The sequence below is a fragment of the Pseudomonas sp. NPDC089408 genome, assembly GCF_044749445.1.
GTDB lineage: Bacteria > Pseudomonadota > Gammaproteobacteria > Pseudomonadales > Pseudomonadaceae > Aquipseudomonas.
Map to the genome: position 1 here is coordinate 1 of NZ_JBIVHY010000006.1, position 57,068 is coordinate 57,068.

Here is a 57,068-nt window from a genome sequence, read left to right on the forward strand (position 1 = left end):
GGCGGCAAGATCACCTACACCGCCACCTTGACCAACAAGGCTGGCACCGACCTGGTGATCAAGCTGAGCAATGGCGAGACCATCACCATCGCGGCTGGCTCGAAAGAAGCCTCGATCACCGTCGACGCGCCAAGCGACGATGTGTACATCGATGCTGAAGACCTGAGCGTGAAGGTGGAAAACACCACCGGTGGCGACTTCGAGAAGCTGGACGTCAGCAGCACTGCTGCCGTGACCAAGGTGACCGACACCATCGACACCACCACCGTCACCCTGACGGCGACTTCGACAGTTGCTGAAGGTGGGGTAGTGACCTACACCGCCTCGGTCAACCACAAAGTCACCGGCTCTGACCTGGTCGTGAAACTGGCCAACGGCCAGACCATCACCATCCCGGTTGGCGAATCGTCGGCTTCGGTACCGTTCACCGCGCCGAACAACGTCCATAACACCAACCTGGACCTGAGCAACAAGATCACCGATATCTCGGGCGGTAACTACGAGAAGACCGTAGCCGTCGGCGAGCCAGTGACCACGGTTACCGACAACCCGGCGACCCCGGACATCACCACGCTCACCCTGACCGCCACGGACACCGTGGCCGAAGGCGGCAAGATCACCTACACCGCGACCTTGACCAACAAGGCCGGTACCGATCTGGTGATCAAGCTGAGCAATGGCGAGACCATCACCATCGCGGCCGGCTCGAAAGAAGCCTCGATCACTGTCGACGCGCCAAGCGATGACGTGTACATCGATGCTGAAAACCTGAGCGTTAAGGTGGACAGCACCACCGGTGGCGACTTCGAGAAGCTGAATGTCAGCAGCACTGCCGCTGTGACCAAGGTGACCGATACCATCGACACCACCACCGTGACCTTGACTGCCACGCAAAGCGTGGTCGAGGGCGGCGTGGTTACTTACACCGCTTCGGTCAACCATAAAGTCACCGGCTCGGACCTGGTCGTGAAACTGGCCAACGGCCAGACCATCACCATCCCAGTGGGTGAGTCGTCTGCTTCGGTGCCGTTCACCGCCCCGAACAACGTTTACAACACCAACCTGAACCTGACCAACAAGATCACCGATATCTCGGGTGGTAACTACGAGAAGGTAGTGGCTACCGGTAGCCCGGTCACTGTGGTGACCGACGTACCTGGTACCAAGGACACTACCAACCTGAGCCTGACCGCGACCCCGTCCGTGGCCGAAGGCGGCTACATTACCTACACCGCCACCTTGACCAACAAAGCTGGCACCGAGATGACCGTCAGGTTGAGCAACGGCGAGACGATCACCATCGCTGAGGGTGCCACCCAGGGCAGCGTCACCATCAAGGCACCTGCGGACGATCCGTACATTGATGCGGGTACAGTCCAGGCCAAGATCGATGGCAGCACTGGCGGTGACTTCGAACAATTGTCCACAAGCGGCGCCTATGCGGTAACCCAGGTGACCGACACCATCGACCACACCGGTCTGAGCCTCAGCGCCACACCGGCAGTCGAAGAAGGTGGCCAGATCACTTACACCGCCACCTTGACCAACAAGGCCGGCACCGACATGACGATCAAACTCAGCAACGGTGCTGTCATCAGCATTGACGCGGGCAAGTTGTCGGGTACCGTTACCGTTCCGGCGCCAGCGGATGACGTCTACATCGATGCCGGCAATGTTTCGGCGAAGATCACCGAAACCAGTGGTGGTAACTTCGAGAAGCTGGATGTCAACGTCACCCCAGCGGTTACTGCGGTCTCGGATACCATCCAGACCACCACCCTGAGCATCAGCGGTACCACCGCAGTCGCCGAAGGTGGCAATGCCACGTATGTCTTGAACCTGACCAACAAGGCCGGGACCGATGTCACCGTCAAACTGACTTACACCGGCACTGCGACCGATGGCACGGACTACACGGGCGTGGCCACCGTGGTGATCAAGGCCAACAGTACACAGGCAACATTCACCATTCCGACCTTCAAGGATAACGTCACCGAAGGCACCGAAAATTTCACCGTCAAGATCGATTCGGCCACTGGCGGCAACTTCGAGAAGCTCGCCATCAGCACCAGCGCCGGAAGCGTGACTACCCAGATATTTGAACCGGCTCCGGTTCTGGACCTGGATGGCAATGACTCCAGCGGCAAGACGGGTGCCGACTACCAGACCACCTTCACCGAGAACCAGCCGGGTAGCGGCGTGTCGATCGGCGACGTGGACGTCACCATCACCGACTTCGACAGCTCGCAGCTGACGGGGGCGACGGTCACCCTGACCAATCGCCAGCCGGGCGACGCGCTGAACCTGGGTAACAGTGTCAATGGCATCGTTATCAACGCCAACAGCACCGAAGGCAAGGTAGTCCTGACCCTGAGCGGCACTGCATCGCTGGCTGATTATATCCAGGCGATCAAGAACATCACCTTCATCAACAGCAGCGAGGACCCGAGTACTACGCCGCGAGTCATCACTGTGACAGTGACGGACGGTGTGAACACCTCGAACACCGCCACAACCACGGTGAACGTCATCGCGGTCAACGATGCACCGGTTGCTACCGGAGGCGCTGTTACCGGTGTCGAAGACACGCCGCTGGTACTGACCTGGAGCGACTTCAACGTTTCCGACGTCGACAGCGCCCTTTCGAGCCTGGGTGTGACCTTTACCCAGTTGCCAGCGGGCTCGCTGCAGCTCTACAACGGTACCGCTTGGGTCAATGTGAGCCAGAACCAGACTGTCAGCCAGGCCGACATCAACGCCGGCAATCTGCGGTTCGTGCCGAAACTCAACGAGTCGGGTATCGACGGCTACGGCGGAACGGGCATCGGTAACAAGCAGGCTGACTACGCCCAGATCAAGTACAAGCCTACCGACGGTATCAGCCAGGGCAGCGAAGCGACCATGAAGGTCGATATCCGCCCGGTTGCCGACAAGCCGACCCTTAGCTTCGGCAGCGCCGATATCGAGTCCAAAGGCCTGACCAAGGAAGTCTGGACCACCCTGAAAAACCTGGGTACTGGCGGTAACGGTATTACCGGTGAAGAGCTGAAGACGGTGTTTGCCAACTCTGGCAATGCCAACTCCAGCAGCACCACCACCAACGTGCAGTCCGATGCTAGCGTTGCAGGTGGCAGCGGCTCGAAAACGTCGGGCCTGATCTACTTGGAAGCCGGCAAGACCTACACCTTCAGCGGTTCCGCTGACGACAGCTTCGTGGTCACCATAGGTGGCAAGACTGTGGTCACCGCTACCTGGGGTGCTGGTGGCGGGGTTTCGGGTAGCTTCACCCCGACTACCAGTGGCTACTACCCGATTGAGGTCTACCACGCCAACCAGTCTGGTCCTGGCAGCTATGACCTGAACATCCAGGTAGGTTCTGGTGCGGTCACCGACCTGAGCAGCTCGAACATCAAGATGTACCAGAACGTGACCGAGATGGCCAACGCCGGCCTGGGCGTGTCCGACCTGCACACCGTGAATGGCCAGAGCTACTACGACGGTTACAAACTCAACGAAGGGCCGGAAGGTGGCTCGGTGAAACTGGTCGGTATCAATACTGCCCTGACCGACACCGACGGCTCCGAGACGCTCGCCGTGACCCTCAGCGGTATTCCGAAAGGTACCGTGCTGAGCGATGGCGCCGGCCATACCGTGACTGTCGGCAGCACGCCGGTGGATGTGACTGGCTGGAAACTCAGCGGCCTGACGCTGACCCCGCCGGCTTACTACAAGGGCTCGTTCGACATCACGGTTACCTCGACTTCCACTGAAAGCCTGGGCGGTTCGGCCATCACTACCGGCAACATCCCGGTGACCGTGTACGCCGCGACCTATAAGGCCAGCGTGGGCACCTCGGGTAACGACGCGCTCACCGGCAGCGAAGGCAATGACATCATCGTTGCAGACGTTTCCGGGCTGAACGTGGTAGCAGGCAAGAACTACAACATCGCCTTTATCGTCGATAGTTCGGGCAGTATGACTGATGAGTCGATTGCTGCTGCCAAGACGCAGCTGGCTTCGGTCTTCTCCACCCTTAAAGCAAGTTTGGGGTCTGACACGTCGGGTACGGTCAACGTCTTCCTGGTTGATTTCGACTCTCAGGTCAACAAGAACGTGGCAGTGAACCTCGCCGATCCGAATGCCCTGAACCTACTGCAAGCCGTCTTGAAGTCGATGCAAGGCGGGGACGATGGTGGCGGTACCAACTACGAAGACGCTTTCAAGACCACTGCCAACTTCTTCAAGAGCGCAATGGCGGCCGGTAACACGGGGGCGGAGAACCTGACGTACTTCATCACTGACGGCAAACCGACGTATTACCAGCGCAATGAAGTTACCGACAAACGCCTGTGGTCGGGCGGCAAGACGCTCGATGAAGTAGTCAACGTCAACAACTACAAAGTTGGCGGCACCTTCAGTGAGTGGGCTGATTCGACTCACAAGGTTGATATCAGCAGCGCTGGCGTTGTGAAGGTGACGACGTATGGCTACAACTGGTGGGGCAACTTCGTTGCGACCTCTACCGACACGTTGGGGACCATACATGCTCAAGGAGACGGCACGTATGAATTCTCCAGTCAGGGCGGCACCGGCAGGGGGAATTCCTCTAACTGGAATGATTCGGCATCGAATACGACCGATAGCTTCATGCTGCTGGGCGGTAGTACGACCGTACCGGGCCTGAGCAAGGTCTACGCTATTGGCTTGAACGACGACATCAGTCTTTCTGATCTGAAAGCGTATGACAGCGCTGGCAAGCCACAGACCAACATCGATCCGTCCGACCTGGCGAAGGCGATTCTTGGCCACACCGAAGCGACGGTGCCAGGTGCCGATACCGTCGACGGCGGTAACGGCAACGACATCATCTTCGGCGATCTGATCACCCTCAACGGTGTCGTCAGCGAGGGCTACCAGGCCCTGCAGACCTACGTGGCGCAGAAGAGCGGTGTCGATGTCAGCACCGTCACCACCAGCAATGTCCACCAGTACATCACCGAGCACTACACCGAGTTCGATATCTCCGGTGCCAAAGACGGCAACGACATCCTGTCGGGCGGCAATGGCAACGACATTCTCTTCGGCCAAGGTGGTGACGACACGCTCGACGGTGGCAAGGGCAACGACATCCTGCTGGGCGGCACAGGCAAGGATGTCCTGATCGGTGGCCAGGGCGATGACATCCTGATCGGTGGCAGCGGTGCCGACACCTTCGTGTGGAAGGCAGGTGATTTCGGCAACGACGTCATCAAAGACTTCAAGATGGGCGAGAAGGACAAGATCGACCTGAGTGACCTGCTGCAAAACGAGAAGGGCAGCACCATCGACAACTACCTGAAGCTCACCACCGTGGATGGTACGACGACGCTGCAGGTCAGCAGCGAAGGCAAGCTCAACGCCGCGGGTGGTATCGCCAACGCCGATGTGACTATCAAGCTGGAAGGGGTGAACTGGTCCAACCAGACCGTCAACTCGTTGATCAGCGGTGGTGACCCGACCATCATCATCCACAACAAGGACAACTGATGTGCTAGTGGGCCGTGCCTGACAGGCGCGGCCTTTGCCCGACTGGCGCGGTCCCCTGTAGGAGCGGCCTTGTGTCGCGAAAGGGCTGCAAAGCAGCCCCGGCGATTTCGGCGTTGATGCTGAAACCATGGGGCCGCTTTGCGGCCCTTTCGCGACACAAGGCCGCTCCTACAAGGGATCGCGTTAGCCTGGCAGTGGCTACACCGGCCCTTTCCTGCCATCTTCCGACAGCGCATACTCTGGCGCCGGGCCTGCGTACCCGGCGATCTTTGCCTATGCTGCTGTCTACCAACAAGGAACCAACGTGACGAGGGACACCGCCATGTTCTACGTGCAACGCGACGCCACTGGCCAGCTGCTGCGGGTAGAAGCAGCCGCTTTTGACGAGTTCACCGAAATGCTTCCCGCCGACCATGCCGATATCCAGGAATGGTTTGCCGATGACGTCGTGGAAAACAGCCTCAACCAGCTCAAGCAAAGCGACCTTGACATGATCCGCGTGCTTGAGGACCTGATCGATGTGCTGACCGCCAAGGGAGTGTTCAACATCACCGATCTGCCCGCTGGCGCGCAGGCCAAGCTGCTCAACCGCTCCAAGGCGCGCAAGGCGCTCAGCAGCCTGACCAACCTCATCGAAGAAGAAGAGCAGGGCGGGTTGATCTGATCATTGGCGAGCCAATACCGGTGCTATAGTTATTCTGTAAAGGTATTTAAATTATTGCTCTTATGACTTTATAGTCACTTCCACTGCGTACCCGTCGACCAATCGATGCGCCGCACGACTCGAACCCACACGGGAAATCCCCGTGCGTTTCTGATCGTTGCGCGCCATAGAAGTCGCGCACTGCGTGGGAGTGAACAATGTCAGCCGCCTCGAACGCCTTGTCGACCATCGACAGCGCCCAGCCGCAACCCTTTGAAATCCGCCCGTTCGCCGGTGCCGTCGGCGCCGAGATCATCGGCCTGGACCTGGCCAAACCGGTCAACGCCGAGGATTTCAAAAAAATCCATCGCGCCCACCTCGACCACCATGTGCTGGTGTTCCGCGACCAGCGCATCAGCCCGGACCAACAGATTGCCTTCAGCCGCCGTTTCGGCGAGTTGCAGATCCACGTACTCAAGCAGTTCCTGCTGGCCGGCCACCCCGAAATCCTGATCGTTTCCAACATCATCGAAAACGGCCAGAACATCGGCCTGGGTGATGCCGGCAAGTTCTGGCACTCCGACCTGTCGTACAAGGAGCTGCCCAGCCTCGGCTCCATGCTGCATGCCCAGGAACTGCCCAGCGAAGGCGGCGACACCCTGTTCGCCGACATGCACAAAGCCTGGGACGCGGTGCCTGACACCCTGCGCAAAGTGGTCGAAGGCCGCGATGCTGCTCATTCCTACACCGCCCGTTACGCCGAGACCAAGTTCGAAGGCAACTGGCGCCCGACCCTGACGGCCGAGCAATTGGCGCAGGTGAAAGAAGTCATCCACCCGGTCGTGCGCACCCACCCGGAAAACCACCGCAAGGCGCTGTTTGTCAGCGAAGGCTTCACCACCCGCATCGTTGGCCTGCCAGACGACGAAAGCCGCGACGTGCTGCAACAGCTGTATGCCCTGAGCGTGCTGGAGCAGAACATCTACCGCCACCAGTGGCAGCCCCACGACCTTGTGTTCTGGGACAACCGCTCGCTGATCCACCTGGCCGCCGGCTGCCCGGCCCACCTGCGGCGCAAGCTGTACCGCACCACCATCCAGGGCGATGCCCCGTTCTGACGTCTGAGGAAACCATCATGCGCAAATCCATCAGCCGCCTGGCGGCAAGCATCGGCCTGGGCGCAAGCCTGGTCATTGGCAGCTTGGCTGCCCCCGCCGCGGCGCAAGCCGAAGGCAAGATCCGCATCGCCGAGCAGTTCGGCATCGTCTACCTGTTGCTGAACGTGGTGCGAGACCAGCACCTGATCGAGAAGCACGGCAAGGAGCAGGGCATCGACATCGACGTCGACTGGGCCCAGCTGTCGGGTGGCTCGGCCATCAACGACGCCCTGCTGTCCGGCTCGGTTGATATCGCCGGTGCCGGCGTCGGCCCGCTATTGACTGTATGGGACCGCACCAAGGGCCGGCAGAACGTCAAGGCCGTGGCCTCGCTGGGCAACTTCCCGTATTACCTGGTCAGCAGCAACCCCAATGTGAAGACCATCGCCGACATCTCCAACAAGGACCGCATCGCCGTGCCGGCGGTAGGCGTTTCGGTGCAATCGCGCTTCCTGCAGTACGCCGCTGCCCAGCAATGGGGCGACAAGGAATACAACCGCCTCGACAAGTACACCCTGGCCGTCCCGCACCCGGATGCCACCGCTGCACTGCTGGCCGGTGGCACCGAGCTGAACGGGCACTTCTCCAACCCGCCTTTCCAGGACCAGGTACTGGCCAACAAGGACGTGCACGTGGTGCTCAACAGCTACGACCTGCTTGGCCCCAATTCGCCGACCTTGCTGTTCGCCACCGAGAAATTCCGCACGGACAACCCGAAAACCTACAAGGCGTTCGTTGACGCGCTGGCTGAAGCCGCTGACTTCGCCCAGAAGGACAAGGCCGCTGCTGCCGACACCTACATCCGCGTGACCAAGGCCAAGATTGACCGCGATACGTTGATCAAGCTGATCGACAACCCGCAATACGAATTTACCGTCACGCCCAAGAACACCTACAAGCTGGCCGACTTCCTCTATCGGGTAGGCGCCATCAAGCACAAGCCGGAATCGTGGAAGGACTACTTCTTCCAGGACGAACGCCCGCTGCAGGGGGGCTGACCGATCATGACCGCCCCTTTGCCAGGCCACACGGCCAGCAACCTGAGCCGTGTCGCCACGCCGCCTTTGCTCAAGGTGGATAACCTCAGCCTCGAATACCGCACCGCGCAACGCGTGGTGCGCGCCACTCACCAGGTCAGCTTCGAAGTCGATCGTGCCGACCGTTTTGTACTGCTTGGCCCCTCCGGTTGCGGCAAGTCCACCTTGCTCAAGGCCGTGGCCGGGTTTATCCCGCCGCAGGAGGGGCAGATTCTGTTGCAAGGCCAGGCAGTCCACGGCCCAGGCCCCGATCGCATCGTGGTGTTCCAGGAGTTCGACCAACTGCCACCGTGGAAAACGGTGAAGCAGAACGTCATGTTCCCGCTGCTGGTGTCTGGCCAGCTCAAGCGCGCCGAAGCTGAGGAACGTGCGCTGCATTACCTGGACAAGGTCGGGTTGGCGGCGTTCGCCGATGCGTATCCGCATACCTTGTCGGGCGGCATGAAGGCCCGTGTCGCGATTGCCCGCGCTTTGGCCACGCAGCCGAAGATCCTGCTGATGGACGAGCCGTTTGCTGCATTGGACGCGCTGACCCGGCGCAAGATGCAGGAAGAATTGCTGCTGCTGTGGGAGGAGGTGCGTTTTACCTTGCTGTTCGTCACCCACTCCATCGAAGAAGCGCTGGTGGTCGGCAACCGCATCCTGCTGTTGTCGCCACACCCGGGGCGGGTGCGGGCTGAAGTACACAGCCACCAGTACGATCTTGGCAGCCTGGGCGGCAGTGATTTCCAGGCCAGTGCCCGGCGTATCCACCGTTTGCTGTTCGATGAGGCAGACGTTCCGGAGCAGCCCGACGACCTGGGCTTCAACGACATTCGCATCGCCTACTGACAGGAGCTTCAGCCATGACCACTACACCTGTACGCCAGGAATACGAGGTGCAGCTGCAGCCCCTGCTCAGTGTGCCTGTGGAACGTCAATTGCCCCTGGCCCAGCGCTTGTGGCAGCAGGGCTGGCTGCGCAAGGCGGTGATCCTGCTGGTGATCGCCTTGCTGTGGGAGGCCGCCGCCCGCTACCAGGGCAACGACCTGCTGCTGCCCAGCTTCCTGCAAACAGCTGCAGCCCTTTGGGACGGGCTGATCAGTGGTGAACTACCGGCCAAGGTCGGGGTTTCGCTGGTGATCCTGCTCAAGGGTTATGTGCTGGGTATCGTCCTGGCCTTCGGCCTGACCAGCCTTGCGGTGTCGACCCAACTGGGGCGTGACTTGCTGGGCACGTTGACCTCGATGTTCAACCCCTTGCCGGCGATTGCCCTGTTGCCGCTGGCCTTGCTGTGGTTCGGGCTGGGTGACAACAGCCTGATTTTCGTGTTGGTGCATTCGGTGCTGTGGGCACTGGCCTTGAATACCTACGCTGGCTTTCTCGGCGTATCCGAGACCCTGCGCATGGCTGGCCGCAATTATGGGCTGAAGGGCCTGCGGTTGGTGCTGCACATCCTGGTGCCGGCGGCCTTGCCGTCGATTCTGTCGGGGCTGAAGATCGGCTGGGCGTTTGCCTGGCGCACGCTGATCGCCGCCGAACTGGTGTTCGGCGCCAGCAGTGGCAAGGGCGGGCTGGGCTGGTACATCTTCCAGAACCGTAACGAGCTGTATACCGACAAGGTGTTTGCCGGGTTGGCGGTGGTGATTCTGATTGGTTTACTGGTGGAAGGGCTGGTGTTCAATACCCTGGAGCGGTTGACCGTTCGGCGCTGGGGGATGCAGCGCTAGCGGGTGAACCTGTGCTGGCCTCTTCGCGGCGGTTCGACGCCTCGATAAACCCGCTCCTACACGGGTTGATGAAATACTTGTAGGAGCGGGCTCACCCGCGAAGAGGCCGGCACAGGCAATCAACTCAGGTACTGCGCCGCCGCATTGCTCAGAATCCTGCCAATCTCCTCGCGCAACCCCGCTGGCTGCTCCACCACCACCCCATCGCCATGGCTCAACAGCCACCAGCGCAACGGCCAGCCATCGCTCACCGTAGCCCGCAACCGGTGCCCATGTTCCAGCGCTGTCAGCTGCATGTCGCTGCTCAGCGGCGCTTCGCGCAACTGCCGCGCCAGCGCATCGCTGATCCGCGCCACCAGCTCCACGCCCTCACCCTGGGCCGGCTGCAGCGCATCCCCACGCAGGTGCGTCAACAAGTCGAAATTGCCGCGCAACTCGCCCACCGCACTCGCCGACCAGTGCCAGCCGAACGGGATGCTCTTGTCATTGCGTTCCAGCGGGAAGATCAGCGACAACTCATTGAGGTCGCGCTCGACAGTGCGTTTACTGACCGTGAAGCCCACATCGCGCAGGCGCCACACCAGCTCGGCGCTGGTAATGCCTGGAGAGCGGCTGGGCAGCTGGCGCAGCAGCGCCCACTGACGGCTGAGGGTGGCGCGAGTGGTGGCGAACGGCAAAAGGTAACGTCCTTGTCTAGGCTTGCCGCAATAGGATGGCGGCACGCGAGGGGCATGGCAATTGGCCACAGCCTGCTCAGATCAAGGAAGTCGCATTTGGTTGCCTTGTGCCGAATCGTTCGCGACAGGTTTTGACGTGACGTCACGCAGAATCACGCCTCATCACAGCCGAAGGTTGGGGTTGTGCGTCGTTCAATGAGGATGAACATGTCTGCTGCCAGCAATATCCATTCGCTGCTCGCCCGCCTTTTACCCGAGCGGGTCATCGCCCCACCTGCACCCGCCGGGAGGCGGCATCGATTGTTTGCCGGTGTCGGCTTGCCCAGCCAGCGCTCGCTGCTGGTCAACCGCCTGGACGAAGCCAGCGACCTGGAGGCGGTCTATGCAGATCTGCGTCTGCAGGCCCTGCAAGGCAGCGTGGCGGCACTCAACGACCTCGGCTGGATCTGGCTCAACGGCAAGTACTGGCGTGCCGATACCGTGCTGGCCGGGCACCTGCTGCGCATGGCGGCCCTGCAGGGTAATGCAGCCGCCTGGTTCAACCTGGGGCAGCAACACTACTTTGGCAAGGGTATCGACCCCTCCTATGTACAGGCGGCGGATTGCTATCGGCAGGCCTTCGAGCGCGGCATGCTGCACGCGGCGGCGGCTTTGGGCGACCTGTATGAAGAAGAAGTGTGCGATGGCGACCTGGAATGGCAGGTCGACCTGGTGCAGGCCTACCAGTGGTTCATGCGTGGGGCTGAGCGGGGCGAGGCGCGTTGCCGCTTTGAGGTGGGGTACCGGCTGATGCACGGGCTGTATGTAGAGGCCGACATCAAGGCCGCGCTGTATTGGCTGGAACTGGCGGCTGCGGCCGGGGTGGTGCAGGCGGCCGAGGAGCTGGCGGTGCATTTCAGTAGTCGGGACGCGCTGCGCTACCAGGAATGGCGAGACCGGGCGGTGCAGATGGGCAGTACATTGGCCCTGACCATGAAGCTGGAGGACCAGATTCAGCCCTGATTCTTGGCATCATTTCTACGGCCAGCGCGAGCCCTGTAGGAGCGGCCTTGTGTCGCGAAAGGGCCGCAGAGCGGCCCCAGCAATATCAGATTGATACACAAATCCTGGGGGCGCTTCGCACCCCTTTCGCGACACAAGGCCGCTCCTACACGGCTATGCGTTACCCAAGCTGGTACCGATAGGGCAGTGCAAAACCCCCAGCATGAACAACAATTCATCCATACCCCCCGTCACCCCCTGTTGACGACAGGGGGAGGGGCAGGCGTATATTGATAGTTAGCAAACTATGAATATCCTTGGTTCCTTCCATGTCCCTTGATCTCCTGCGCCTGCAAGTCAGCAGTGGCATGGTGGTTGCCGCTCGCCATTGGCGGCGCATCTGCCACACCGCCCTGACCAGTTACGGCATCTCCGAGGCCTGCGCCGCGCCGTTGCTGATGATCGTGCGCCTGGGCGACGGCGTGCACCAGGTGGCTGTGGCCCAGGCCGCCGGCCTGGAAAGCCCGTCGCTGGTGCGCCTGCTCGACCAGCTGTGCAAGGCCGGCCTGGTCTGCCGCAGCGAGGACCCACTCGACCGCCGCGCCAAGGCCCTGAGCCTGACCGCCGAAGGTCGTGCCCTGGCCGAGGCCATCGAAACCGAGCTGGTGCGCCTGCGCCGCGATGTGCTGCACGACATCGACCAGGCCGACCTCGAAGCCGCCTTGCGCGTGCTGCGCGCCTTTGAAGCTGCCGGCCTGGGCAGCGCAGGCGGGGTGGCATGAACGGCTTCTTCAGCTCGGTTCCCCCAGCGCGCGACTGGTTTTACGGCGTGCGCACCTTTGCCGCGTCCATGATTGCCCTGTACATCGCCCTGCTCATGCAGTTGCCGCGCCCCTACTGGGCCATGGCCACGGTGTACATCGTCTCCAGCCCGTTCGTCGGCCCCACCAGTTCCAAAGCCGTGTACCGCGCCGTGGGCACGCTGCTCGGTGCCGGTGGGGCGATATTCCTGGTGCCGCCGCTGGTGCAGTCGCCGTTGCTGTTGAGCATCGCCATCGCCCTGTGGACCGGCACCTTGCTGTTCCTGTCGCTGAACCTGCGCACGGCCAATAACTACGTGCTGATGCTGGCTGGCTACACCTTGCCGATGATCGCCCTGGCGGTTGTGGATAACCCGCTGGCGGTGTTCGACGTAGCGTCCTCCCGCGCCCAGGAAATCTGCCTGGGCATCGTCTGCGCGGCCGTTGTCGGGGCCATCTTCTGGCCGCGCCGCCTGGCGCCCGTAGTAGTCGGCGCCACCGGCAACTGGTTCACCGAGGCGATTCGCTACAGCGACACTTACCTTGCCCGCGATGTCAGCGCCGACAAGGTCGGCGGCATGCGCGGGGCGATGGTTGCCACTTTCAACTCGCTGGAGCTGATGATCGGCCAGCTCGGCCACGAAGGCGCCGGCCCGCATACCCTGAAGAACGCCCGCGAACTGCGCGGGCGGATGATCCACCTGCTGCCGGTAATCGACGCGCTCGATGATGCACTGGTGGCCCTGGAAGGCCGCGCTCCAGCCCAGTTCGCCCAGCTTCAGCCCGTGCTCGCCGCTGCCCGCGAATGGCTCAAGGGCACTGCCGACAGCGCGTCCGTAGCACGCTGGGCCGCACTGCACGAGCACATCGACCGCCTGCAGCCCGGCGCTGCCATGCTCGATCAGCGCGCCGAACTGCTGCTGTCCAACGCCCTGTACCGCCTGACCGAATGGGCCGACCTGTGGCAGGACTGCTGCTCCCTGCAACACGCGCTGCGGACCGATGATGCCAAGCCTTGGCGCGCGGTCTATCGCCACTGGCGCCTGGGCCGGCTGACGGCGTTCTTCGACCGTGGCCTGATGCTGTATTCGGTGGCCTCCACGGTACTGGCTATCGTGGTCGCCTGCGGCCTGTGGATCGGCCTGGGCTGGAACGACGGCGCCAGCGCGGTGATCCTCGCCGCCGTGTCGTGCAGCTTCTTTGCTGCCATGGACGACCCGGCACCGCAGATCTACCGGTTCTTCTTCTGGACGCTGATGTCGGTCATCTTCTCCAGCCTGTACCTGTTCCTGGTACTGCCTAACTTGCACGACTTCCCGATGCTGGTGCTGGCCTTTGCCGTACCGTTCATTTGCATCGGCACCCTGACCGTACAGCCGCGCTTTTACCTGGGCACCTTGCTGACCATCGTCAACACCTCGACCTTCATCAGCATCCAGGGCGCTTACGACGCCGACTTCTTCACCTTCCTCAACTCCAACCTGGCCGGCCCGGTTGGCCTGCTGTTCGCCTTCATCTGGACCTTGGTCATGCGCCCGTTCGGCGTGGAGCTGGCGGCCAAGCGCATGACCCGCTTTGCCTGGCGCGACATCGTCGAGATGACCGAGCCAGCGACCTTGGCCGAGCACCGCCAGGTCGGCGTGCAGATGCTCGACCGCCTGATGCAGCACTTGCCACGCCTGTCGCAAACCGGCCAGGACAGCGGCGTGGCCCTGCGCGACCTGCGCGTCGGGTTGAACCTGCTCGACCTGCTGGCGTATCTGCCGCGCGCTGGTCAGCAGGCCCGTGAACGGCTGACCACGGTCATCGAGGAAGTCGGCGCCCACTACGCCGCCTGTCTGCGTGCCGGTGAACGCCTGCATGCCCCCGCCGCGCTGTTGCGCAACATGGAGCGGGCGCGGCTGGCGCTGAACCTGGACGAGCTGTACGAGCGCGGCGACGCCCGCACCCACCTGCTGCATGCCCTGAGCGGCCTGCGCCTGGCGCTGTTGCCAGGGGTGGAGGTGATGCTCGAGCCCGCCGAACAACCCCAACTGCCCCCCGGCCTCGACGGAGCGCCCCTGTGATTGGTGAACTGGATATCAGCGGGGTGTTCCTGCCCACGCTGCTGGTGATGATGTTTGGCACCTACCTGTTGTTCCTGGGGGTGCACGCGGTGCTGGTGCGCCTGCATTTCTACCGCCTGGTCTGGCACCGGGCCTTGTTCAACGTTGCCCTGTATGCCGTGCTGCTTGGCGCGGTGAACCACTTTTGCCGAAACCTGATGCTGCCATGAAAAAACCTTTGCTGACCCTGGGCCGTGTGGTCCTGACCTTGCTGGTAGTGACCTTCGCCGCCGTGCTCGTGTGGCAGATGGTGGTCTACTACATGTTTGCCCCCTGGACCCGCGACGGCCACATTCGCGCCGACGTCATCCAGATCGCCCCCGATGTGTCCGGGTTGATCCAGAAAGTCGAGGTGCGCGACAACCAGACCGTCAAGCGCGGCGACGTGCTGTTCACCATCGACCAGGACCGCTTCACCCTGGCCCTGCGTCAGGCCAAGGCCACCCTCGGAGAACGCCAGGAAACCCTGGCCCAGGCCTCCCGCGAAGCGCAGCGCAACCGCAAGCTGGGCAACCTGGTGGCTGCCGAGCAGTTGGAGGAAAGCCAGTCCCGCGAGGCCCGCGCCCGCTCGGCCGTCAGCGAGGCGCAGGTGGCGGTCGATACTGCCAAGCTCAACCTCGACCGCTCGGTGGTGCGCAGCCCGGTGGATGGCTACCTCAACGACCGCGCGCCGCGTAACCACGAATTCGTCACGGCCGGCCGCCCGGTGCTGTCGGTGGTCGACAGCGCCTCGTACCACGTTGACGGCTACTTCGAGGAAACCAAGCTGGGCGGTATCCACATCGGTGATGCCGTGGACATCCGCGTGATGGGCGACAACACCCGCCTGCGCGGCCATGTGCAAAGCTTCGCTGCCGGCATCGAAGACCGCGACCGCAGCAGCGGCGCCAACCTGTTGCCCAACGTCAACCCGGCGTTCAGCTGGGTGCGCCTGGCCCAGCGTATTCCGGTGCGCATCGCCTTTGACGAAGTACCTGAGGACTTCCGCATGATTGCCGGGCGTACTGCCACGGTGTCGATCATCGAGGGCCAGCGCCCATGAAACAGCTGATCCTGGCCGGTCTGTGCCTGTCGCTGGGCGCCTGCATGATGGTCGGCCCTGACTATGACGTGCCGACGGACGCGGCGGTACAACGCAGTGACCTCAACGGCCCGCTGCGCCAGGATGCCGACAGTGTAGTCTCGGCGCCTGTGCCCGAGGACTGGTGGCAGCTGTATCAGGATCAACGGCTGAACGAGCTGGTGCGCCAGGCCCTGAGTGCCAACACCGAGCTGCGCGTGGCCGCCGCCAACATCGCCAAGGCCCGCGCCCAGGTTGAAGTGGCTGAATCGCAGGGTGGCTTCAACGGTGGCGTCAAGCTGGGTGCCCAGCGCCTGCAGGAGTCGGGTGAAGCCTTCCTGCTGCCCGAGAAGGTGCCGGTCGCCAACATCGGCGAGGCCATCATCAGCGCCTCGTACCAGTTCGACCTGTGGGGCACCTTCAAGCGTGGCACCGAGGCCGCCAAGGCCAATGCCGACGCGGTGCAGGCCGCAGCCGACACCGCCCGCATCACCCTGGTGGCCGACGTGGTCAAGGCCTACACCCAGGTATGCTCGGCCAACGAGGAATACCACATCGCCCGCGAGTCGCTCGATTTGCAGGAGCAGAGCGTGAAGCTCAACCAGCGCCTGCGTGATGCCGGCCGTGGCGACGAAACCCAGGTCACCCGCTCACAAACCCAGTTCAAATCCTTGCGTGCCGAACTGCCACGTTTCAAGGCCGAGCGCGAGACCGGCATGTACACCCTGGCCGCATTGCTGGCCAAGCCGGTGGACCAGTTGCCTGTCGGCACCGCCGATTGTGCCGAGCTGCCGCACCTGAACCAGCTGGTGCCGGTGGGCGACGGTGCCGCGCTGCTCAAGCGCCGTCCTGATGTGCGCCAGGCCGAACGCCAGCTGGCTGCCGCCACGGCCTACATCGGCGTTGCCACTGGCGCGCTGTACCCCGACATCAGCATCGGCGCCCAGGTCGGTACCATCGGTATCCTGGAAAACCTCGGCGAGCCGTCGACCAACCGCTGGGGCTTTGGCCCGCAGGTCAGCTGGAGCATCCCCACCAACGGCACCCGCGCCCGCATTCACATGGCCGAAGCCTCGACCCAGGCTGCCCTGGCGAATTTTGATGGGGTTGTGCTTAACGCCATTCGCGAAACCCAGACCCGCCTGGCGCAGTACAGCGCCCTGCTGGACCGGCGTGATGCGTTGGCCGAGGCGGAGAAGTCGGCCAAGGAAGCGTCGGATCAGACCCACCGCTATTACCAGGCCGGGCGTGAGTCGTTCCTGGCGGATTTGCAGGCGACGCGGACGTATACCGACATGCGCGCGCAGCTGGCGGCGGCCAATAGCCAGGTGGCGTTGGGGCAGATTGGGGTGTTCCTGGCGTTGGGTGGGGGGTGGAAGGATACGGGTAGGCATTGAGGTAGGGCTGCCATGTGCCTGTCTTAAGTCCTTCAGCGCTTATGAGATCGAGCGCCGCCCGCGCGGCGCTTCGCGGGGCAAGTCGGATCGCCGCACCGCCGCTCCCACATCTGTTTCGGGCCAATTATTCCTGTGCCTTTGGCGCGCGCACCCTGGGTGCATGGCTTGAAATTGATGAAGAGCGCTGACGCAGCCGATATCGAATGGAACAAACAAGGCGGCCAGCGGTGAACTCACAGGAGTGATTGGCCCGAAACAGACTGTGGGAGCGGGCTTGCCCCGCGAAGCGCCGCGCGGGCGGCGCTCGATCTCATAAGCGCTGAAGAACTTCAGACAGGCACCTCGCAGCCCCTACGCGATCCCCTTGCGCCCGTAAGACATTTCCGAACCTGAAACCAAATGCTTCAGTTCGGATGCTCTGTCGAATTATCCTACAGCACCTGTCGGATGGTGCTGTCTTGGCTGGGAAGTGTTCCCGGACTAATGTCGTGGGGTCGCCTCGCAAGGCGATCGGGCGTGAGACACCCGGTTTTCATTCGGTAGCACCGCTTTATGGCGGTCGTGTGCGGACAGGCTTCGGCCTGGCCGGGGTTACCGTATGTCCCGTGTCTCACACCGTGCACGACTGCCACCCAACTTCGTGAGACAAGGAGGAGAGCAGTTCAATCCACCATACGGAGTTCTGCCATGAATAAGCTCGTCCCCGATCCACCTGTTACCGATCTGCTTCTACTCGACCCTCCCGCGCTCTCACTAATCGAGCCACTCAGCCCCAAAGACTGCGAAGTGCTGATCAGCGCCCTCACCCTGACCATCGACCACACCACCACAGCCCTGCTCGACAACCCTCCTGGCGACATGCGCAATGCCATGGGCATGAATATTCGCTTGATCTGCCGCCTGATCAATGCCGTGTGCGATCACACACATGTCACTCACCACGATCAAGGAGCGACCCGATGAGCAATGATCCAAGAGACTCTGCAACCGCAGGGGTGGAAACCTTCGACCTGTTCCGCCTACAGCCCAATGTGCCGTTCAGCCATGCGTTTTCACAGTTGTCGGTGTTGCTGGGCTGTATCCGCCACCTGACCACCGAAGCGGAAATGGAGAACGACCGCATTGCCGGCAGTGCTGCGCGGATACTCAGTGAGATGGCCAAGGCGTTGATCGATGATATGGAGCGAGGAATGAGCAAGGTTCTTCAATAGCCGTCAAGAACTTGGGGCCGCTGTGCGGCCTCATCTTTTAGCCTGACTGGTCCTCCTCAGCTGAAACCAAATAGACGATGATTCCTACAAGGCCAGTCGTTGGCCGCCGACTAGGCCAGGAGCAACACCTGGCTTAATTTGTTCGCTCGCCTTTTCAGGTGAGTCGCCTTGTCCATTTTTCTGATTGTGTCGCAATCAACGGCAGGCGCTTGAGTACTCGATTTTATATCGATACCGATATAAGCTGTGCGTGAGACTCTTGGAGTCTGATCGTCGCCATGCATGCCAGAAAGGCGCTGCGGGATGATCACCACATTGCTGAAGGTGAGGCGCGGTAGGCGAGCACAGCGGGTGATTGGCACGAGAGCAAAGGAGCCTGCGGCATGTGGGACGGTCAGAAGCCTATCGAATGGGTGGGCGGCAGCAAGGATGATGTGCGCAGGTTCCCACCCGTGGCGAGGCAGCGGGCTGGGTACCAACTGGATTTGATCCAGTCCGGTGAAGAGCCTACGGACTGGAAGCCGGTGGAGAATGTAGGGCAGGGTGTGCGGGAGATCCGTATCAAGTGTAAAGACGGTGCTTTTCGCGTGTTCTATGTTGTGAACCGCCCGGAGGCTGTCTATGTCCTGCATGCATTCCGCAAGACAACTGAAAAGACGGATAAGCGCGATATTGATGTGGCTAAGGCCCGATTCAGGTCGCTGGACTGAGAGGTGATCAACCATGGCGAATGAACGCTCGACATCGGTATGGGACGCGTTGGCTGATACGCCAGAAGAGGCCGACAACCTTCGGCTGCGCTCGCAGCTGATGCGGATTTTGGTCAAGACGGTACGTACCTGGGAACTACCCCAGAAGGATGCGGCGCGTCGGCTTCATGTCTCTCAACCGCGCTTGAGTGAGCTGTTGAACGGGAAGATAGACAAATTCTCCCTGGATGCCCTGGTGAACTTGCTGGCCAATGCCGATCTGGAAGTGGATTTCACAGTGAAGGAAAAGCTCGCCTGAATCGATGGTTGTCTTCAGTAACTTTCAGGCACCCAGGGCAACGGGGTATTTGCGGTTCATGTGGGAGCGGGTTTACCCGCTAAGAATGCAATACGGTGTATGGCACCGGCTGTGCCGGTGTTCGCGGGTGAACCCGCTCCCACAGGGATAGCGTCCGGTCCTCGCCCAGGACTTCATCAGATTTGTACCAAGATTTTTCATGAAATCCGCCCAGCACCCTTGAGGGAAGCCAAGTCGGAGTAAACAATGTTCTCTTTCGCATTCCCTTTGAGACTGGCCATGAAAACCCGTTCCCGTCTGCTTGCCTGGTTGCCGGTTATATTGCTCGGCCCGGTGCTGGCGCTGTGTAGCACTTTGGCGCTGGCAGAAGCCCCCGCCGAGGCTACCAAAGCCCTGCACCTGCTGGACTACATTGGCGCCGACTACCCGCCCACCGTGCAGGACGGCAAGGTGATCGACGATAGCGAATACCGCGAGCAGCAGGAATTCAGCACGGTACTGGCCGAACTGGTCAAAGGCCTGCCCGCCAATACCGAGCAAGCTGCACTGGAACAGGGCATCCAGGCGCTGCGCCAGGCCATCGAGCAGCGCCATGAGGGCGCGGCGGTTGCGAAGCAGGCCCGCCAGCTGGGCGCGCGCCTGGCAGTGGCCTACGAGGTCAGCCAGGCCCCGGTAATTACCCCGGACCCGGCCCGTGGCGCTTCGCTGTATGCGCAAAACTGCTCGATCTGCCACGGCGACACCGGCGCCGGCGATGGCCCGGCAGGCGTCGGCCTGCAGCCTGCCCCGGCCAACCTGCGCGATGTTGCGCGCCTGGACCAGTTGAGCCTGTTCGACCTCTACAACACCCTGGCCCTGGGCATCGACGGCACCGAGATGCCATCCTTTGCCGACCAGCTGGACGACCGCCAGCGCTGGGACGTAGCGGCCTACATCGCCAGCTTCACCGCCAAGCCGGAAGCCGGCAAAGGCGACAAGACCTGGAACATCGCCGACCTGGCCCGCCAGACCCCGGCCGAAGTTGCCGCCAACGAAGGCAATGCGGTCGTAGAAGCGTTCCGCGCCCAGCGTGCGCAGCCGCCGCAGGTTAAACGTGGCCCGGCGCAATTGCTCGAATACACCGCCAGCACCCTGGACAAGAGCCTGGCTGCCTACCGCGCAGGTGATCACGACCAGGCCTATGACCTGTCAGTGGCGGCTTACCTGGAAGGCTTCGAGCTGGTGGAAAGCTCGCTGGACAACATCGACACCCAGGCGCGCAAGGATACCGAGAAATCGCTGATGGCCTACCGTCAGTCGCTGCAGGACGGATTGCCCGTGGCCCAGGCCGAACAACGCCTGAGCGAAGCCAAGGCCAAGCTGGAACTGGCTTCCAAGCTGCTGGGCAGCGATGGCCTGAGCTGGTCGCTGAGCTTTGTCTCCGGGTTGCTGATCTTGTTACGCGAAGGCCTGGAGGCGATTCTGGTGCTCGCGGCGATCCTGGCCTTCCTGCGTAACACCGGGCAGCAGTCAGCGGTGCGCAGCGTTAACATCGGCTGGGCGCTGGCACTGGTCGCCGGCTTTGCCACCTGGGCGCTGGCAGCCTATGTGATAGACGTAGGCGGGGCCCAGCGTGAACTGCTGGAAGGCTGCACGGCGCTGTTCGCCGCGGTGATGGTGCTGTGGCTGGGCGTGTGGATGCACGACCGTCGCCACGCCGCGGCATGGAAGGACTATATCAAGAGCAGCCTGGTCAGCGGCGGCGGGCGCTTCGGCTTTGCCGTGCTGGCGTTCTTCTCGGTTTACCGCGAACTGTTCGAAGTGATTCTGTTCTACGAAACCCTGTGGCTGCAAGCAGGCCCTGCCGGGCACCAGGCGGTGCTGGCCGGTGGCGCTACGGCGCTGATGCTGCTGGTGGGATTGGCGTGGGTGATTCTGCGCGGTTCGGCCAAGTTGCCGCTGACGCTGTTCTTCAGCATCAACGCCGCGCTGCTGTGTGCATTGTCGGTGGTCTTCGCCGGGCATGGCGTGAAGGCATTGCAAGAAGCCGGGGTGCTGGGCACGCGACCGGTGGCGTTCTTCGAATTCGATTGGCTGGGGATTCATGCCGACGCCTACTCGCTGTTGGCGCAGGCGGTGGCCTTGCTGGCGATCGTGTTTCTGTACGGGCGTTCGCGCCTGGCGGAAAAGCGCAGGGCAACCGCTAACTAAAAACCTTACGCGATCCCCTGTAGGAGCGGCCTTGTGTCGCGATGGGCCGCAAAGCGGCCCCAGGATTTCAGCAGCGCTGCACAAATTGCTGGGGCCGCTCTGCGGCCCGATCGCGACACAAGGCCGCTCCTACACGCAGACCGCGAAGGGAGCTCAGGCCGGCTGTGGCGCCTTGAGAATGCTCTGCAGCAACTGAACGCTGTCGACAGCGTCATGACCCAGGCTGGTCAGGTAGCCGCCATCAGGCTGATCGGTCAGCCCTTTTTCATGCAGACGTTGCGCAGCCGCAATCAGGGCCGGGGACGCGGTGCTGGTTATCTTGATGCCTTCCTGGCTGCTGTCGTGTTTGAACAGCGCGAGTACTTCCATTTCGTCGATCAGATCGGGGGTAAAAGGCATGGCGACTCCTGACTTCCAGACAAGGATGACGGCACTCTCTACGGTGCCTGATCTTCGAGTGTAGCCGGGTTATTCATCCTCGCCTTGATCCATCTCAGGTGGCAGCTCTGGCAGCGCCCTCAGGGCGCTCTCGTACCACGCGCGGTCGAACTCGCGGTCTTCCACCAGCATGTTGTCAATTTCGAAGGCCAATACATGGGCCATCAGGTTGAGAATGTCATCGCGCTCATAACCGACCAGGGTCAGTTTGTTGAACGTGGCTTTCGCCGCCGCCGGGTCGCCGCTTTCGATCTGGTTTTCGATGGCCTGGGTCAGCGTGGCCTCGGCGAAGGCTTCGTCGTCGTTGTCGATGTCGGTGGGCTCGCTCATGGCGCTACTCCTGTGATGGGATGCACAGTGTGCCACGCCCGTGGCGGCAATGCCCGGGCATTGACGGGGTGCATGACGCTGGTCAGGGGCCGGCGTTCGGTCTATAAAAGCCGAGCCCACCCCTTACGGCCTGGAGGCTGTTACCTCATGCTCAAGCTTCATGGATTCTCGGTCAGCAACTACTACAACATGGTCAAGCTGGCCCTGCTGGAAAAAGGCCTGCCCTTCGAGGAAGTCACCTTCTATGGCGGTCAGGCGCCACAGGCGCTGGAAGTGAGCCCGCGCGGCAAGGTACCGGTGCTGGAGACCGAGCACGGCTTCCTCAGCGAAACCAGCGTGATCCTCGACTATATCGAGCAGACCCAAAGCGGCAAGGCACTGCTGCCGGCCGACCCGTTCAAGCAGGCCAAGGTGCGCGAGCTGCTCAAGGAAATCGAGCTGTACATCGAGCTGCCGGCCCGTACCTGCTACGCCGAGTCGTTCTTTGGCATGTCGGTGGAGCCGCTCGTCAAGGAGAAGGCCCGTGCCGACCTGCTGGCCGGTTTTGCCACCCTCAAACGCAACGGGCGTTTTGCGCCGTATGTAGCGGGTGAGCAGCTGACCCTGGCAGACCTGATGTTCTGCTTCTCGGTCGACCTGGCTTATGCGGTGGGCAAGAAGGTGCTGAACATCGACTTGCTGGCGGACTTCCCGCAGGCCAAGGCGTTGCTGCAGCTGATGGGCGAGAACCCACACATGGCGCGGATCGCAGCAGACAAGGAGGCGTCGATGCCGGCCTTCATGGAGATGCTTCGTAGCGGCAAGCGCTGAGTTCAGTGTTGGGCCATTCGCGGGTAAACCCGCTCCTACAGGTACAGCGCAACCCCTTGTAGGAGCGGGTTCACCCGCGAACGAAGGCAAAGCCCTCGCCCAGGGGCCTTAACGCGAAGCCAGCAGGCCTTTGCCGCGAGCGACGGCAGCCCGCACCTGCGCCGGCGCCGTACCACCAATATGGTCACGCGCATTCACCGAACCTTCCAGGGTCAACACGGCAAACACGTCCTGCTCGATCTGGTCGCTGAACTGGCGCAGTTCGTCCAGGCTCATCTCGGCCAGGTCCTTGCCGGTGTCTACGCCGTACTTCACCGCATGCCCAACGATCTCGTGGCAGTCACGGAACGGCAGGCCACGGCGTACCAGGTAGTCGGCCAGGTCGGTAGCGGTGGAGAAACCACGCAGGGCCGCTTCGCGCATGATAGCGTGCTTGGGCTTGATTGCCGGGATCATGTCGGCAAAGGCACGCAGCGAATCGCGCAGGGTGTCGGCGGCGTCGAACAGTGGCTCCTTGTCTTCCTGGTTGTCCTTGTTGTAGGCCAGCGGCTGGCCTTTCATCAAGGTCAGCAGGCCAGTCAGGGCGCCGAACACGCGACCGGTCTTGCCACGTACCAGTTCTGGCACGTCCGGGTTCTTTTTCTGCGGCATGATCGAGCTGCCCGTGCAGAAGCGGTCGGGCAGGTCGATGAACTGGAACTGCGCGCTGGTCCACAGCACCAGCTCTTCGGAGAAGCGCGAAAGGTGCATCATCGCCACGCTGGCCGCCGCGCAGAATTCGATGGCGAAGTCGCGGTCCGAGACGCCGTCCAGCGAGTTGCCGCCCACGGCTTCGAAGCCCAGCAGCTTGCAGGTGAGTTCGCGGTCGATCGGGTAGGTGGTGCCGGCCAGCGCGGCGCTGCCCAGCGGCATGCGGTTGGTGCGCTTGCGGCAGTCGACCAGGCGCTCGTAGTCGCGGCTGAGCATTTCGAACCAGGCCAGCAGGTGGTGGCCGAAGGTGACCGGCTGCGCGGTCTGCAGGTGGGTGAAGCCGGGCATGATGGTCTCGGCTTCACGCTCGGCCTGCTCCAGCAGGCCCTGCTGCAGGCGGGTGATTTCGGCCAGGATCAGGTCGATCTCGTCGCGCAGCCACAGGCGGATATCGGTGGCCACCTGGTCGTTGCGGCTACGGCCGGTGTGCAGCTTTTTGCCGGTGATGCCGATGCGGTCGGTCAGGCGTGCTTCGATGTTCATGTGCACGTCTTCGAGGTCGACGCGCCAGTCGAAGTTGCCAGCCTCGATTTCACCCTGGATGGTGTTCAGGCCATCGACGATGGTGTCGCGCTCGGCATCGCTGAGCACGCCGACCTGCGCCAGCATGGTGGCATGGGCGATCGAACCCATGATGTCGTGGCGGTACAGGCGCTTGTCGAAGTCGACCGAGGCGGTGAAACGGGCGACGAAGGCGTCGACGGGCTCACTGAAGCGGCCGCCCCAGGACTGATTGGTCTTGTCGGTGCTCATGGATTCACTCATTGCAGGCGTGAACGAAAAAGTGGCGCCGATAATAGCAGGGTTGGGCTGGCTGCCGCAGGGCGCCGGTCGAGAGAAATGCCCGGAAAATGGCAGAGAAGGATTTTAAGGAATGAACGGCAGTGTTCCACGGACCGTCTACAGTTGGACAGAGGACTGGCGGTGAATCTGCCAGCCGAGTGAATCTTTGGCCATCGCACCGGTCTAGAGCGTGACCGCAGTGTCGCTCGAACCACACCTGTCTACGCTATACCTGTGCGAGACTCATTCAGGAATCCAGCGCAATTATGAATGTCCTGATCGTTGATGACGAACCCCAAGGCCGCGAACGCCTCAGCCGGCTGCTCGGCGAACTGGAGGGTTACACCGTACTGGAGCCCAGCGCCACCAACGGCGAAGAGGCCCTGACGCTGATCGAAAGCCTCAAGCCCGATGTGGTCCTGCTGGACATCGGCATGCCAGGCCTGGATGGCCTGCAGGTTGCTGCTCGCCTGTGCGAGCGTGAGGCGCCGCCGGCGGTGGTGTTTTGCACCGGGGATGATGAATACGGTGCCGAGGCATTCAAGGACAGTACCCTCAGCCATGTGACCAAACCGTTCCAGGCCCAAGCGCTGCGCGATGCCTTGCGCAAGGCCGAGAAACCCAACCGCGCCCAGTTGGCGGCGCTGACCCGGCCGGCCAATGAAGGTGGCGGCCCACGCAGCCACATCAGCGCCCGTACGCGCAAAGGCATCGAATTGATCCCTTTGCCCCAGGTGATCTATTTCATTGCCGACCACAAATATGTGACCTTGCGCCACGAAACAGGCGAAGTGCTGCTCGACGAGCCGCTCAAGGCCTTGGAAGACGAATTCGGCGAACGCTTTGTGCGTATCCACCGCAATGCGCTAGTCGCCCGTGAACGTATCGAACGCCTGCAGCGCACCCCGCTGGGGCACTTTCAGCTGTACCTGAAAGGCCTGGACGGCGATGCCCTGACCGTCAGCCGGCGCCATGTGGCCGGCGTGCGCAAGATGATGCAGACCCTCTGAGGCTTCCGGGGCTGCGCGGTCCTGTGTAGGAGCGGCCTTGCGTCGCGAAAGGGGTGCGAAGCGCCCCCAGAATCTCAACTTCGCCGCAAGAACTGCCGGGGCTGCTGCGCAGCCCATCGCGACACAAGGCCGCTCCTACACCGGGCTACGCAGGACCTGTTGATCCACATCTGCAAGCGATCCCGGCGATGCTGTTATCATCGGCGGCATTTCTCTGGATCGGGGCGTTTCATGTCCACTCGCGAAATCCGCATTGCCACCCGTAAAAGTGCCTTGGCCCTGTGGCAGGCCGAATACGTCAAAGCCCGCCTCGAGCAGGCCCACCCCGGTCTGTTGGTGACCCTGGTGCCCATGGTCAGCCGCGGCGACAAACTACTCGACGCGCCGCTGGCAAAAATCGGCGGCAAGGGCCTGTTCGTCAAGGAACTGGAAACCGCCTTGCTGGCCAACGAAGCCGACATCGCCGTGCATTCGATGAAGGACGTGCCCATGGACTTCCCTGAAGGCCTGGGCCTGTACTGCATCTGCGAGCGCGAAGACCCGCGCGATGCTTTCGTCTCCAATACCTTCGCCAGCCTCGAAGCGCTGCCTGCCGGCAGCATTGTCGGCACCTCCAGCCTGCGCCGCCAGGCCCAGCTGCTGGCGCGCCGCCCAGACCTGCAAATCCGCTTTCTGCGCGGCAACGTCAACACCCGCCTGGCCAAGCTCGATGCTGGCGAATACGACGCCATCATCCTCGCCGCTGCTGGCCTGATTCGGCTGGGCTTCGAAGACCGCATCAGCGCCTCCATCAGCGTCGATGACAGCCTGCCGGCGGGTGGGCAGGGCGCGGTGGGTATCGAGTGTCGCAGCGCCGATCACCAGATCCATGCCCTGCTGGCGCCGCTGCACCACATCGACACCGCCGACCGGGTGGTGGCCGAACGCGCCCTGAACAAACGCCTGAATGGCGGCTGCCAGGTGCCTATCGCTTGCTACGCGGTGCTCGAAGGCGACCAACTGTGGTTGCGCGGCCTGGTCGGCCAACCGAGCGGCGGCACCCTGCTGGTGGCCGATGCCCGCGCACCCCGCGCGGCTGCAGAGGCGCTGGGCGTGCAGGTGGCAGAAGACTTGCTGGGCCAAGGCGCAGAAGCCATCCTCAAGGAAGTCTACGGCGAGGCCGGCCAGCCGTGAGCCAATGGCGCCTGTTGCTGACCCGGCCTGCCGAGGACTGCGCGGCGCTGGCGCAAAGCCTGGCGGCAGCGGGGGTGGCCAGTAGCTGCTTGCCGCTGCTGGAAATTGCACCCGTTGGTCTCGAAGCGCAGCAGCAAGCGTTGCTGCAAGGGCTCAACAGCTTTCAGGCGATCATCGTGGTCAGCAAACCGGCCGCCCGCTTGTTGCTGGAACAACTGGCCCAAGCCCGCCTGCAGCCGCCTCGGCAAGGCTGGTTCACCGTAGGTGAGGCCACTGCTGCCGTGCTGCAGGACGCGGGCCTCGAAGTGAGCAGCCCGCCGCGTGGTGATGACAGCGAAGCCTTGCTGGCGCTTCCGGCCCTGGAACAGGCCGTTGCCGTGTCGGCACCGCGTGTATTGATCGTGCGCGGCGTTGGAGGTCGCGAACTGCTGGCAGAGCGTCTTGCAGAGCAAGGTGCTAGTGTCGAATATCTGGAACTGTATCGCCGCTGCCTGCCGGTTTACCCGGCGGGCACGCTGATGCGCTGCATCGAAGCGGAACGCCTCAATGGCCTGGTGGTCAGCAGTGGGCAGGGTCTGGAACATTTGCAGCAGCTGGCCGGCGCCGATTGGCCGCAGTTGGCCCGGCTGCCGCTGTTCGTACCCAGCCCGCGGGTCGCCGGCCAGGCCAGGGCCGCCGGGGCCCAACAGGTTGTGGATTGCCGTGGCGCCAGTGCCACGGCCTTGCTGGCAGCTGTGCAGCGTAGCGCTGCACCTGCCTCTTAAGGCGCTAAGCTGAACGCGATGCGCCCCCATGCAAAGGATGGATACGTGAGCGAGACTGTCTTGTCCAATAACGATCAGCCGTCGGCACAGGCGCCGGCGGACCCCGTTACCACCCCACCTGCCAAGCGCTCCGGCAGTGGCCTGGCAGCGCTGGCCTTGCTGCTCGGTGCAGCCGGGGTGGCGGTAGGGGGCTGGGGTGTCTGGCAGGTGCGTCAACTGCAAGGCAGCGAGTTCAACCAGGGCCAGCACATCGAGGCGCTTAACCAGCGTGCCGAGGCCCTGCAGCAGCGTGAACAGCAGATCAGCGCGCAACTGGCCAGCCTGCCGGCGGCCAGCGAGCTGGAAGACCGCCGCCGGCTGGTGGCGCAATTGCAGGGCGACCAGCAGCGTCTTAGCCAGCGGCTGGAAACGGTACTGGGTGAAAGCCGCAAGGAGTGGCGCCTGGCCGAAGCCGAGCACCTGCTGCGCCTGGCCACCCTGCGGCTGTCGGCCCTGCAGGACATTACCAGTGCCAAGGCGCTGGTCGAAGGCGCCGACGAGATCCTGCGTGAACAGAGCGACCCGGGTGCCTTCGCCGCCCGCGAACAGCTGGCGCGCAGCCTGGCCACGCTCAACAGCACCCAGCAACCCGACCGTACCGGCCTGTTCCTGAAACTGGCTGCGCAGCGCGAGCTGGTACAACAGCTGAGCGCTCAATCGCCTGAGTTCGACAGCAATGCCGATGCGCTCGGCGCGCTGACGGCTGACGGTGATGGAGCCAGCCGCCTGTCGCAGTGGTGGGCAGAGATTTCCAAGTACTTCCAGATCGACTTCAACGCCGATGACAACGTGCGGCCGCTGCTGGCCGGGCAGCAACTGAACCAGCTGCGCCTGGCGCTGAGCCTGACTATCGAGCAGGCTCAGTGGGCGGCGCTCAATGGTGATGCCAAGGTCTACACCCAGGCGCTGGACGATGCCCGCAGCGTGCTGCTGGCCAACTTCAACGCCGACAACCCGCAAAGCAAGGCCATGCTCGACAGCCTCAATGCGCTGGCCGAGCAGCCGGTATCGGTGGTAACCCCCGACCTCAGCGAAAGCCTGGCGACCGTGCAGGCCTACATCCAGCGCCGTCACCTGCCGGCCGAGGCTGAAGGGGGCAAGCCATGAAGCGTGTCTACCTGCTGGCCGTGCTGGCCATTGTGGTTGCCGCGGCGCTGGGAATCGCAGTCGCCAAGCACAGCGGCTACGTGCTGATCTCCTATGGTGGCTTCCGCTATCAGTCAGGGCTGTGGGCAGCCCTTGCCGGGCTGCTGGTGGTCGTCCTGCTGCTGTGGTTGCTGCGTTATCTGGTTGGCCTGGTGCTGACCTCCAGTGGCGTGGTCAACCCGTGGTCGCGGCGCAACCGCAGCCGGCGCATCCGCCTGGCCATCGAACAAGGCCAGCTTGATCTCGCCGAGGGCCGCTGGGCCAGTGCACAGCGCCACCTGCATCGCGCCGCCGAGGCCGAGCGCCAGCCGCTGTTGTACTACCTCGGTGCTGCGCGAGCTGCCAACGAGCAGGGCCGTACCGAAGACAGTGACAATTTGCTGGAGCGCGCCCTGGAGCGGCAGCCGCAGGCAGAACTGGCCATTGCGCTGACCCATGCCCAGCTGCAGATGGACCGTGGCGAAAGCGACGGTGCTCTGGAAACCCTGCTGGCCATGCAGGAGCGCCACCCGCACAACAGCCAGGTGCTGCGCCTGCTGCAGCGCCTGTACCTGGAGCGCGGTGATTGGTCAGCCCTGATCCGCCTGCTGCCTGACCTGCGCAAGGGCAAGGTACTACCGGCCGCCGAACTGGCTGCCCTGGAGCAGCGTGCCTGGGGCCAGAACCTGAGCCTGGCCACCACCCGTGGCGAAGATGCGCAAAGTGCCCGGCAGGCACTCGAGCGCGCCTGGCAACAGCTGACTGCTGCCCAGCGCCAAGAGCCGCAACTGGTGCTGGCCTACGCCGAGCAGCTGCGTCAGGTGGGCGCCCAGAGCGAGGCCGAGCAGGTCCTGCGCACGGCGCTTAAACGTGACTACGAAAGCCACCTGGCCCGCCTGTACGGCCTGGTGCGCGGTGATGACCCGGCACGCCAGCTGCAAACCGCCGAAGGCTGGCTCAAGGCTCACCCGCAAGACGCCAGCCTGCTGTTGACCCTGGGCCGCCTGAGCCTGCAGAACCGCCTGTGGGGCAAGGCGCGTGACTACCTGGAAAGCAGCCTGCGCATGGAGCGCAACCCCGAGGCCTGTGCCGAACTGGCCCGCCTGCTCGCCGGCCTGGGCGAGACCGAGCGCAGCAACCAACTGTTCCAGGAAGGCCTTGGCCTGCTGGACGAACGCCTGCTGGCCCTGCCCCTGCCAGAAGGCGAGCGCGCCTGACCTCCCCCACAGCCCGCGCCAAGGTGCGGGCTGTGGGGGTTGGTAATTTATCTAGCGTTGCACGTTAGCTCTGCATGCCATTTCTTCAGTCACCTCCTACCGAGGCAGTGGAAATTTCCTACACGTTTCAGCGACTTGTCGTCGCTGTCGTGCCTTGAAACAAAGCGCGTCTTTCCTCTACCGTTTCAAGCCACTACCTCTTCCCCGGGACCTCCACCGCCCATGCTGCCGGCCCGTTTACGCACCTTTTTCCTTCCTGCTTGCCTGGCCGCGCTGGCAGTACTGGCTGCGTCCTTCCATCTTGAAAACATCGTCAGGCTGGTGCCATGCCCTTTGTGTTTCAGCCAGCGTTTGCTGCTGGCCTTGTACGCGCTGCTGAGCCTGGCCGCCGTGCTGCAGGCGCCGGGTGCACGGGGTATTCGGCGTTACGCATGGGCGACGTTGGCTTGTGCGCTGGGTGGGGCGTTGCTGGCGGCACGGCATGTCTGGCTGCAAGGCGCGGGCAGGGTTGTTCAGGTATGCCCGGTGCCGATCGGGCGGGTGTTCGAGCAGGCCTGGGGCGAAGCAGCCCGGCAACTGCTGCTCGGTGGCCCGGATTGCAGTTCGCTGACCTGGAGCTTTCTCGACCTGACTTTGCCCGAGTGGAGCCTGCTGGCATTCCTGCTGCTTGCGGCGCTGCCCTTGAGTTGCCTGCTGGCGTATCGTTTCCGCAGCCTGGCAAGAACATGACCTGGCGCAAGGTTGCACCATCAGCGCGACCAATGGCGGTGTAACAGGGTATTAAACACTTGTATGAACTTTGTACGCTGCGTACCTTGAAGGGCAGCACGCGCGGGAATAATCTCGCAGCACGTATACCGAAAACACAACTGCTCGATGCCGTCCTGCTGATGTCACCTTTGTGCTGCGCGGTCGTGGTGCGAGGTGCAGCGGCATCTACCCAGAAGGGAAGAGATCGCCATGCTCGATAGTTGTCAGAATGCCCAGGAACGCTGGGGTGGGGTTCACAAGCTGATCGACCGTTGGCTGAACGAGCGCCAGGAGCTGGCGCAGGCTTTTCGCGCCCTGCGCGATGTGAAGCCGGCCTTCGCCGACAAGGATACGCACGGAGATTTCTGTGCTCTCCTTGTCGACTACGTTTCCGCGTGGCACTTCGAGGTCAGCGAACAATTGGTCAGTGAAGCCAAGGCATTTGGTGACACGCGCGGTCTGGAGCTGGCCACTCAAATCAATCCTCGTATTGATGACAGTACCCAGATTGCTCTGGCCTTCAACGACCATTGTGCGAAGGGTGAGTGCTCGGACCCGGCTCGTTTTGCCGAAAAGCTGACTAAGCTGGGTGCTCTGCTGCACGAGCGCTTCGAACTGGAAGACTGCCTGATCGAAGTGCTGCATAACGCGCACAAGGAAGAGGGCGCGGTCCAGGCCTGAGGGTTGGCGTCAGTCGCCAACCGCCAGCAGTTCGATCTCGAACACCAAGGGTGTATAGGGTGCAATCAGGTCACCCGCGCCCTCGGCGCCATAGGCTTGTGCCGACGGAATCACCAGGCGCCATTTGGCGCCAGCGTGCATCTGCGGCAAGGCCACCTGCCAACCTTCGATCACCGAGTCCAGGCTGAACCACTGAGGTGTCTGGTTCTGGTCGAATACCGAGCCATCCGGCAACTTGCCCACATAGCGCACCTGCACCTTGCCGCCGGCTTTCGGCTGCGCGCCAGTGCCTGGCTGAAGTTCACTGTAGAGCACACCTTGCGCTAGTTCGCGCGTACCGTAACGGCCGCGTTCATTGGCCATGAAGCGTTTCTCGGCCGCCTGCTGTTTCTGCGTTTCGGCGTCGCCCTGCTGCGTCTCATGCTGTTGCAGCACCGCCTGCATACGCGCCTTGTCGAGCTTAAGCGGCTGCCCTTGGTAGGACTGGCGCAAGCCTTCGACCAGCGCGTCCAGTTGCAGGCCTGGCATGTCGTGGCGCAGCCGCTCACCCAGGCTGGCGCCGAGGCTGTAAGCGAGGTCGTGTTGGTCGTTCTCGGCCAGGGCGATGGGGGCCAGCAGGCATAAACTTAAAACAAGAAATCGAGGCATGGTCAGTTCCTGCGCCAATGAGCGGGGAAGTATGCGGAGTTCGCAAGCGATCCGCATACCCTGTGGGAGCGGCTTTAGCCGCGAAGAATCCAACGCGGTGTATGGCACCGGCTGCGCCGGTGTTCGCGGCTAAAGCCGCTCCCACAAAGACAACGCCAGCTTTCGGCATTTCAAGGAAGGCAGCCTCGTGGTGCGGCGGCGTACAGATAACTGCCTAATACCAGCAATGATTTATTCAGCAACTACACTTGCACCGAGCTGCAAGATTACAACTTTGCCCAGGCATGCAACGCGGCGTAAATATTACTGTCAACATGCCCTAGCGGCGGTAGCAGCAGAAGCATAGTATGAGCCGCAATCTCGTCAGCCAGGAGGTAAACCATGTCGGCCAAAAAGAAGCCAGTAAGTACGCCGTTACACCTGCTCCAGCAACTTTCGGGCAGCCTGCTCGAACACTTGGAAGAAGCCTGCTCGCAAGCGCTGGCTGATGCGGAAAAACTGTTGGCCAAGTTGGAAAAGCAGCGCGGCAAGGCGCAGGAAAAACTGCACAACGGGCGCCTGAAACTGCAAGACGCTGCCAAGGCCGGTAAAGCCAAGGCGCAAACCAAGGCGCAAAAAGCCATTGGCGAGCTTGAAGAACTGCTCGACTCCCTCAAGGAACGTCAAACCCAGACGCGCGCTTACATTCAGCAACTCAAGCGGGATGCCCAGGACAGCCTCAAGTTGGCCCAGGGTGTAGGCAAAGTTCGCGAAGCTGCCGCCAAGGCGCTTGACCTGCGTGCAGCCAAAACGGCCAAGCCCTCTGTTGCGAAACCTGCAGCCAAGCCAGCTGCCAGGACCTCTGCCGCAGCCAAGCCTGCGGCGAAACCAGCCGCCAAAGCCGCTGCTGCCAAACCTGCGGCGAAGCCAGCTGCTAAAGCCACTGCTGCTGCCAAGCCAGCGGCGAAACCGGCTGCCAGAGCCACCGCTGCAGTCAAGCCAGCGGCGAAACCGGCTGCCAGAACCGCTGCTGCAGCCAAGCCAGCGGCGAAGCCAGCAGCCAAAGCTACCGCTGCAGCCAAACCTGCGGCGAAGCCAGCAGCCAAAGCGACTGCTGCAGCCAAGCCAGCGGTGAAGCCAGCAGCCAAAACGACTGCTGCGGCCAAGCCTGCGGCGAAGCCAGCAGCCAAAGCGACTGCTGCGGCCAAGCCTGCGGCGAAGCCAGCAGCCAAAGCCACTGCTGCAGCCAAACCAGCTGCCGCCAAGGCCCCAGCACGCACAGCAACCAAGCCTGCCGCCAAACCAGCCGCCGCCAAGCCCGTCGCCAGCAAGCCAGCCGAAACCAAGCCGGCTACGCCTGCCGCCAGCACTCCGGCTGCCGCAACCAATTCGGCTTCTCAGGCCACTGCGGTAGCTCCGTCGGCAGCCGCCAGCACCCCGGCTCAGGCGCCGTCCTCGGCGTCCTGAGGCGCAGCCGCCGCGACGCGCAACGTCACCAGCGCGTCGTGATGCCGAGCCTGGTCCGGCGCCAGCCGGGCCAGCCAGTCGTCCGTGGGCTCACGGGAGTCCGCGGGCCACTGCAGCGCCTGCGCCTGCAAGCGTGCCAGTAAGGTCTTTTCTGCCTGCAACTCCAACCCCTTCACCTGTTCACGCAACAGCGCCAGCTGCGCATCACCCTGCGCTGCCGTTCGCCATTGCTGTCGCAGGCTGCGTAGCGGGGCGACCACGTCACGTTGCCAAGGCTCGGCGACTTCTTTCAGTGCTTGCGCACGCTCGTCCAGCATGGCAATGCCACGTGCCTGCAGCCAGGTTGCGCACAGCAGCAGGCAGACATCGCCACCCAGCGCCTGCAGGTCGAGGCAGGCGGCCTCCACGCCGGGCCTGGCGTACAGGGCCAGGGCGTGATTCCACAGGTCGGTGTGCATGGTTCCACTCGCGCTATGGGCCGAGGAAGCTGGTAGACTCCGCGACCATCATGATCAGACTATCCAACCTCACTTTACAGCGTGGTCCGCAGCGCTTGCTAGAAGGCGCCGAAATGACCCTGCACGCCGGTCACAAGGCCGGCCTGATCGGCGCCAACGGCGCCGGAAAATCCAGCCTGTTCGCCTTGCTGCGCGGTGAGCTGTCGCCCGATGCCGGCGATTGCCAGCTGCCCGGTGACTGGCGTATCGCTCACATGCGCCAAGAGGTCGACACCCTCGACCGCCTGGCCGTGGACTATGTGCTCGACGGCGACGTGCGCCTGCGCAAGGTCCAGGCCGAACTGGCTGCCGCCGAGCACGCCCACGACGGCACCGCCCTGGCGCGCCTGCACAGTGAGCTGGAAAGCGCCGACGGCTATACCGCCGACGCCCGTGCGCGCAAGTTGCTGGCCGGTCTGGGCTTTACCAACGAGCAGATGGACCGCCGTGTCGGCGACTTCTCCGGCGGCTGGCGGATGCGCCTGAACCTGGCCCAGGCCCTGATGTGCCCGTCCGACCTGCTGCTGCTCGACGAGCCCACCAACCACCTGGACCTCGACGCCATCCTGTGGCTGGAAGACTGGCTCAAGGGCTACCCGGGCACACTGTTGCTGATTTCCCACGACCGTGACTTCCTCGATGCCGTGGTCGACCACGTGCTGCATGTCGAACAGCGCAAGCTGAACCTGTACAAAGGCGGCTATACCGCCTTCGAGCGCACCCGTGCCGAGCGCCTGGCGCAGCAGCAACAGGCCTACGAGAAGCAACAGGCGCAGCGCGCGCACATGGAAAAGTACATCGCCCGCTTCAAGGCCCAGGCCACCAAGGCCCGCCAGGCACAAAGCCGGATCAAGGCCCTGGAGCGCATGGAAGAACTGTCGGCGGCGCATGTCGATTCGCCGTTCGACTTCGTCTTCCGCGAATCGCAGAAAATCTCCAGCCCGTTGCTGAGCATGTCCGAAGGCCGCTTGGGTTATGGCGACAAAGCCATCCTCGACAAGGTCAAGCTGCAGCTCACCCCGGGCGCGCGCATTGGCCTTCTCGGCCCTAACGGTGCCGGCAAGTCGACCCTGATCAAAAACCTCGCCGGTGAGCTTGAGCCGCTGTCGGGCCGCCTGGTCCGTGGTGAAAACCTGGCCGTTGGCTACTTTGCCCAGCACCAGCTGGACTCGCTGGACGACAAGGCCAGCCCGCTGCTGCACCTGCAGCGCATCGCCCCCACCGAGCGTGAGCAGACCCTGCGCGACTTCCTTGGCGGCTTCGACTTCCATGGCGCTCGCTGCGAAGAGCCGGTGGTGAACTTCTCCGGTGGTGAAAAGGCCCGCCTGGCGCTGGCGCTGATTGCCTGGGAACGGCCGAACCTGCTGCTGCTCGACGAACCGACCAACCACCTCGACCTGGAAATGCGCCTGGCGCTGACCATGGCCTTGCAGGAGTTCGCCGGTGCCGTGGTGGTGGTCTCCCACGACCGTCACCTGCTCAAGAGCACCACCGACGACTTCCTGCTGGTAGCCGATGGCAAGGTCGAAACCTTCGACGGCGACCTCGACGACTACAGCCGCTGGCTGGTCGAGTTCCGCCAGCGCAGCGCACCGGCCAGTACTGCTCCGGTCAACCCGGACAAGACCGACAAGAAAGCCCAGCGCCAGGCTGCTGCCGCCTTGCGCCAGCAGTTGGCTCCGCACAAGAAGGCCGCCGACAAGCTGGAAAGCGAACTCAACCAGGTGCACGCGCAACTGGCCGAGATCGAGACCGCGCTGGGCGACGCTGGCCTGTACGATGCTGCGCGCAAGGACGAGCTGCGCGACCTGCTGGCCCGCCAGACCAAGCTCAAGCAACGCGAAGGCGAGCTGGAAGAGGCCTGGATGGAAGCGCTGGAAAGCCTCGAAAGCATGCAGGCTGAGCTCGAGGCGCTGTCTTGATCGGGTGAAGGCTGAAAGGTGTTCGCCTTGAGGCCTTCAGCGCCTGGGAGATCGAGCGCCGCCCGCGCGGCGCTTCGCGGCTAAAGCCGCTCCTACATTTGTTTCGGGCCAGTATCGCCTGTGCCAGGCGCGCGCGACCGCCTTGTTTGTACGACGCGATATCGAGCCATGCGCCAAGGCGTTCGCGCGCAAATCCCACAGGCATAATTGGCCCGAAACAAATGTAGGAGCGGCTTTAGCCGCGAAGCGCCGCGCGGGCGGCGCTCGATCTCATAGGCGCTGAATATGTTGCGGCGAACATTTGCGGCGCTCGATTTCACAGGCGCCGAAAATGTTGTGGTGAACACCTGAGGCGCTCGATCTCACAGGCGCTGAAAATGCCAAGGCGGACATCCCCCCAACACAACCAACTCAAAGCCCCAAATACCCCAAAAATCACTGGTTATTTTTTCACCAACCCCTTAGCTTAACGTTTTGCAACATATGTTCGAGCGAGGTGTGTGATGTCGATGGAAGTATGGTTGGGCTTCTTTGCCGCCTGTTGGGTGATCAGCCTGTCACCCGGTGCCGGGGCAATTGCCTCGATGTCCAGCGGCCTGCAATACGGCTTCTGGCGTGGTTACTGGAACGCCCTGGGCCTGCAGCTGGGCCTGATTCTGCAAATCGCCATTATCGCCGCCGGCGTCGGCGCCGTATTGGCCGCCTCGGCCACGGCCTTCCAGTTCATCAAATGGTTCGGCGTCGCCTACCTCGTCTACCTGGCCTACAAGCAGTGGCGCGCCCTGCCGATGGACATGACCGATGAATCGGGCGTGCGCCCGATCGGCAAACCGTTGAGCCTGGTGTTCCGCGGCTTCCTGGTCAACGTCAGCAACCCTAAGGCGTTGGTGTTCATGCTGGCGGTGCTGCCACAGTTCATCGACCCCCATGCACCGCTGCTGCCGCAATATGTGGCGATTACCCTGACCATGGTCAGTGTCGACCTGCTAGTGATGGCCGGGTACACCGGGCTGGCCGCGCGGGTGCTGCGCCTGCTGCGCACGCCCAAGCAGCAGAAGCGCTTGAACCGGACCTTTGCCGGGTTGTTCATTGGTGCGGCCACTTTCCTGGCCACCTTGCGCCGCGCACCCATCTGACGGGGCGCCTTCAGGCCAGCTTCAGTTAGGCCTCCGCTGTTTTGCCTCCGGGACTAAACTTGATGTCTGGGGGGCGAAACCGGAGGTGCATCATGCGTATGGCAAAGACCCTGCAGGCCCGCCTGGACAAGGCGAACTGCGACTACGACATCATTCCCCACCCACATTCGGCCACTAGCCTGGAGTCGGCCCGTACGGCCGGCGTGCCCGCCGAGCGGGTCGCCAAGTCGGTGATGCTCGATGACCGTCATGGCAACTACATCATGGCCGTGCTGCCGGCCAACCGGCACCTGGACATGAGCAAGGTGCGCATGTCCGGGGCTTGGCAACTGACCCGCGAAAGCGGCCTGCCGAGCCTGTTCAACGACTGCGAACGCGGTGCCGTGCCAGCCCTTGGCGATGCTTACCAGATAAAAATGCTGCTTGATTCGAGTCTTACGCGCCAGGGCGATGTCTATCTGGAGGCGGGTGATCACGATCACCTCATCCACATGAGCATGGAGCAATACTTGAAGCTGGTGCCACGCGCCGAAGTGCGTGAGCTCAGCTGATGCTCTCAACCCAAGCCGGGCTGACATCGTCGATGATCGGCCCGGCACCGAGGAGGAACCCATGGACAAGCCGATTCATCCTTTGTCGGAAATATTCAAACAGCTGGGGCTATCTGACGAGCCTGTCGAAATCGACCGGTTCATCACTACCCATTCGCCGCTCGACGACGATGTGAAGCTGGTTGACGCCCCTTTCTGGAATGACTCGCAGCGCGCCTTCCTGAAAGAGAAGTACATTGCCGATGACGACTGGATTCCGATGATCGACCAACTCAACGAGGCGCTTCATCCGCAGAAAAAATAAAGCGCCGAGCGGCACCTGACGAGTGAGTGGCCGTTGCTATGCTCAGGAAAACAATAAGGGGATAGCGCGATGAAAGATCCCTACGCACCAGGTTTCTGGTGTTCCGTGACGATCCTGGGCATCCTGACGGCCAGTTACTTCCACGGCATCAGGCAGGCGCAGCCGATGAACCAGGCAGTGCACTTTCTGTATGCCGCTGCAGCAGTCACTGTAGCGGTTGTACTGGTGGCGCTGACCTGGATTGCCTGGCAGCAACTGCACCTGAACAAGCGCGAAGTGATCCAGGGGCGAACGCTGCTGACCATCTGGAACACCAAAGTCGCGCTACGCCGTGTCGAAACTGTGTTCGACCGCTATTTTTGGGGCAGCTACTGGCATTCCGGGCGCACTTTCGAAGAGGTCATGGGCGAACTCAGGGGTACCCCGCTGGAGCAGAGCCTGGATGCACTGAAGCGCCAGTGCCGGCTGCTCGACCGCGAAATCCATGACCACCATCACCACTGGCTGGCCAACGCCCGCGACCTGTCCAGCGTGGCCCAGGCCATGGCCCGTGAGCGCTACCAGCTGGACCTGGGCGAACCCACCCACAGCGGCCACGGCAATACCGCAGTGCTCAACCGCGACCTGGAAGTGCTGGTGTACACCTGGTCGGCGCGTCTGCGCAGCTTCGACCATCAACTGGACGAACTGGAGCGCGCCTACCATTGAGCGGCTTCATTCGCCGCGGATGTACTGCTCCAGCTGGAGGATGAGGCTGGCCTGTTCGGCGATGGTTTCCTTGACCAAGTCACCAATCGACAGCAACCCGAGCAGTTCGCCATTGCTGACTACCGGCAGGTGGCGCAGGTGGCGGTTGGTCATCAGGTTCATGCAGTACTCGAGGTTCTGCTTGGGTTCGACGGTAACCACCGGCGCACTCATGATCTCGCGCACCGGGGTCGCGGCGGAAGAGCGGCCTTTGAGCACCAGTTTGCGCGCATAGTCGCGTTCACTGACGATACCCACCACTTGGTTGCCCTCGACCACCGGCAGCGCACCGACGTTTTTTTCCGCCAGCAGTTTCAGGGCGTCGAGCACCGAGTCATCCGGGCCGATGGTGTACACGGTCTGGTGCTGGGACTTGGTCTTGAGGATTTGTTCGACGGTCTTCATACGGGCCTCTGCGGGTGAAAAAAGCGCTGTCTCGGAGTAACTAAAGCATCCGGCACGGCGCTCTGCACGGCAATGCAGGAAACGGCATGGAGTCGATTGAAAAACGTCATCGGTGTTCGCCTGTGCGGGCCTCTTCGCGGCTAAAGCCGCTCCTACAGGAGCGCCACTGACCTCGATGCCTGTGGTGCATCTGTGGGAGCGGCTTTAGCCGCGAACACCGGCGCAGCCGGTGCCATCCATCGCTGCGTCTACAGGCAACCGCTCACGGCCACCTCCTGGCTCGCTTCCTTGAGTGCTGCGGCAACGGCTGCAGCATCATTGGCGGTATACACCCGCCCGCCAGTATTGCTGGCGGCGCAGTTGGAGCCGGTGCTGGCGCTGATATTGACCACATTGATCCGCAACCGTGGCTGGCTCTTTGCTATCTGTTCCGACACGCTGCAGACGCTGGTGCCGCAACTGTCCCGGCCATCCACGAACATCACGATCACCCCATCCCGATCACGCCCGTTCATCTTGCTGGCTGCCGCTTGCAGGCTAATGCCCAGGCCCGTCCCGCCCCGTGCATTCAGGCTGGCGACACGCTTGATCAGTTCGGCGCGTTGGCCTTGGCCGAAGACGCCGTGATCGACCGGGCTGCGGCAGCCATTGAAGGTGACCAGGCGCATCTCTACATCCTTGTCCAGGTCGCCGATTACCGAGGTCAGCGAGCTTTTTGCCACGTCCATGCGAGTGAGCCGTTGCGGTTGGTTGTTGGCCAGCAGTTCATCGACTAAGGGGATGCGTGCCAGCAGGCTTATGTACCACGGATCATCCTCCTTTTTTATCCTGATGCGCTGGTCCATGGAACCGGAGGTGTCCAGCACCACTGCAAACTCCGAGGCCTGGAAGGCACCTCCCGGCGTACAGATTGCGGTCTGCGTGTAGCCTTGCCAGCGCTGGTACAGAACGGGCCAGCTGCTGTACAGCCAGTAGAGCAGCAGCAATAACAGGCCAAACGACAGCCAGGGCCACAGGCGCAGGGGGCGGCGTTCGACGGTCACCATGGTTCGGGTTTTGACCGGTGCTGGTGCGGGCTTTGGTTTGTCCGGCGCTACTTTTGGCGGTGGCGGTGGCGGTGGCGCGACGGGTGTCGGTTGCCCCCAGCGAATCACCAGCGGTTCGCCGTTGACGCTGTACAGGTTGGCCAGGTCTGGTGGCCCGACCAGCGTGCGTAAGGCCGCGGCTGCAGGCCCCTGGCCGCGCCTTTGCAGCTCGTCCGCCAGCTGGCCGACGGCTGCCTGGCGCTCCTCGTAGCGCTTCAGTAGCGCAGCCTGCTGTTCGCGCCCGAGCGTGGCATACAGATTCGGTTGCCCTTCAAGCTCCGACCACCATTCCAGCACGCCATCGCGCCCCTGCCTGGGGATTGCATACAGATGGGCGATGCCCGGTGGAAAGTGCTGGCGAATCAGCGCCACCCTCTGCTCGAGGGCACTGGCAGCATCCTCGCTGGCATACGTGTCGCGGTTTACCCTTTGCATGGTTCGTCCTAGTCGCAATCGGCCGTGCTGGAGACTTCCTGGCTGGCATCCTTGATGGCCGCGGCTACCTGCTCGGCATCGTTGGCGGAATAGATGCGGCCACCGGTGTGCTCGGCGACGCAGCTGGCCAGGTTGCTGTTGCTGATGTTGATCAGGTTGACGCGCAGGCGGGGCTGTTCGCGGGCAATCCGTTGTGCCACGGCACATACGTCCTGCTCGCAGCCGTCCGCGCCGTCGATGAACATCAGGATCACACCGTCGCGGTCGCGGCCGTTCATGGTTTTGGCGGCTACGTCCAGGCTGGCTGCCAGGGGGGTGCCGTCGTCGGGAACCAGTGCCTGGATACCTTTGATCAGATCGGGGCGCTGGGCGAGCGTGAACACGCCATTATCGATCGGCGCGCGGCAGCCATCGAACGTCACCACGCGCATGTCCACCGCCGGGTGCAGGTCGCCGATCAGGTGGGTCAGGCTATTTTTGGCCACGTCCATGCGCACGGGGGCTTGGGTAAGCTGCGCAACACGCTGCTGATCGATGTTGGGATCATCATTGATGTGCTGGAAGTACCATTGCTCGTCTTCCTGGGTGGCCGCGACGTTGAGTTGCATCGAGCCCGAGGTGTCGAGCACCACGGAAAATTCCGGCGGCTGTATCCGCGTGTCTTTCACACAGGCGAACGGCTTGGTCTCGCGGCTGGCAAACCAGTGCTGCAAGTACGGCCAGCCGAACCACAAGGCCAGGGCCAGCAACAGCAGGCCAAGCAGTGGCAGCAGAAACCACGGCAGCCATATCCAGCGTCGGCGTAGCACTGGCGCACGGGGCGGCACAGGTGGCGGCAAGGGTGCCGGCGCGGGCTTGGCCGCTGCAGGCTCGGCCCAGCGCACCACCAGCGGTTGCCCGTTGACGCTGTACAGGTTGTTCAGGTCGGCAGGCCCGATCAGCTTGCGCAACAGCGCCGCCTCGTTGGCCTGGCCCAGGCTTTCCAGCTTGCCTACCAGTTGGCGCACAGCGTCCTGGCGCTCGTCGTACAGGCGCAGCAAGGCTGCCTGCTGCTCGGCACCCAGGTCGTGGTACCGGTGCGGTTGGCCTTGCAGGTCCGACCACCATTCGCGCAGGCCGTCCTTGCCAGTGCGCGGGGTGGCAAACAGATGAGCAATACTGGGGGGGAAGTGCCTGACGATGATCGCCATGGCGGCTTCGAGTGCCCGCAGGTCGTCCTTGGCGGGGCTGGTGTCGCGGGTAACCCGCTGCATGTGAATATCCTGAAAAGATTCGGCAGCCGAAGCTGCCGAAGAGGTTTTACTCGTAACCCAGGCTCAGCTGTAGGCGGCTGACCTGTTGTTGCAGGTCCTTGAGTTTCTGCTTGCGGGCTTCGATCTGGGCGCTGCTGGCATTGGCCGAAGGTGCCGCCTGGTTGGCCTTGAGCTGCTGCTCCAGGCCGGCGATCTGTTTTTGCACATCGCTCTTGTTGCCATGGCGGGCCTTGAGGGTGCTAAGCAGGCCGTTCAACGACTTCTCCAGGCTGGCCTGCTGGCGCTGCTGGCTTTGCAGGTCCTGGCGGGTCGAGGCCTGCAGCGCGCTCAACTGCGCGTAGACCTCGTTGAACTGGCGATTCTGCTCCTGGGCACTCTGCAGGTTCTGCTCGCTGTTGCGTACGCCTTCGGCATAGCCCCCGCCATAGTCACAGTTGAGTTTTCCAATCAGGCTGGCGGTGCTGTCGGAGGCATTGCACTGCGAGGCAGTGGTCGCACACCCGGCAAGGCTGGCCAGCAGGGCCAGGCACAGGCAATTACGCAGGAACATGGCGTGCTCTCCCTTAGCCCAAGGTGATAGCCGAACGCTGGTTGTAGAGGCCGTCGACCTCTTGCTGCAGCGATGCGACCTTGGTGTTCATCTTGGCGATCTCGGCTTCCACCTTTTGCACTTCGGCCTGGCTGGCACCGCCGTCACGCTCGAGCTTGGCCACTTGCTGGTATTCGTTGACCCGGGTTTTCATGTTGTTCAGGTCTTTGCGCATCAGGCCGATGTTCTGGTCAATGCTGGCAATGTCCTTCTGTGCCTTGGCCTTGTCGACGGTCTTGGCCTTGATGCTCTTCTGGATGCTGGCGATCTGTTGCTTGTCGTCATTGATGACGCGTTGCAGGGTATTGGTACGCTCCGCGACCTTGGCGGTTTCACCTTGTACTTCGGTGGTCATCGCATTCAGGCGCTCGGTGGTATCGGCATACTTGGCCCGGCGCTGGTCCAGGTAGTAGTTGGCACCCATGGCCACACCGCACGCGGCGACACCGGCAATGATCGAGCATGCCGCCTTGTTGCCGGAGTTGGACAACATGCAGGCGAGGATGCCGCCGCCAGCGGCGATGGCACAGGCCTGGAAGCCCGACGTGGTGAAGAACTTGGCATCGTTGCCGCTGGTCAGGCGCGGGTCGGGCGTGCCGCCGCTACCGGTCATCGAGCTGCCGGTGTTGGCGCACCCGGTAAAGGCCAGGCACGCGGCCATCAGCAAACTGAGCCAAGGGTTGATACGGCTGGATGTAGTGGTGTTCATGTTGCGGCTCCTGGATGTCCTTGGGTCAGTGTGTGACGGTCTTGCAGGTGTTCAGCCAAGCGGTGGCGTCAATTTTCTGGGTCTTCAGGAACGACACCTGGTTGGCCCAGTGGGTTTGCAGGTATGGCGACAGTTCCTTGAGGTTCTTGTTGGCCTTGAGCGAGCCGTCCAGCACCGGGACCTGGGCTTCGATCAAGTCTTTGCCGTACAGCGAGCCGGACTCCACCAGGGAGCTGGCGTAATAGCGGCTGAGCTTGTGCAGGCGTTGTTCCTGCTCTTCGAGCTTGACCTTGCGCACGCCACAGGTCGGGTCTTCTTCACCGGCCTTGCAGTTGCTGGCGTAGTTCTTTTGCAGGAAGTCCAGGTACTGGCCGTCGTCGAGCATCTTGGTGCACAGGAAGGCACCCAGGTTGAGGCTGGCGCGGATGGCCTGGTCGCGGGCTTCCTGCTGCTGTTGGTTGCTGGCGCGCAGCTGGCCTTCGACCGTTTTCAGCTGGGTCTTGAGGGCTTGGTCTTCGACGTTGGAGGCCAGCTCTTCCAGCGCTTTCACCGTGCCTTTCTGTTTGCTGTCAGCGGCCGGCTGATCGCTGCCCAGGTTATTCCAGCTTCTCTCGATGCTCTTGACCCGATCACGTGAGGTCAGGGTCGGGGAAACCATGGCCAGGCGCAGCCCGTTGGTCTTTTTGGCCACGGCGCCTTCGGCGTTGTAATACGGTTCCTCCTGGCGCAGCGAGGTGCGCAGTTCACCCTCGCTGGTCAGGTAGTTGCCACCGCGCACCACATAGCCGCCGGCCTGGCCGTGCTGGCGGTCGAGCTTGTTCAGGCGGAACGGATCGAACATCATTTCGCTGGCATTGCCGAGCATGTCGTGCAGGCCTAACGGGTTTGGCTTGAGCAGGCCGGTCAGCTGCAACTGGCCGTTGGCAGACTGGGCGCCGGCGAACCACTCGTAGGCATTCAGGCCTTCGGCCATGGGGTAGCGGCCATCGCGGAATTCGGCCGTGCTGACTTGCAGGCCGCCGCGCGCGGCGAACTCCCATTCCACCTCGGTCGGCAAGCGCAGGAAGCCTTGCGCGCCATCTTCGCGGGGCAGCTTGTCGGGCGCATTGGCGCGCAACCAGCGGTTGTACTTATCGGCGGCCTGCAGGGCATCCAGCCAGGAAACCGACACCACCGGCAGGCGTTGCTTGTTGGAGGCGGTCGGGCAGGTTTCGTCCATCAGCGCCTTGTACTGCAACTGGCTCATCTCGTATTTGGCCAGCAGGTAGTAGCGCGATTTCTCGCCCTTGGCGCTGGTGAAGCTGCCGGCGATGAAGGCGGGCCGGGTTTGCTCGACATAGCCCCATTCGGCGCTGTCCTGGCCAATATTGATCGGGTAGTCGTCCAGCGGCCCGGCCACCGGGATCATCACCTTGCGAAATACCATGGCCCCCTGGCAGGGCATGGGCAGCACCACGTCGTCGGCCTCGGGCATCGGGTTGAAGTATTTCTCGTCCCAGCTTGCCGCTGCTGCTTGCAGCGCGAAGCCGAGAGCGAGTGGCGCCAGCAGCAGGCGGCTATAGGCTTTAGAGTTCACGCAGGCTCTCCGCAGGTTGTATCCGTATGGCACGCAAGGCGCCGATCAGGGCGACCAGGCCGGCGACCAAAAAGGCCAGCAGCAGGGCGACCAGGCCATGCCAGACGGTGATGTGACAGATGAAGGCGCCGGTTGCCTGGCTGCTGACCAGCAGCCGGTCGAACAACAGGCTGCCCAGGTAATAGCTGGCAAGCCCGCCCAGATAGCCTGCCAGGCTCAGCACGAGCGCCTGCAGCACCACGTAGGCGGACACCGCGGCACTGCTGAAGCCAAGCAGGCGCAGCACTGCCAGGTGGCGGCGCTTGCGGTCGATGTTGGCCAGGAAAGCGCCTACCAACGAGGCGATACAGCCGATCAGGGCGGCACCGGCAATAACGCCGAAAATAAGCCCCAGCACGTGGTTGATCGCTTTGACGTTGTCGATCTCCGCCAAGCGGCTGGTGGTCTCGATACGTTGCGCATTGAGCCAGTGTTCCAGCGGCGCCACGCTGTCGATGTCCCGCGCATAGACCCGCGCCCGGGCATAACCGATTTTCACGGTGTCCATGGCCTGGCCGCTGCTGGCCCCCAGGCTGGCGACCCGGTAGCCATCGCGGTAATGCTCAAGCTCCATCAGCAGCTCGGGGCTGACGAAGGCTGCCGGCCGGGCGAAGCGCACAGCACTGACGATGGCGCGTACCTGCAGGGTGCGCTCGCCGCGCTCGTTGACTTCGTTCAGGCGCCTGGCAACGCGCAGGCGCAGGCGGTCACCGACCTTGGCATCAAGGCGCTCGGCGGCCCGTTCGCTGAGGATCAGCTGATCGTGCGCCAGTTCACTCAGGTCGGTCGCCAGCAACGGGTCGCCGGCCCAGGTAGGAATGACTTCGACATTGTCGGCAAAGCGGCCATGGGCCCCGAGCAGGTCGGCCTGGGTATTCAGCGAGCGGGTCTGGCCAACGGCGAAGCCCACATCAGGGCGTGCCTGCAGGCGCTGCAACCAGGCTTGGTCAAAGTGGCCGCTGCTGAGCATCTTGACTTCGAGATTGCGCGGGTCGCTGAGCAGTTCCTGCTGCAACTGGCTGACCACCCCGTGCTTAAGGCCGAACAGCAACAGCAGCGGGGCGATGACGGCGACCAGCGAGGCCGCCATGCAAAGGGACACGTTACGGTCGTGCCAGAGGTCGGCCAGGGACAACCTGACCAGCAGCGCCAGGCGTTTATGCCACGGGTTCAAAGCGTGTTTCCCCTTCACCGTTGATGGCGGCCAGCCGCGGCAGGCCGAAGCGCTCGACCAGCGCCCAGTCGTGTGACACCACCAAGGCGCTGAGCCCCAGCTCGGCCACCAGGTTCAGCAGCAGCTCGAACAGCCGCTCGGCGTTGTGTGGGTCCAGTGCGGCGGTTGGCTCGTCGGCCAGCAACACCTTTGGCTCGTGGGCGATGGCGCGCACGCAAGCCACCCGCTGGCGCTCGCCAATGGACAGGGCGTGGGGCAACTTGCCCAGCAACGGTGCCAGGCGCAATGCGTCGACGGCCTTGTCCACCGCCGCGCTGGCAGGTGCAAGGCCGAGCAGGCGGCGCGGCAGCAGGATGTTGTCGCGCACACTGAGGAACGGCAGCAAGCCGCCGTTCTGCAACACGAAGCCCAGCTCGCGCGAGCGCAATGCCGCCAGTGCCGGTTGCTGGTCGGTGGCCAGCAGGCTGGCCACGTCCAGGCCTTGCGGGCCAAGCCGGTAGTGCGTCAGTTGCTCAGGCTTGAGCAGCAGGGCGATGGCTTCCAGCAGTGTGCTCTTGCCGCAGCCGCTTTCGCCGGTAATGGCGCGAATCTCGCCGGCCTGCAGGCACAGCGCGTCCAGCCGTATCCGGTGAGCCTGCGATCCTTCGCCTCGAACAACCCGTAGTCCCTTGATATCGAGCATGTGGGGTCAGGGCATCATTTCCAGTGGCACCGGGTAGACGTTGTCACGGCTGTCACTGCCCGGGGCCAGGGCGACCCAGCGGTCGACGTCAGCGTTGTAGCGCTGGTAATGGCGAAGTTTGGTGCTCAGGCTGCGGATGAATTTCTCCTGGGCCAGGCCGTCCCAGCCTTTCCAGGTTTCTTCGTCCAGGTTCAACACTTCGCTCTGGTAGGGCAGGTCTTGCAGGTATTCGCCCAATACGCCGAGGTCGGCCACGCGCGTGGTCGAGCCCTGCTTCAGTTGGTTCGGGTCGGCGCCCATGGTCGCTGCAACCGAACGCAGGCGGGTGAACATTTCGTCTGGCGAAATCATGCCTTCGTTGGCCGCATCGAGGATTTGCTTGAGCACATCGCTCAGGTCGCTGAGCTGGGCCTTGGTCAACAGCACGCGCACATCGGTGGTCGGCACGTTCTGCTTGATCAGGTCGCGGTCGCTGATCCAGGCCTGGAACACGGGCGGCGCCTGGGTGCCATTGGCTTTGCCCAGGTAGGCCAGCTGCATGGCGTGGCCAATCAGCGCGGCATCCTCGAGCATTTTCTGCTCGGCGGGGGCGGCCTTGGCGTTAGTGGCGCTGCCAATGGCCGCTTCGCCCATGTAGGCCGCCTGCACTTGTTGGGTGATGGCCGCAGCCAGGCCGTCGACCTTGCGGCCAAAGGCCTCCACGTCGCCGGCATTTACCGGGTAGTACAGCGAGGTGTTGGTACCCGGGTAGTTCGACAGCGTGCGGTACTGCGCCTCGGCACTGCTGTGGTTCTTTGCGCCGCTCGGGGTTTTCAGGTGCAGGGTATACAGGGCGACGCCCGGGTTGCTGGCTTCGATCTTGACCTGCTCGGCGCCAAGGCCGGTGCTGGACAGTTTGTCGCCACCGTCGATGGCACCGGCATCGGTGATCAGCACCACATAACGTGCGCCGAACTGGCTCCAGTCGATCTGGTCGACGGCCGACATCACGCCGGCGTAGGCATCTTCGTTGAACTCGCTGCTGGAAACCTTGGCCTGCTTGAGGTCGGCAACCTTGGCCATGAAGTCGGCACCGTCCTTCACCGTATTGGGGTCAGCGTACATCTTGCTGACGTACTCCAGGCCCGGCACGGCCTTGGTGCTGGAACGGTAGGCGACCAGGCCGAACTTGACCTGTTTGCCGAGGTTTTCCTTTTCGATCTGCGCATACACGCGCTTGATCGCTTCACGGGTGCGGTCGATGTACGGGTCCATCGAGATGGTCGAGTCGATGACGAACACCACCGCCGCACTGAACGCCTTCAATTGCTGGTTGGCAGCGGCCTGGCCGGGCGCAGGCGCTGCTGCTGTCGCTGCGGCGCTGTCGGCCTTGCTGACCGAAGCCACGTTGAGGATGCGGGTGCGGAAACCTTCTTCGGTCATCACTTCTTCGCCGCTGAGCACTGGCAGCAGGTAGAAGTTCTTTTGCAGGTCGACGAAGTACTCCGGCTCTTCGGCCAGTACCCCTGGCGCCTCGGTACCATGCTTGAGCTTGGCGCGTAGCGGCGCCACGTGGCTGACCGGGTCGGGGGCATTGAGGATGCCTTCGAGCTGGTTGCGCTCCTTGAAGAACATCAGCCGGTCGCGGTTGGCCGGGTTGGTGAAGGCCAGGGTCAGCTGCATTTTCCATTCGACGGTGCAGTCCGCTGGCAGCCAGCCGATGCTCTTGCCCTGGGTATCGGGGCCGACCCGCAGCCACTCGTGGGCGTCGGCCTGGGCGCGCTCATACACATAAAAGCGGCTGAACGTGGGTTGCGCGGCACCCGGGGCGGCACCTGCGCTGTCGCTGAGCTTGCAACCCGGGGTGGTCAGCACACGCTGGAACAGGGTTTTCTTGCCATCCTGCAGCAGCGGCTTGTCGGCAGCCTGCAGGGCAGGGCTGAGGGACAAGGCCAGCAGCGCGGCACCAAAGCTAAGCATCTTCATGGCTTGAGCTCCTCATAGCGCTGCTTGGCTTCGGCGTTGTTTTCATCGAAGCCCAGGATGGTCTCGTACCACGAGGCTGCCGTGGCGGCTTCCGGTGCCTTGAAGCAGTTGCTTGGCTGGTGGTACTTGGGGTCGTACTCGTGGGCGTAGGCCGTGGCGATCTGGATGTCACCGGCATTGGCGCGGTTGGCATACAGGCGCTGGGCTACGTCGCACTGGTCGTTGGCCTTGGCCAGGCTGATCACGTCAAGCAGTGCGGCGCTGTCCGGCTTGCTCTGGATGCACGACTGCAGGAACGCCAGGGAGGTCTGGCTTTTCATGCTTTCCAGCGAGCAGGGTTTGGCCGCTTCGGTCTGGGTTACAGGCTTGTCTTCAGGCGGCACGGGTACCGGCGCTTCGGCTGCGCCGCGGTTGAACCACCACCAACCGCCGCCGGCCGCGACTGCCAGCAAAATCAGGATCAACAGCGGCAGCAGCCACTTGTTGCCTGGCTTGTTTGCCACGGTCGGTGCCGCAGCAGCTGGCGCCGGCTGAGCGGCTGGCGCGGGCTCTGCAACCGCTGCCGGGGCAGGCTCAGGCGTGCTTGCCACTGGCGTCTCGATAACCACCGATGCGCTGGCCAACGGCGCCGGTGGCGGAGACTGCTCCAGCGCCGGCCCGGACTCGACAGAGGCGATGATGGCGCTGTTGATGCGCACCATGCCCAGGTCGCTGCGCCCGGTTTGCGGGTTGCTGACCTCGATGCGGAACGTGGCGGTGCCGCTGGCCTGCAGCAAAGGGTTGATCAGGTTGGGGCCGATCCGCGTTTCGATGGCCGGGGCGCCGGCAACGGCAACCAGGTTATCCAGGCGGAACCAGTGGGCGACGTTGCCCCAGTGCCCACCTTCATGCAGGAACTCATGGGACTGGCTGCTTTGCAGGGAGCATTGCAGCCCTTCGCTGGGGCCCTCCCAGCCGGTGATCCGCAGCAGGCCCTGGCCCGGCGTGTTCACTTCCAGTGGCAGCACATCAACTCTGATACCCATTGCAATCAACTCGCTTGAAAGGTGTTCAGCAGCACCGCCAACTGGCGTCGCTGCTCGGTGGTGATTTCCGGGTCGGCGCCGCTCTTGGCGTTTTCCTGGGTCAGCCAGGCGAGGCCCGACAGCCAGTCGACCAAGAAGCGTTGTTCTTGGTGCGGGGGTTGCTCCGGCAGCACCGGCAGCTCGCCCTGGGGCACGCTCTGGTAGAAGCCGAACACCGGCTCGCGCGAACCCAGCAGGCTGTTCGGGCGTTCAGCGGCGGGCTTCTCCAGCAAGCCGAACCAGGACAGGAAGTCGCGCATGGCCAGTTGCACCGTCAGCACCTGGCGCTGGACCATCTGGTCGCGGCGCATACCGTTGAGCACCCGGCGCATGACCGCGGTGTCCAGTTGCTCGATGAACAGCGGGCGGCGCACTGCACTGACCAGTTCTTCGACCAGGGCTTCGACCACTTCACGGCTGATGCGCAGGCTGCTCAGGCGCGCGGGTTGCGTGCCCAGGTCGCGCATATGCTTGATCCACGCCTTCAACGCCGCGCGAACAAAACGCTGTTCGGAAGTAAGGCGTTTGGCCAGCGGCTTGGCAGCCGGGGCGGGTGCTGCGGCAGGGTTATTGGCGAACAGGTTGCCGAAGCTGATGGCCGGGGCCTTGTTGGCCGGGGCTTTGGCGGCTTGTTCGGGTTCTTCGGCAGCATCGCCGTCAATGCCGTCGATGTCGTACACGCCGCCCAGGTAAAGGTCGCGCAGCTGCTCGACCGGTACCTGCAAGGCATGGATCAACTCACTGATCGCATCCGGGTCGGCACCCAGGTTGTCCAGCAGGTACTGGGTCTTTTCCCGCTTCTTGTTCAGCAGCTGTTCGAAGTCTTCTTCGCGCCAGGTGTTCAGGCCGTGTTCCAGCAGGTCGGTGCGGCACTGTTCCAGCTGTTCTTCGATACGGGTGAGCTTGAAGTCGATGTTGCTGATGCCCTGGAAGCTGCCACTGAAGCGGCTGATACCGCCATCATTGAGTTCGAGCATCGCGGCCCAGGCGTCAGCCGGGTTCTTGATGTGCCGCTGTACCGACTGGCTTTGCGCAAAGCACTGTTGCAACTGTGCAAGACGCGGTTCGTGGCGCTCGTTCAGGCAGGTTTCTTCGCCGTTGCCGGTGTCGCGCTCGATGAACGCGGTATCCAGGCGCGGCTTGCGCACCAGGTAGGTGTTATTGAACGGTACACCGGACCAGTCTTTCATCCACTCCTGGCTGCCGAAGCGCTCGATCATGGTGAGCTTCATCATGTTCTCGCAGCCTTCGGGCAGCTGCCCTTCGCTCAGGCCGAGCGTGTTGCCGATGAAACCGTCGAGCATGGTCAGCGCCCAGATCAGCCCGGGCGTGCGCTGGCTGCGCTCCTTGGGCGTGGCGCCCTGGGTCTTGTGGATCCAGCGGGTCAGTACCGGGCCAACGCTGACCACCTCGCTTTGCTTGAACGAGCTGGTGCACAGCACCAGGCCGTTCATTTGCTGGGCGTCGGTATAGCGCTCGAACAGGTAGGCGACCTTGCCACGCAGGATCAGGCTGGCGGCTGGGTTGACCTCTTCGACCACGTCGGGGCTTGCGGCATCTTCGATACGCAGCAGCTTCTGGCGAGTACGGTAACCAGGGAAATCGAGCAGGTCGACTTCCTCTACGACCGGGTCCTTGGGGCTGTTGGTCAGGCGGAAGGTCATCTCGGCGGTCAGTGCCGCCAGTTGCGCGACCGACAGAGAAACGCTGCCCTGCACCTTGTCACCCTGCAGCGGCAGTACGTTCACCGGCAGGTCGCGGCCAGTGCCCAGGCGGCCGAGAATATCGACGTTCATGATGCTGTTGGCCTGGGTGTAGCCGCCGTTCTCTTCCTTCACCAGTACGCTCAACGGGGCGTAGACGGTGTCGGGGAAACCCAGCTTCTGCAGGCCGCCGACCAGCAGTTCATAAATTTCAGTGAGCGCGTCCTGTTCACCCCACAGGACCGAAAACAGCTTGGCGCGCTGACGCGGGTTCAGGCGTGGTGCCAGCTTGATCACCCGTGGCCAGTAAAGCTCGTTGAGCTTGCGCACCGACTTTTCGTAGTTGCCTTTGAGGTAGTCCCACAGGGCAACTACGTCATCGCCATTGACGCCCGGTTGCAGGCCTTCCTGCTCGCGGCCCTCGAAGCCGGCCAGCAGCGCCTGGATACGTTCGTCGGTGTAGCTGTAATCCAGCTTTTCCTGGTCGAAATCCTCGAACCAGGCATTGGACAGGATCTTTGCCACTTCGATTTCGCTGAACAGCTTCAGCTCGACCGGGTGATTGGCATCCGGGCTGGGCTTGGCGCGTCGGCTGAAGCGGGTGACCAGGCCGGTGGCTTCCTTACCCAGGCCGGTTGGGTTCACATGCTCGATGAAATCCAGCGTGCGGCCGCCGAAATCGGTTTCCAGGCGACCGCTGCGGTCAGCGGCCAATGCCGAAATCAGGTACGACTTGCCCGCCTGGGACAGGCCGAAAAAGCCGATTACCATGGGTGTGGAGGCGGCACGCTGCAGGTCCTTGGCACGGTTGCGGGCCTGGCGCAGGCGCAGGTTGAGGCCATCGGCCTCGGCCTCGACGCTGGCGGCATTGCCACGCACCTGCTCGATCCAGTCCAGGGCCTCACCGGCGCCTTTGTGAATGGCGCCCCAGGCACCCATCAACTGCTGTTGCTTTGGCGTAAGGTCGCTCATTTTCCTTTGACGTTCCCGCTGTCGAGCCAATAGTCGCTGTCACTCAAGCTCATGGTCGGCATGGTGTTGAGTGAGAGTTCAAGATCCCGGTCGAAATCGAAGTCGGCATCCTGGATGTTCGATTCCAGCTTCTGGATGATCAGCTTGTCGCTGATCAGCCCCTGGTCGCGCTCTTCCTGGTCGAACTGCTCGATTTCCAGGCGAATGCGCAGCACCGGTGCTTCGCCGTTCTTGCCCACCGCGCGGGAAAACGCTGCGCTACCCGAGGGGGTGAAACGCAAGGTGTACAGCGGTGACGCCGACCAGCGTTCAGCGGCCAGTTGGCGGTAGCCCAGGTGCATGTCGCCGCGCATTTCCAGCCACGGCGTGCCGCGTTCCTCACCTTCGCCGACGATCGGCAGCTCGATCAGCCCCTTGTCGGACTTGAGGTCGTGGTAGAGCACGTCGGCGCGCTTGATGGTGCCGGCATTGTCGATCTGGCCGAAGTGCTTGATGACCGAGTACGGCTTGAGCGCGGCCGTGCGGAAGTAGAAGTTCGGCACGCTGTGCTTGGAGCACAGCAGGCAGATCATCGCACCCACCGAGGCGGTGCTTTTCGGGTCGTCGATCAGGCCATTGCGGTGGAACGGGTACCAACCGCCGGTGCGGTAGTTCTGCATCGGCAGGATGCGCCCTGGCGGCAGCGGCAGGCGCTGGCGAATGAACGCCTGGATGCCGGGCAGGCGCGAGGGGCGGCCCGTCAGCAGGAGCATGTCGCAGGGGTAGTTGAACACCACCTCGCACAACTCACCGAGCACTTTGGTGATGTTGATCTGGCCACCCATGAAGGCGGCGTGGACCCGCTCGAGGTCGAACACGATGGGTGTCTGCAGCAGGTCCAGGGCGCCGTCGCGGCCGACTTCGCGGCGCACGGCAGCATTGACGAACGCCAGCACGCTGTCGTTGATCTGCGCTTCGCCCAATACCTGCTGCCAGGTTTGCTCCACGGCAGCTTGCGGTTGTGCCGGGTCGAACTGCTCATAGGCCTTGAGCAGGGCCAGGCCCAGCGGTACGAACACTTGCAGGTTCAATTGCTGGCGCAGCAGGCGTTCCTGGGCGGTGGCATCGCCATTGCCGCACAGGCGCGACATCAGCGCATCGGGTGCCGGCACGCCGGCCGCGCGCAGGGCATGGGCGAAGGACGGCAGGATGAATTCCTGGATCATGTCCAGCAGGATGTCATCACCGGCAATCTTGAAACCGTCACGGAAGCGTTGGGTCGGCACGATGTGCACGTTGGCGCCGGCACCGCCACCCGCGCCGCGGTCCAGGCGGTAATCGGTGATCACCAGGTCGGTGGTGCCACCGCCGATGTCGATGGTCGCCAGGGTGATCTGTTCGTGTTCCTGTTTGTCCGGGCGCGCCAGGGCGACGAAGAATTCTTCCGGGTGGCCGGCAAAGTTCTCGTTGACCTCGTTGTACAGGTAAACCAACTGGCCACAGCTGGCTTCGTCCCACTCCACGCGCACGCTGGGGAACGGGGTACGGGTCTTGACGTCCTTGCCCTTGAACGGGTTGCTCTCGTCCTGGTGCCAGCCCAGGCTCTTCCAGACCAGGCCGATGGCTTCGTACAGGCGGTTGCTGAGCAAGCTACGTTCGGCCTGCGGCATGCCTGGCGGCACGGTCAGAGTAATGCTGTTGAGCTGGCGCGGCACCCGCGCATGGCCTTGGCGCGAACGCTGGGCCGGGCTGTTGATCTGGCTCAGCGCCTGGGTCACGACTTCGGCCAGCATGAAGGTCATCAGGCTGCTGCGCGAATAACGCGGGTTGAACACCGGCATGTCGTAAGGCTTGAGGTACAGCGGTTGGCCACGGTCGTTGATCAGGTTGGCAAAGGGCGCGGCAACGGCCATGGGCTCCTTGTCGGTCTTGACGTAGGCGGTGTTGAAGCGCCAGCCATGGCCGTAGGCTTTTTCATCCCACAGGTAGCGTTTGGGGCTGGACAGGCCGGTCGAGCCTTCGGTGCCGCGGTTGCGGCTGGCCAGGCGGCCGGCTTCACCGCCGACACGGGCGATGGTCGGCCACTGGAAGGCATTGTGCCGGCCGCTCTTGATCGACAGGTGGTCTTTGCCGAAGGCCGCATGGGTAAACTCGACACGGCTCTCGAAGGCCTGGTTGTAGACCTTTTCCGGCTCGCTTAGGTCGCGCAGCGCCAGCACGTAGTTGTGGCGCATGCCCGAACCGGCCTGGCCATGGTCCTCGATGAGGATGCCGCAGGTGCGCGAGTTGCCTACGTCGAGTACCAGGTCCACCGGGATCGGCTTGACGATGCCATTGGCCTCGTTGGCGATCACCTTGATTTCCGGGATCTCTACCTTGGGTTTTTCGTTGCTCTGCTCGGCCGGCACCGGGCGGCGCAACAGGCTCAGCAGGTTCAGGTAGTGGCCAAGGTGGCGGTTGCCCTGCAGGTCACGGTCCAGGCGTTCGCGCGTCCATTCGGCGCGGGCCTCGGTGTACACCTCGGTCAGCCAGTCACGGATCCAGGTGTGGGTCAGGAACCAGCCGTACTCGCGGGCACTGCAGGCCAGCTTGAACGCCACGCCGGAGCGCACGTCGTCTTCGTTGGGGGCCAGGTACGGTGCGCCGGTCACCAGCGGCATGGTGCGGCTGTCGAAGCCGAGAGTAAGGCGGTGGGTGTTGCCGTCGAGGTCGGGCTCGGCGAGCTTGACCAAACGCATGCGCGCCCAGTTGTTCGGGCCTTCGTCAAAGCGATAGGGCGGCGTGAAGCGCAGGAACGGGATGGGCAACCAGACCCCGTCAAGCAGCTTCAGGCTGTCTTCCATCGGCAGGCGGAAGTGGCTTTCTTCGCTGGTGTCGAACTCCACCTGCACCACTTTGTCTGGCTCGGGCTCGTAGAAGTCCTTGTATTCCTTGGACCACAGCAGGCGCGTTGGCACCATGCCGTTATTGAGCTGGACGAATTTGCCAGTCTGCTCGCCGTCTGGGCCGAGACGCAGGGCGAAATCCATGAATTGAATTCCGGTATCGCTGACCAGCGTGACCGTTTCTTCGAACTGGGTGATTTCGGGCAACATCTTCTGCGTTTCTCGTGTGATTAGCCGGCTTTTTTCATTTGGATGTTGAAGCCTTTGGCGCCGTAGTTGGCATCGCAATTGGCTACGCCGCTGGCGTTGGGCGCGCAACCTACTTGCGGCAGGTCATAGCTGCTGCCGTCGGCACAAGTGGCCTGGCCGGAACTGTTGATCGACAACTTGCCGCCTTGCATGGCGGCGGCAACCGGTGCCTGGCAACTGACATTGTCCGGGCGGGTGACCGTGGCCTGGCCCTTGCCATTCTGGAAGTCGTACTTCAGGCGCACTGGCTTGCCAGTGCCGGCTTCCTGAATGCCTGCACCCGCCCATTTGCCGTTGAGGAAGTCAGCGTTGCCATCGGCCGCATCTGGCGGAATGCTCAAGTCACTCGGTTGTGGCGGCTGGCTGCTGGCTTGCGCTTGGTCTTCGGGCAGCTGTGGTGGTGCAGGCGGCGTGTTCTCTGGCGTCGCGGCCTCTGTGCTACCGGGCGGTGGAGTGTCAGATGCTTGCTCAGGCAGCTGCGGCGCTGGCGGTGTTTCTGGCTCGCCTTGCGCAGAAGGGTTGGCATTGTCCGTCGGCGCCGGGTTATCACCTTGCGGCGCGCCGCCGCCGGCATCGGCTGGGCCGTCCGGCAGGTTAACCGGGCTTTCGGTACCCGACGTCATGTCCGTGGTAACGCCACCGGTTGTGCCGTTCGCAGTGCCGTCCATGTTCAGCGATCCTGTTGGCACTCGGGCTTGGTTATTGCCTGGCACCGAGGTATCGCGGCCAAGGTCCGGGATGCCCGGGCCGGAGAGGTTGACCCCAGGGATGCAGCCGCGCAGCCCGAACAGCAGCAGGAGCAGCAGCGCCAACAGCATCAGCAAGGGCAGCAGCCAGCGCCAGTTGCGCCACCACGGCAGGTGTGCGACGGCCGCGGCTGGCGCTGCCGCTGCTGCCGGCGCAATGGGGGCGGCAGGCGGTGCCAGCGGTGCGGCCAGCGGCTCGGCGACAGGCGCGGTGCGCGGGTACAGGCAATGCAGGGGCTGGCGGCTGCGCTCGGCGCCGGCATGAATGAAACCCCAGAAGGTCAGTACCGGACGGCCATCGACCAGGTAGACAAAGTTTTCGTCAGGGAAGGGCACCACACAGGTCAGCAGTTTGCCGAACACGGCGTTGTCGCCCTCGGCAGCCTTGCGGGCAGTGGCCGAAGGTTGGCCATTGGCGTCCAGGCCGAGCAAGGTGTTGCTCAGGGCGTTGATCTTGCTCTGCAGCACTTCAAGCTGAACCCGCGCGGGCGCACGCTCTTCCTCGGTGGCGCTGCTCCAGGGGATCACATCGCCCGGGCGGTCGCTGTACCAGTCGAGGGTGCTGCCCAGCTCATCGCTTTGCGGGATGGCCAGGTGCTCGATCAGTTCCGGGTGCTCCGGATACTTGCGGCGAATCGCTTCGCGAATCTGCAAAGCAGCGCGATAGACGGGCTGACCGGTCTCGCCCAATGCGGTGAAGTGCTCACTTCTGCCGCTGCGTAGTAGTACTCCGCGCATCCTTGTAGACCTACCTAGTCTATTAGCCGAATCCGTTCGGTATCCATTATTCAATACCGAAAAACCGAGCAACACTAATGGCAAAGTGCTTTTTTCGTCAATTCACAAGGGTGGGTTTTTGACGTCAAAGGAGGATTTATCCGGTTACACTCCGCTGATCCGATCAACGGCATCGGCAAACTCATCATCGACGAATGG

At 62.9% G+C, this 57,068-nt stretch carries 50 protein-coding genes; 31 read left to right on the forward strand and 19 right to left on the reverse strand.

Annotation, left to right across the window (positions count from 1 at the left end; genetic code table 11):
- The 6 genes from ACIP02_RS11640 to ACIP02_RS11665 all read left to right on the forward strand — a co-directional run.
- On the forward strand, positions 1-5,526 hold a 5,526-nt coding region (locus tag ACIP02_RS11640; protein WP_400616463.1), incomplete at its 5' end, for an immunoglobulin-like domain-containing protein.
- A gap of 322 nt (positions 5,527-5,848) precedes the next feature.
- On the forward strand, positions 5,849-6,190 hold the full coding sequence (locus ACIP02_RS11645) for a tryptophan synthase subunit beta (protein ID WP_400617101.1): 342 nt from the start codon (positions 5,849-5,851) through the stop codon (positions 6,188-6,190).
- 197 nt (positions 6,191-6,387) lie between these two features.
- Positions 6,388-7,287, forward strand: coding sequence for a TauD/TfdA dioxygenase family protein (locus ACIP02_RS11650; protein WP_400616465.1), 900 nt, complete (start codon positions 6,388-6,390; stop codon positions 7,285-7,287).
- A gap of 17 nt (positions 7,288-7,304) precedes the next feature.
- On the forward strand, positions 7,305-8,324 hold the full coding sequence (locus ACIP02_RS11655) for an ABC transporter substrate-binding protein (RefSeq protein ID WP_400616468.1): 1,020 nt from the start codon (positions 7,305-7,307) through the stop codon (positions 8,322-8,324).
- 6 nt (positions 8,325-8,330) lie between these two features.
- Positions 8,331-9,194, forward strand: coding sequence for an ABC transporter ATP-binding protein (locus tag ACIP02_RS11660; RefSeq protein WP_400616470.1), 864 nt, complete (start codon positions 8,331-8,333; stop codon positions 9,192-9,194).
- A 14-nt stretch (positions 9,195-9,208) separates the two neighbouring features.
- On the forward strand, positions 9,209-10,072 hold the full coding sequence (locus ACIP02_RS11665) for an ABC transporter permease (protein ID WP_400616472.1): 864 nt from the start codon (positions 9,209-9,211) through the stop codon (positions 10,070-10,072).
- Positions 10,073-10,191: 119 nt separating this feature from the next.
- On the opposite strand, the gene ACIP02_RS11670 is transcribed toward ACIP02_RS11665, so the two are convergent.
- Positions 10,192-10,749 (reverse strand): WYL domain-containing protein, encoded by a 558-nt coding sequence (locus ACIP02_RS11670; protein ID WP_201201615.1) that lies wholly within the window; start codon positions 10,747-10,749, stop codon positions 10,192-10,194.
- Positions 10,750-10,956: 207 nt separating this feature from the next.
- Here ACIP02_RS11670 and ACIP02_RS11675 point away from each other — a divergent pair, with 207 nt between their 5' ends.
- The 11 genes from ACIP02_RS11675 (at position 10,957) to ACIP02_RS11725 (ending at position 21,501) form a co-directional block, all read left to right on the forward strand.
- On the forward strand, positions 10,957-11,751 hold the full coding sequence (locus tag ACIP02_RS11675) for a tetratricopeptide repeat protein (protein ID WP_400616476.1): 795 nt from the start codon (positions 10,957-10,959) through the stop codon (positions 11,749-11,751).
- A 308-nt stretch (positions 11,752-12,059) separates the two neighbouring features.
- Complete coding sequence (locus ACIP02_RS11680) at positions 12,060-12,512, forward strand: MarR family winged helix-turn-helix transcriptional regulator (protein ID WP_400616479.1); 453 nt, start codon at positions 12,060-12,062, stop codon at positions 12,510-12,512.
- Entirely contained in the window at positions 12,509-14,596 is a 2,088-nt protein-coding gene (locus ACIP02_RS11685) for an FUSC family protein (protein WP_400616482.1), read from the forward strand. Before ACIP02_RS11680 ends, ACIP02_RS11685 begins: the two co-directional genes overlap by 4 nt.
- Positions 14,593-14,805: a DUF1656 domain-containing protein gene (locus tag ACIP02_RS11690; protein WP_400616484.1), complete on the forward strand. Its 213-nt coding sequence runs from the start codon at positions 14,593-14,595 to the stop codon at positions 14,803-14,805. Before ACIP02_RS11685 ends, ACIP02_RS11690 begins: the two co-directional genes overlap by 4 nt.
- The gene (locus ACIP02_RS11695; RefSeq protein ID WP_400616487.1) at positions 14,802-15,677 is read left to right on the forward strand and encodes an efflux RND transporter periplasmic adaptor subunit; all 876 of its coding nucleotides are present in this window, start codon (positions 14,802-14,804) and stop codon (positions 15,675-15,677) included. The genes ACIP02_RS11690 and ACIP02_RS11695 overlap by 4 nt, the downstream gene beginning before the upstream one ends.
- Positions 15,674-17,092: an efflux transporter outer membrane subunit gene (locus tag ACIP02_RS11700; protein ID WP_400616490.1), complete on the forward strand. Its 1,419-nt coding sequence runs from the start codon at positions 15,674-15,676 to the stop codon at positions 17,090-17,092. The genes ACIP02_RS11695 and ACIP02_RS11700 overlap by 4 nt, the downstream gene beginning before the upstream one ends.
- 687 nt (positions 17,093-17,779) lie before the next feature.
- Positions 17,780-18,055 (forward strand): hypothetical protein, encoded by a 276-nt coding sequence (locus tag ACIP02_RS11705; RefSeq protein ID WP_400616492.1) that lies wholly within the window; start codon positions 17,780-17,782, stop codon positions 18,053-18,055.
- Positions 18,052-18,303: a DUF3077 domain-containing protein gene (locus ACIP02_RS11710; protein WP_347931500.1), complete on the forward strand. Its 252-nt coding sequence runs from the start codon at positions 18,052-18,054 to the stop codon at positions 18,301-18,303. Before ACIP02_RS11705 ends, ACIP02_RS11710 begins: the two co-directional genes overlap by 4 nt.
- A 383-nt stretch (positions 18,304-18,686) precedes the next feature.
- Complete coding sequence (locus tag ACIP02_RS11715) at positions 18,687-19,013, forward strand: type II toxin-antitoxin system RelE/ParE family toxin (protein WP_400616494.1); 327 nt, start codon at positions 18,687-18,689, stop codon at positions 19,011-19,013.
- A gap of 13 nt (positions 19,014-19,026) precedes the next feature.
- The gene (locus tag ACIP02_RS11720; protein WP_400616496.1) at positions 19,027-19,311 is read left to right on the forward strand and encodes a helix-turn-helix domain-containing protein; all 285 of its coding nucleotides are present in this window, start codon (positions 19,027-19,029) and stop codon (positions 19,309-19,311) included.
- Between the two features lie 246 nt (positions 19,312-19,557).
- Positions 19,558-21,501 (forward strand): FTR1 family protein, encoded by a 1,944-nt coding sequence (locus ACIP02_RS11725; protein ID WP_400616498.1) that lies wholly within the window; start codon positions 19,558-19,560, stop codon positions 21,499-21,501.
- Positions 21,502-21,654: 153 nt separating this feature from the next.
- Here ACIP02_RS11725 and ACIP02_RS11730 read toward each other — a convergent pair whose 3' ends face one another.
- Positions 21,655-21,900, reverse strand: a complete 246-nt coding sequence (locus ACIP02_RS11730) for a TIGR02647 family protein (RefSeq protein ID WP_400616500.1) — start codon at positions 21,898-21,900, stop codon at positions 21,655-21,657.
- A 69-nt stretch (positions 21,901-21,969) separates the two neighbouring features.
- Positions 21,970-22,269 carry a hypothetical protein gene (locus tag ACIP02_RS11735; RefSeq protein WP_400616502.1) on the reverse strand — a complete coding sequence of 100 codons (300 nt, stop codon included), beginning with the start codon at positions 22,267-22,269 and terminating at the stop codon, positions 21,970-21,972.
- Between the two features lie 147 nt (positions 22,270-22,416).
- Here ACIP02_RS11735 and ACIP02_RS11740 point away from each other — a divergent pair, with 147 nt between their 5' ends.
- Complete coding sequence (locus tag ACIP02_RS11740; protein ID WP_400616505.1) at positions 22,417-23,079, forward strand: glutathione S-transferase; 663 nt, start codon at positions 22,417-22,419, stop codon at positions 23,077-23,079.
- 108 nt (positions 23,080-23,187) lie between these two features.
- Here the strand turns inward: ACIP02_RS11740 and argH are convergent, their stop codons facing one another.
- Positions 23,188-24,582, reverse strand: a complete 1,395-nt coding sequence (gene argH / locus ACIP02_RS11745) for an argininosuccinate lyase (RefSeq protein ID WP_400616507.1) — start codon at positions 24,580-24,582, stop codon at positions 23,188-23,190.
- A 296-nt stretch (positions 24,583-24,878) separates the two neighbouring features.
- Between argH and ACIP02_RS11750 the strand changes: the two genes are divergently transcribed.
- The 7 genes from ACIP02_RS11750 (at position 24,879) to rsd (ending at position 31,371) form a co-directional block, all read left to right on the forward strand.
- Positions 24,879-25,622 carry a LytR/AlgR family response regulator transcription factor gene (locus tag ACIP02_RS11750; protein ID WP_400616509.1) on the forward strand — a complete coding sequence of 248 codons (744 nt, stop codon included), beginning with the start codon at positions 24,879-24,881 and terminating at the stop codon, positions 25,620-25,622.
- A 231-nt stretch (positions 25,623-25,853) separates the two neighbouring features.
- The gene (gene hemC / locus ACIP02_RS11755) at positions 25,854-26,795 is read left to right on the forward strand and encodes a hydroxymethylbilane synthase (RefSeq protein WP_400616511.1); all 942 of its coding nucleotides are present in this window, start codon (positions 25,854-25,856) and stop codon (positions 26,793-26,795) included.
- Positions 26,792-27,559 carry a uroporphyrinogen-III synthase gene (locus ACIP02_RS11760; protein ID WP_400616513.1) on the forward strand — a complete coding sequence of 256 codons (768 nt, stop codon included), beginning with the start codon at positions 26,792-26,794 and terminating at the stop codon, positions 27,557-27,559. The genes hemC and ACIP02_RS11760 overlap by 4 nt, the downstream gene beginning before the upstream one ends.
- A gap of 45 nt (positions 27,560-27,604) precedes the next feature.
- Entirely contained in the window at positions 27,605-28,705 is a 1,101-nt protein-coding gene (locus ACIP02_RS11765; protein WP_400616515.1) for a uroporphyrinogen-III C-methyltransferase, read from the forward strand.
- On the forward strand, positions 28,702-29,940 hold the full coding sequence (locus ACIP02_RS11770) for a heme biosynthesis protein HemY (RefSeq protein WP_400616517.1): 1,239 nt from the start codon (positions 28,702-28,704) through the stop codon (positions 29,938-29,940). Before ACIP02_RS11765 ends, ACIP02_RS11770 begins: the two co-directional genes overlap by 4 nt.
- Positions 29,941-30,162: 222 nt before the next feature.
- Positions 30,163-30,669 (forward strand): disulfide bond formation protein B, encoded by a 507-nt coding sequence (locus ACIP02_RS11775; RefSeq protein ID WP_400616519.1) that lies wholly within the window; start codon positions 30,163-30,165, stop codon positions 30,667-30,669.
- 231 nt (positions 30,670-30,900) lie between these two features.
- Positions 30,901-31,371, forward strand: a complete 471-nt coding sequence (gene rsd, locus ACIP02_RS11780; protein ID WP_400616521.1) for a sigma D regulator — start codon at positions 30,901-30,903, stop codon at positions 31,369-31,371.
- A 9-nt stretch (positions 31,372-31,380) separates the two neighbouring features.
- Here the strand turns inward: rsd and ACIP02_RS11785 are convergent, their stop codons facing one another.
- Positions 31,381-32,019: an FKBP-type peptidyl-prolyl cis-trans isomerase gene (locus ACIP02_RS11785; RefSeq protein WP_400616524.1), complete on the reverse strand. Its 639-nt coding sequence runs from the start codon at positions 32,017-32,019 to the stop codon at positions 31,381-31,383.
- Positions 32,020-32,400: 381 nt separating this feature from the next.
- Here ACIP02_RS11785 and ACIP02_RS11790 point away from each other — a divergent pair, with 381 nt between their 5' ends.
- On the forward strand, positions 32,401-33,465 hold the full coding sequence (locus tag ACIP02_RS11790; protein ID WP_400616526.1) for an AlgP family protein: 1,065 nt from the start codon (positions 32,401-32,403) through the stop codon (positions 33,463-33,465).
- On the opposite strand, the gene ACIP02_RS11795 is transcribed toward ACIP02_RS11790, so the two are convergent.
- The gene (locus ACIP02_RS11795; protein WP_400616529.1) at positions 33,441-33,923 is read right to left on the reverse strand and encodes a TIGR02444 family protein; all 483 of its coding nucleotides are present in this window, start codon (positions 33,921-33,923) and stop codon (positions 33,441-33,443) included. The two genes, ACIP02_RS11790 and ACIP02_RS11795, sit on opposite strands and share 25 nt — an antisense overlap.
- A gap of 50 nt (positions 33,924-33,973) precedes the next feature.
- Between ACIP02_RS11795 and ACIP02_RS11800 the strand changes: the two genes are divergently transcribed.
- From ACIP02_RS11800 to ACIP02_RS11820, 5 genes are all read left to right on the forward strand, one after another.
- The gene (locus ACIP02_RS11800) at positions 33,974-35,884 is read left to right on the forward strand and encodes an ATP-binding cassette domain-containing protein (protein WP_400616531.1); all 1,911 of its coding nucleotides are present in this window, start codon (positions 33,974-33,976) and stop codon (positions 35,882-35,884) included.
- A 503-nt stretch (positions 35,885-36,387) separates the two neighbouring features.
- Positions 36,388-37,020 (forward strand): LysE family transporter, encoded by a 633-nt coding sequence (locus ACIP02_RS11805; protein ID WP_400616533.1) that lies wholly within the window; start codon positions 36,388-36,390, stop codon positions 37,018-37,020.
- A gap of 92 nt (positions 37,021-37,112) precedes the next feature.
- Positions 37,113-37,571: an aminoacyl-tRNA deacylase gene (locus ACIP02_RS11810; RefSeq protein WP_400616535.1), complete on the forward strand. Its 459-nt coding sequence runs from the start codon at positions 37,113-37,115 to the stop codon at positions 37,569-37,571.
- 61 nt (positions 37,572-37,632) lie between these two features.
- Positions 37,633-37,875: a DUF2789 domain-containing protein gene (locus tag ACIP02_RS11815; protein WP_400616538.1), complete on the forward strand. Its 243-nt coding sequence runs from the start codon at positions 37,633-37,635 to the stop codon at positions 37,873-37,875.
- Between the two features lie 69 nt (positions 37,876-37,944).
- Positions 37,945-38,583 (forward strand): NADH:ubiquinone oxidoreductase subunit N, encoded by a 639-nt coding sequence (locus ACIP02_RS11820; RefSeq protein WP_400616541.1) that lies wholly within the window; start codon positions 37,945-37,947, stop codon positions 38,581-38,583.
- Positions 38,584-38,589: 6 nt separating this feature from the next.
- Here the strand turns inward: ACIP02_RS11820 and ACIP02_RS11825 are convergent, their stop codons facing one another.
- From ACIP02_RS11825 to ACIP02_RS11885, 13 genes are all read right to left on the reverse strand, one after another.
- A complete protein-coding gene (locus ACIP02_RS11825; protein ID WP_063914407.1) occupies positions 38,590-39,027 on the reverse strand; it encodes a CBS domain-containing protein in 438 nt (145 codons plus the stop codon).
- A gap of 248 nt (positions 39,028-39,275) precedes the next feature.
- Entirely contained in the window at positions 39,276-40,547 is a 1,272-nt protein-coding gene (locus ACIP02_RS11830) for a hypothetical protein (RefSeq protein WP_400616545.1), read from the reverse strand.
- An 8-nt stretch (positions 40,548-40,555) separates the two neighbouring features.
- Complete coding sequence (locus ACIP02_RS11835) at positions 40,556-41,800, reverse strand: hypothetical protein (protein WP_400616547.1); 1,245 nt, start codon at positions 41,798-41,800, stop codon at positions 40,556-40,558.
- Positions 41,801-41,846: 46 nt separating this feature from the next.
- Positions 41,847-42,350: a hypothetical protein gene (locus ACIP02_RS11840; RefSeq protein WP_400616549.1), complete on the reverse strand. Its 504-nt coding sequence runs from the start codon at positions 42,348-42,350 to the stop codon at positions 41,847-41,849.
- Positions 42,351-42,363: 13 nt separating this feature from the next.
- Positions 42,364-43,098 (reverse strand): hypothetical protein, encoded by a 735-nt coding sequence (locus tag ACIP02_RS11845; RefSeq protein ID WP_400616552.1) that lies wholly within the window; start codon positions 43,096-43,098, stop codon positions 42,364-42,366.
- 25 nt (positions 43,099-43,123) lie between these two features.
- Positions 43,124-44,674, reverse strand: coding sequence for a formylglycine-generating enzyme family protein (locus ACIP02_RS11850; protein WP_400616554.1), 1,551 nt, complete (start codon positions 44,672-44,674; stop codon positions 43,124-43,126).
- A complete protein-coding gene (locus tag ACIP02_RS11855; protein ID WP_400616556.1) occupies positions 44,664-45,887 on the reverse strand; it encodes an ABC transporter permease in 1,224 nt (407 codons plus the stop codon). Before ACIP02_RS11855 ends, ACIP02_RS11850 begins: the two co-directional genes overlap by 11 nt.
- A complete protein-coding gene (locus tag ACIP02_RS11860; RefSeq protein ID WP_400616558.1) occupies positions 45,871-46,569 on the reverse strand; it encodes an ABC transporter ATP-binding protein in 699 nt (232 codons plus the stop codon). The genes ACIP02_RS11855 and ACIP02_RS11860 overlap by 17 nt, the downstream gene beginning before the upstream one ends.
- A gap of 6 nt (positions 46,570-46,575) precedes the next feature.
- Entirely contained in the window at positions 46,576-48,534 is a 1,959-nt protein-coding gene (locus ACIP02_RS11865; RefSeq protein WP_400616560.1) for a vWA domain-containing protein, read from the reverse strand.
- Positions 48,531-49,559, reverse strand: a complete 1,029-nt coding sequence (locus ACIP02_RS11870) for a hypothetical protein (protein ID WP_400616562.1) — start codon at positions 49,557-49,559, stop codon at positions 48,531-48,533. Before ACIP02_RS11870 ends, ACIP02_RS11865 begins: the two co-directional genes overlap by 4 nt.
- A 5-nt stretch (positions 49,560-49,564) precedes the next feature.
- Positions 49,565-52,273, reverse strand: coding sequence for a putative virulence factor (locus ACIP02_RS11875; protein ID WP_400616564.1), 2,709 nt, complete (start codon positions 52,271-52,273; stop codon positions 49,565-49,567).
- A complete protein-coding gene (locus ACIP02_RS11880) occupies positions 52,270-55,347 on the reverse strand; it encodes a virulence factor SrfB (RefSeq protein WP_400616567.1) in 3,078 nt (1,025 codons plus the stop codon). Before ACIP02_RS11880 ends, ACIP02_RS11875 begins: the two co-directional genes overlap by 4 nt.
- Before the next feature lie 20 nt (positions 55,348-55,367).
- Positions 55,368-56,870 (reverse strand): SrfA family protein, encoded by a 1,503-nt coding sequence (locus ACIP02_RS11885; protein ID WP_400616569.1) that lies wholly within the window; start codon positions 56,868-56,870, stop codon positions 55,368-55,370.
- Positions 56,871-57,068 lie beyond the last annotated feature (198 nt).

Excerpts from the sequence above, each read along its gene's own strand:
- ACIP02_RS11645 (WP_400617101.1), top strand. The coding sequence starts at position 5,849 with ATGTTCTACGTGCAACGCGACGCCACTGGCCAGCTGCTGCGGGTAGAA.
- ACIP02_RS11650 (WP_400616465.1), top strand. The coding sequence starts at position 6,388 with ATGTCAGCCGCCTCGAACGCCTTGTCGACCATCGACAGCGCCCAGCCG.
- ACIP02_RS11655 (WP_400616468.1), top strand. The coding sequence starts at position 7,305 with ATGCGCAAATCCATCAGCCGCCTGGCGGCAAGCATCGGCCTGGGCGCA.
- ACIP02_RS11660 (WP_400616470.1), top strand. The coding sequence starts at position 8,331 with ATGACCGCCCCTTTGCCAGGCCACACGGCCAGCAACCTGAGCCGTGTC.
- ACIP02_RS11665 (WP_400616472.1), top strand. The coding sequence starts at position 9,209 with ATGACCACTACACCTGTACGCCAGGAATACGAGGTGCAGCTGCAGCCC.
- ACIP02_RS11675 (WP_400616476.1), top strand. The coding sequence starts at position 10,957 with ATGTCTGCTGCCAGCAATATCCATTCGCTGCTCGCCCGCCTTTTACCC.
- ACIP02_RS11680 (WP_400616479.1), top strand. The coding sequence starts at position 12,060 with ATGTCCCTTGATCTCCTGCGCCTGCAAGTCAGCAGTGGCATGGTGGTT.
- ACIP02_RS11685 (WP_400616482.1), top strand. The coding sequence starts at position 12,509 with ATGAACGGCTTCTTCAGCTCGGTTCCCCCAGCGCGCGACTGGTTTTAC.
- ACIP02_RS11695 (WP_400616487.1), top strand. The coding sequence starts at position 14,802 with ATGAAAAAACCTTTGCTGACCCTGGGCCGTGTGGTCCTGACCTTGCTG.
- ACIP02_RS11700 (WP_400616490.1), top strand. The coding sequence starts at position 15,674 with ATGAAACAGCTGATCCTGGCCGGTCTGTGCCTGTCGCTGGGCGCCTGC.
- ACIP02_RS11705 (WP_400616492.1), top strand. The coding sequence starts at position 17,780 with ATGAATAAGCTCGTCCCCGATCCACCTGTTACCGATCTGCTTCTACTC.
- ACIP02_RS11710 (WP_347931500.1), top strand. The coding sequence starts at position 18,052 with ATGAGCAATGATCCAAGAGACTCTGCAACCGCAGGGGTGGAAACCTTC.
- ACIP02_RS11715 (WP_400616494.1), top strand. The coding sequence starts at position 18,687 with ATGTGGGACGGTCAGAAGCCTATCGAATGGGTGGGCGGCAGCAAGGAT.
- ACIP02_RS11720 (WP_400616496.1), top strand. The coding sequence starts at position 19,027 with ATGGCGAATGAACGCTCGACATCGGTATGGGACGCGTTGGCTGATACG.
- ACIP02_RS11725 (WP_400616498.1), top strand. The coding sequence starts at position 19,558 with ATGTTCTCTTTCGCATTCCCTTTGAGACTGGCCATGAAAACCCGTTCC.
- ACIP02_RS11730 (WP_400616500.1), bottom strand. The coding sequence starts at position 21,900 with ATGCCTTTTACCCCCGATCTGATCGACGAAATGGAAGTACTCGCGCTG.
- ACIP02_RS11735 (WP_400616502.1), bottom strand. The coding sequence starts at position 22,269 with ATGAGCGAGCCCACCGACATCGACAACGACGACGAAGCCTTCGCCGAG.
- ACIP02_RS11740 (WP_400616505.1), top strand. The coding sequence starts at position 22,417 with ATGCTCAAGCTTCATGGATTCTCGGTCAGCAACTACTACAACATGGTC.
- argH (WP_400616507.1), bottom strand. The coding sequence starts at position 24,582 with ATGAGCACCGACAAGACCAATCAGTCCTGGGGCGGCCGCTTCAGTGAG.
- ACIP02_RS11750 (WP_400616509.1), top strand. The coding sequence starts at position 24,879 with ATGAATGTCCTGATCGTTGATGACGAACCCCAAGGCCGCGAACGCCTC.
- hemC (WP_400616511.1), top strand. The coding sequence starts at position 25,854 with ATGTCCACTCGCGAAATCCGCATTGCCACCCGTAAAAGTGCCTTGGCC.
- ACIP02_RS11770 (WP_400616517.1), top strand. The coding sequence starts at position 28,702 with ATGAAGCGTGTCTACCTGCTGGCCGTGCTGGCCATTGTGGTTGCCGCG.
- ACIP02_RS11775 (WP_400616519.1), top strand. The coding sequence starts at position 30,163 with ATGCTGCCGGCCCGTTTACGCACCTTTTTCCTTCCTGCTTGCCTGGCC.
- rsd (WP_400616521.1), top strand. The coding sequence starts at position 30,901 with ATGCTCGATAGTTGTCAGAATGCCCAGGAACGCTGGGGTGGGGTTCAC.
- ACIP02_RS11785 (WP_400616524.1), bottom strand. The coding sequence starts at position 32,019 with ATGCCTCGATTTCTTGTTTTAAGTTTATGCCTGCTGGCCCCCATCGCC.
- ACIP02_RS11790 (WP_400616526.1), top strand. The coding sequence starts at position 32,401 with ATGTCGGCCAAAAAGAAGCCAGTAAGTACGCCGTTACACCTGCTCCAG.
- ACIP02_RS11795 (WP_400616529.1), bottom strand. The coding sequence starts at position 33,923 with ATGCACACCGACCTGTGGAATCACGCCCTGGCCCTGTACGCCAGGCCC.
- ACIP02_RS11800 (WP_400616531.1), top strand. The coding sequence starts at position 33,974 with ATGATCAGACTATCCAACCTCACTTTACAGCGTGGTCCGCAGCGCTTG.
- ACIP02_RS11805 (WP_400616533.1), top strand. The coding sequence starts at position 36,388 with ATGTCGATGGAAGTATGGTTGGGCTTCTTTGCCGCCTGTTGGGTGATC.
- ACIP02_RS11810 (WP_400616535.1), top strand. The coding sequence starts at position 37,113 with ATGCGTATGGCAAAGACCCTGCAGGCCCGCCTGGACAAGGCGAACTGC.
- ACIP02_RS11815 (WP_400616538.1), top strand. The coding sequence starts at position 37,633 with ATGGACAAGCCGATTCATCCTTTGTCGGAAATATTCAAACAGCTGGGG.
- ACIP02_RS11820 (WP_400616541.1), top strand. The coding sequence starts at position 37,945 with ATGAAAGATCCCTACGCACCAGGTTTCTGGTGTTCCGTGACGATCCTG.
- ACIP02_RS11825 (WP_063914407.1), bottom strand. The coding sequence starts at position 39,027 with ATGAAGACCGTCGAACAAATCCTCAAGACCAAGTCCCAGCACCAGACC.
- ACIP02_RS11830 (WP_400616545.1), bottom strand. The coding sequence starts at position 40,547 with ATGCAAAGGGTAAACCGCGACACGTATGCCAGCGAGGATGCTGCCAGT.
- ACIP02_RS11835 (WP_400616547.1), bottom strand. The coding sequence starts at position 41,800 with ATGCAGCGGGTTACCCGCGACACCAGCCCCGCCAAGGACGACCTGCGG.
- ACIP02_RS11840 (WP_400616549.1), bottom strand. The coding sequence starts at position 42,350 with ATGTTCCTGCGTAATTGCCTGTGCCTGGCCCTGCTGGCCAGCCTTGCC.
- ACIP02_RS11845 (WP_400616552.1), bottom strand. The coding sequence starts at position 43,098 with ATGAACACCACTACATCCAGCCGTATCAACCCTTGGCTCAGTTTGCTG.
- ACIP02_RS11860 (WP_400616558.1), bottom strand. The coding sequence starts at position 46,569 with ATGCTCGATATCAAGGGACTACGGGTTGTTCGAGGCGAAGGATCGCAG.
- ACIP02_RS11865 (WP_400616560.1), bottom strand. The coding sequence starts at position 48,534 with ATGAAGATGCTTAGCTTTGGTGCCGCGCTGCTGGCCTTGTCCCTCAGC.
- ACIP02_RS11870 (WP_400616562.1), bottom strand. The coding sequence starts at position 49,559 with ATGGGTATCAGAGTTGATGTGCTGCCACTGGAAGTGAACACGCCGGGC.
- ACIP02_RS11875 (WP_400616564.1), bottom strand. The coding sequence starts at position 52,273 with ATGAGCGACCTTACGCCAAAGCAACAGCAGTTGATGGGTGCCTGGGGC.
- ACIP02_RS11880 (WP_400616567.1), bottom strand. The coding sequence starts at position 55,347 with ATGTTGCCCGAAATCACCCAGTTCGAAGAAACGGTCACGCTGGTCAGC.
- ACIP02_RS11885 (WP_400616569.1), bottom strand. The coding sequence starts at position 56,870 with ATGCGCGGAGTACTACTACGCAGCGGCAGAAGTGAGCACTTCACCGCA.